Source organism: Streptomyces thermocarboxydovorans (genome assembly GCF_039524635.1).
Taxonomy (GTDB): Bacteria; Actinomycetota; Actinomycetes; order Streptomycetales; family Streptomycetaceae; genus Streptomyces; species Streptomyces thermocarboxydovorans.
On sequence record NZ_BAAAGU010000004.1, the window covers coordinates 114,110 to 155,445 of the forward strand.

A 41,336-nucleotide genomic window follows, 5' to 3' on the forward strand; every position below is an offset into this window, starting at 1 on the left:
CACCGAGAGCACTCGCACAGAGCAGGAAGAAGATCTCCTGCCGGAAGGCCGGCGAGTCGAACTGGCTGTCACGCCAGTGCTCGGGCGTCGGACCGAGTTCGGCCTCGTCCACGTCCAGACCGGAGACCAGACAGAGCGCCGAGGGCTCGCTGAGCCGGAACTCCTCGAGAAACGACAGCAGATGGGAGGGCAGCGCCTTCGCGAGCACCGGGGCACGGCGGATCAGCTCGGGGTTCTCGATCGTGTCGTACGCCGCGGCCAGCTCAGCCAGCATCGGGGTGAGCGCCGCGTTGTCCTCGGGTGTGAGCGCCAGGTGATGCATGGCTTTCGTCCTCCCCCTTCCCGCCGCGGGTGCTCGCCACCTGCGGTCCGACGTGAACGAACCGGAGTCTAGGCGCGGACCGGAATGGCTTGCGGTCCCCGTTAGAGGGGACAGGCGCGAAGGGTTCCGGGGTCCCCATAATTTTCGACAACATGACAGTTTCTGCGGAGCCCAGTCGCACTTTGGTGACGCCCGAACCGGCTCTACAGCACGGCGAGCAGAAGGCATCCGGGGACTTATTGAAGGGCTGAGGATGACCGAAGTTGTCAATCTGACGACAATGGAAGTTGACGCGCTGATGGACGCCGACGGTGGGCTCAATCTCACCGACGGACACGCCCGGCTCGTTCTCACACCACAGCAGTCGGACATTGTCGCCCGTATTCCGGAGATGTTTGTGGAGGCCACCCGGCGGCCGTTCTCCGAAATCGAGCTCGCGGCGCACAAGGCGTTCTTCAGCGCCGTGGGCCAGCACACCGCACCGGTCGGTTCCGGCCGGATCCTCAGCTGCTACTCGTCGACGCTCGCCACGGACATCGTGGCCCGCGCACTGCCGGCGGGAACGACGGTCGCGGTGCTGCATCCGACCTTCGACAACATCGCCGACCTGATGAGGACTCGGGGGCTGCAGCTCGTCCCGTTGTCCGAGGAAGACCTCATGGCCCAGAAGTGGCCGGGCGCCCCGGTCGAGGCGATCGTGGTGACACTGCCCAACAACCCGACCGGGCTCGTCACTCCCGAGGGGCATCTGAGGTCGCTGGCGGAGCACGCCGCGCGCAACGACCAGACGGTCATCATCGACGCCAGCTTCCGCGGTCAGGTCCGCGACGCCCAGTACGACACCTACGCGGTGCTCGACGCCGCGGGGTGCGCCTGGATCACCATCGAGGACACCGGCAAGCTGTGGCCCACGCACGAGCTGAAGATCGGCATGCTCGCGTACAGCGAGCGCACCGATCTGCCGATCGAGTACGCCTTCTCCGAGTCGCTGCTCGCGGCCTCCCCGGTCGTCCTCCAGCTCATCACGGACCTGGCCGGAGACTGGGTCAACGGCGGCTACGAGCGGGCGCGCGAACTGGTCGAGCGCAACCGGGCCGTGGTCGAGGAGACCCTCTCCCCCGTGGGTCTGAAGCTCGCCGACCCGGAATCGCAGATCAGCGTGGCCCGTATCGAACTCCCCCAGGACGGCCCCGACTCGGACGTGCTGCACAAGGAGATGCTGGCGCGCGGCGTCCACGTGCTGCCGTGCGCGCCGTTCCACTGGGCCGACCCGGAGGGCGGGCTGCGCTACATCCGTGTCTCCCTGGCTCGCCCCTTCGAGACGGTGCAGAGTGCCGTGCAGACGATGGCAGAGGCCTACCGCGACCTCACGCCCGCCAGGTGAACGGCGCCGGCGCACAGGCGTCGGCCTGCTCAAGGCGGCACCCCCCCCCGCACGGGGTGGTGCCGCCTTCGTGCTGCCCGGATGATGGCGCCCGGCGGCGCACCGGGGCGGTCCGGCCGGACAAGGAAGCAGCTGTCCGCCGCCGCCTCGTCCCGTTCAGTGCTCGAAGGTCCGCACGACGAAGGTCTGACCCGCGACCGACGGCCATCCCGCCCAGGTCTGGTCGGCCTCCGGCGTCGGAGCACCGACCCCGTCGGGAAGGCCGGCCTCGCTGGTGACCACGCGCAGCGGAAGGGGGCCCTCGCCCCGGGCGCGGACGACGATGTCGAGGCCGTCGGCCGGTGGCGCCGCGTAAGTGAACCCCCAGCCCCATGTGCCCATCGTGTGGTTGCGGCCTCCGGGGAGCTCGGCCCCCTCGGCGGAGCCGCCGAGGACATCGTGGTCGGCGGTGTCGGCGTACACGGCGAGGCTGTGGACGCCGGCAGGCACCTTCACCCGCAGACGCACGGTCCGCACGCCGTCGTCCTCGGTGACCGAGACATCCTCGGCACGCGGCAGGTCCAGCCGGGCGCCCTTCGCCTCCCCGTTGGGCAGCGCGACGCCTGCCAGTGGCGGAACCCGGTCGTCGTAGCGGACGGGCTCGTCGCCGAGAAACCTGCCGACCGTGGGGTCGGAGGCGTCGCCGAGACTGACCCAGCTGGCCTTGCCCGTGTCGGACTCCAGGACGTATCCGAGGCTCACCGCCTCCGGCTCGTCGGGGCTGTATCCGTCCAGGACGGCGCCCACGCCCAGCGTGACCACGCCCGACACCGCGGCGGTCACCATCACGGCGGTGGCCACCCGGCACCGCGGCAACGGTTCCACGACGCAGAGGAGCGTCCCCCCCAGGAACGCCCCGAGGACCAGCGGTACGGCCACGGCCGACAGGCCGAGGGTGGGCAGCAGCAGGAGTGCGACCGGCAGTACCAGTGCCACGGCCGGCGCCGCGGCCACCGCCGCGGCCACCGAACGCCAAGGGGAGCTCCTGCCCGTGAACCGCAGGATTCCAGCGACGGCGGCGAGACCGGTCAGGGCGGGCCAGGTGAAGAGGTAGGCAGCCCCTGGCAGCAGCACGGCACACACCACTGCGAGAAGCGCGAACCAGCAGAGCACGGCCACCGCGACCTCGAGCGGCGACGCCGTGCGGCGGGCCCACCGGTACCACGCGGCGAGCAGCACGGCCAGCAGCAGCGCCTCCCCCACCGCGTACCGACCCAGGTGGTGGATGGCGCCGTTGGCGAGCACGAAGTCCGGACGGAGCCACGCCAGCACCCACCACACGGCCAGGCCCAGCGCCGCCGCGCCGAGCAGCGTCAGCGGGAACGTGGCGGCGGCCCGTGCGGCACCGCGCGTTCCCAGGCCCGCTCGACGGCCGGCCCACAGGAGCAGCACTGCGGCCGTCGCCGCCAGCGCGGCCAGTGGCAGAACCAGCCAGGCCGGGTAGGAGACGACCGTGCCGAACAGCGAGAAGTATGTGGCGTCCGAACCGCTCCGCTCGAGGTCGTCGCCGGCCAGCTGACGGACCGCGCCGAGGACGCTGTCCCCCATGTCCTGCACGGAGCCGGGGTCGAGCCGCTCGATGTCGTCGTGGGCAGTGTGGTAGTGGGCAGCACCCTGCACAAAGGCGAAGTTGAGCCCCCGCATGCCGACCTCGTCGAAGACGGTCAGGTCCGTGTCGTGCGGCAGCAGCCCGTAGACCTCGTCGGCGAGTGACGTGGTGAACGCCCCTGCCTCCCGCACGGCGGGGGTGAGTCCCGTGCCCGCCGTCTGAAACATCACGGCGGGCCCGGAGACGCCCCTCGCCTCCAGGTTGATCACGACGGTGCGCTCGGGGGCGGCGGTCCGCCCCGCGCCCGGTGACGCGTCCACATAGGCCTGCGCGCCGAGCAGTCCGTGCTCCTCGCCGTCGGTGAAGAGAAACTCGACGTTGTTGCGCAGTTGCGGTCCGGCCTTGAGCGCGCGGGCGATCTCGAGGATCGCGGCGACGTTGGCCCCGTTGTCGGCGGCGCCCGGCCCGGTCGGCACCGAGTCGTAGTGGGCGACGAGGAGCACGCGGCCGGTGGACCGCTCGCCGGGCATCGTGGCGTGGACGTCGGAGACGGTGCCGACGCCGGCCGGGGCGTCGTCGGCGGGCCGGACGGCGACCCGGGTCAGCACCTCCGGCTCGAGCCCCAGAGCACGCAACTCGCGTACGAGGTACTTCCGTACGTCCTCCTGCGCGGGTGAACCCGTCGGGTGCGGAACCTTCGCGATGTGGTCGAGTCGGCCGATGGCGCGGGCGGCCGAGAAGTCCTCCTCGGCGGCGGAGGCCGGCCGGGGGTCGGGGGTGAGCAGCGGCAGCGTGGCCGCGGCAGCGGTGAGGAGCAGCAGCAGGAATGCGGCCAGGGCCGGTATCCGTCTCCGCAGAGTGGTCATGGCCTGCACGGTTGTACCTCGCGAGGGGATGAGAGGGATCAGGTCGCCAAGGGGCGGCGGTCCGTGGCGTCGACGGCGACGACGCGCAGCTCGGCCGTGTACCGCTCACCGGCATGGTCACGCAGCCAGAGCCGGTCGGTGCCGGGGAGCATCTCGGAGAGCGTGAACCGGTCGGCACCGCTCTCGGCGGTCCTGCGGACGGACTTGGCCAGCAAATTCACCAGGGCCAGGCTGCGGAAGTCCACGGCCATCGGCTTGCGTTCGACCGGCACCCGGTAGAAGCCGCGCTCGGGCAGGCCGTGCCGGGCCCGCCATGCGCGGGCTGCCGCATACCGCCGCTGCTCGTCCTTGACGAACGCCCAGTCGCAGTCCGCGGCCCGGAAGGTCCAGGCCTCGCGCTCGACGACGAGCCGGTCGATGGTGACGCGGGGGCGGTGGCTCGCACCGCCGAGCGGGCTGAAGGCGTTCGCGGCGAGCAGCGACAGCGGCTCGCCGATCACTTCCGCGAACGGGTACTCCCGGCCGTCGGTGCGGTGGCGCACGCGAAGTCCCTCGTCACCCCCTCGCTCCACCACCAGGTCCGTGACCGGCAGGACGGTCGCGCCCGGAGGCGGGTCGAAGGAATCCGCGCCGATCGACAGGTAGGTGTAGGCCGGCAGCCGCAACTGGGCGGCCCGGGCCATCCGGGACGTGGTCAGGGCGGCGTCCATCCGGGGAATGATGGTCACTCGGCCGTCCATGCCGGAGGCGGCCGCGCTGTCCCTCAGACGGCCGGGATCGGGGTGCTGAGAGGCGAAGAGCTGGCTCTCCAGTGTGTTGATGGCACAGTGCATCTCGCCCAGGACGAAGTCCACATCGCCGCGTTCGGCGGCCTGCGGACTGTCCGCCATGAGCATGATGTCGGGTGAGTTCCAGCGGGCGCAGCTCCACAGCGGTTCCCCGGTTGCGAACTCCCGCGCCGCCCGCTCGGCGAGGTCCGCGGCAGAGACCAGATGGCGGCGGGTGCTCTCGAAGGCGTCCAGGGGCAGTCCGAGGACCCGGCGCCAGCGCTCGCGGAACTCCGCGACCACCTCGTCGACCAGCTCCGAGCGGACGTCGTCGGTGGAGAGCCGGGCGACCTCGGGCAGAAGCGAGGTGAGCATCTGCAGCAACGGCATCGTCTCGGCCCCGCTCCGCTCCAACTCACGGTCCAGGATCTGGCGGGCCCGTGCGAGGTAGCGCGCCCCGATGGTGTTGGCCAGCCAGAGCGCGCTGTCGAGGAGCAGCCCGAGGGGCGCCGCGAGCCGGTCGGTGATTTTACGGCCCACGCTCAGATCGATGTCGCGGACGGTGTCCTCGTAGACCAGTGTCCGGCCGGCGTAGGTGCCGCCCGCGCGGCGGGTGGACGAGGACTTGGTGAGGCGTTCGAACTCGGCAGCGAGGTGCCGGCCGGCGCGCAGCAGCCGGTCCGGGTCTCCGGCCGAGGCGGCCACCTCCGCCCGGGCGGCGAGGAGTGCCTCGAGCGGCTGGGCGGCGCGCTCGCGTACCGCCGGGTCGCCGATCCCGGCGATCCGTTCGGCGAGTTCCCGCTCGGGCTCGGGAACCAGCCCTCCCGTCAGGTCCATGCGGATGACTTCGAGATCGCGAAGGCGCAGCAGGGCGGTCACGGTCTCCAGGTCGAAGGGCGTGCCCGCGATGTCGCCGACGGTGTGCCTGCCGTCGCACCGGCCGAGCACCCGGACCTCCTGTGCGGTCAGGGTGACCGGCTTGCGGAAGGGCAGCTGGACCGTCCAGCCGGTGAGGGAGGCGGAAGGAACGACCCGCGGTGTCAGAAAGGGCAGCACCTCACGGCGGGCGCCGATGGCGCGGGCGAGCGCCTCGATGGCCCAGCCCTCGAAGTAGGTCGTGCGGCGGTTCACCAGCCTGGGACCGGGTATGGCCGTCAGACCGGTCTCGTCCGGGCAGATACGGGCCCAGCCGACCGGGCCGAAGAATCCGACCGTGTCGTTCTTCAGGCAGTAGCGCTGGAGGTAGGTGACGATCGTCAGCTCGTGGTACCGGCCGCGCACATTCCGGGGTTCACCGGCGGCCGCCTTGTCCAGGCAGTTGTGGACGAGTGCGGGGTTCTGCCAGGTGACCGCCTCGCGGAAGACCGGATCGGCGGCGGTGCGGCGGACGGCCGCGCTGAGCCGTTCCGTGGCGGTCTGGAACACCTTCGCGTAGTGCTCGCGGGATGTCTCGTCCCGGTCGTCGAACCGGTCGGCGGCCAGGGCGAGTTCGTCGTCGCACAGCTCGTTGATCCTGTCGGCGGGGAACCCGGCGCTGCGCAGCGCCGCGTCGCCCCAGAGGTCCCAGCCGGAGGCGCCCAGCGGCAGCCGTCGAAAGTACCCGGCACCCGCAGGGCCGGTGGGTTCGGCCCTGCTCATGCGCGATGCCTCTGATTCCCTGTCGCGGCCGGTCATCGGTCGGAGATCGGCTGGCGCGCGGTGCCCACCGTCGTTTCCCGGCCCGTGTCCCCGGTCGCACCCGCGTCCTGGGACGGGCCGGCGTCCGCAGTCCGGGCCGGCTCCTCTTCGGAGGACTGTTCGGCTTCGGGTGACTGTTCGGCGGGCTTCGTCACCTTGTCCGACAGGCCGCGCAGGCCCGGGGTCAGATAGCCCACGACGGCCGTCGCCAGGACCAGCAGCCCGAGCAGCCCGAGCAGCAGGGCCATGCCGCGTCCGGGCCCGGTGCCGATGATGTCGCCGACGCTTCCCGCGAGCGCGCCGTCCTGGGCGAGCAGGGGCTCAAAGATGCGGTCGGAGACCGGCCCGGCGAGGAGGTAGCTGCTGCACAGGACGGTGTTGGTGATCATGTTGAACGTGGCGAACGCGCGCCCCTGCAGATCGGGTTCCACCTCGGTGCCGATGATGCTCCGCGAGGTGCCATCGATGATCATCGAGCAGAACATGAAGCCGAACGCGGCGATCGCCACCAGGGTGACGCTGGGGCGCAGCGATCCGAGGCACAGGAACAGCCCCAGCGGGATCGCGAAGCCCGCGGTCCCGTGGACGCGGCGCCGGGGGCCACCCCAGGAGGCCATGGTGACGCTGCCGAGAACCAGTCCGACACCGCCGACCGTGAGCACCATGCCCAGGGCCGAGACCGACGCAAAGCCGATCACCATCGGTGTGATGAGGATGTCGACGAAGCCGACGCTGAGGTCCAGCGCCGCGTAGAACACGGCGAGGGTGACCAGGGCGCGGTTGCCGGCCAGAACCCGCCAGCCCTGCCGGATCTCGCTGCGCAGCGACCCCTTGCCCTCGCTGCCGGCCTCCGACGCCGGCGGGGTGGGGATGCGCGTCAGGAAGAGCACCACGACGTTGAGGAAGAAGGTGGCGCAGTCGATGAACAGAACCCCGTTGAGTCCGATGGCGAGCATGAGCGCACCGCCGAGCGCCGGCGCCACGGTCTGGCTGATGGCGTTGGCGACCCCCATCAGGCCGTTGGCCCGGCCGATCTGCTCCTTGGGCGCGAGCAGGACGACGATCGAGTTGAGCGCCGGGACCTGCATGGCCCGCAGCAACGACCGGATCACAGTGGTGACGAAAATGTGCCACGGTTCCAGATGACCGGCCGTGAACAACAGGCCCAGGGTCAGGGTGGTGCCGATGCCCACCGCATCACCGACGAGCAGGATCACCCTGCGGTCCCAGCGGTCCACGAGCGCTCCGGCCAGCGGTGAGAACACGATGGCGGGCAGAAACGCGAGCACGAAGGTCAGGGCGAGCTGGGTGGTCGATCCGGTCTCCAGATAGACCCACACGCCGAGCGCGAATCCGGTGAGTGCCGATCCGGTCATCGTCACCAGGCTGCTCGCCCAGATTGCTATGAACTTCCGCATGCGCGACTGCCCCATCCACGGTTTTATGTCGAGTCGGAAATGGGATCACGTCGCTCAGGACGTAATGCCTTTCCCTGTCGGAGGCGTACGGCGCCCAATGGACCGTGCACGTAGACATGTTCAGGGATCGGGCGGCACCGGGTGCATCCCCCCTTTATGGGACGCCCGCCCCCTCCGACAGGCGATTACCTTCCTCGGCATGGTGTGGGCTGCCGCCCATATGCGCGCCTCGTCGGACAGCGGGTGAAATGCCGCACCGTCCGGCGCAGGCGACGAACCAATCGGCCTCAGGTCCCCGGCAGCAGGGCCGGCGCCACGAGCGGTGCGCCCGCAGCGCGGGGGGCTTACCCGGTCTGCCCGAATTCCCCGGTCGGACCGTCGGACATCGCATGCTTGGGAGGGCCCCCTGATGATCGAGCGCGCACACCTTCTGGTCGACATACTCCGCTCCCGGGCCGAGCGGGAGCCGGACGCCACCGCCTATGAGCTCGTCGGCAGGGACGGGCAGACCACAGAGCTGAGTTACGGCTCGCTCGCCGGGCGGGCCTCTGCCCTGGCCGGGCAGCTGACCCGCTGCGGTGACGGACCGGCGTTGCTGCTCTACCCCGCCGGTCTGGAGTACGTGGTCGCGGTGTTCGCCGCATTCCTGGCCGGCCGTCCGGTGATTCCCGCCTATCCGCCGAACCAGTCGTCCCTCCCGGACCGCGCACGACTCGCCGGCATCGTGGAGGACGCCCGGCCCTCGGTCGTCCTGGCCCCCGAGCAGCACGCCGGCATGGGGGAGGCGTCCTTCCTGACCGTCCCCGGCGTGGAGGCCGAGGGCACGAACTGGTTCCGCCCGCCAGGTGCCGCGGACCAGCAGGTCGGAATCATCCAGTACACCTCCGGCAGTACCGGGAACCCTCGCGGGGTCCTGGTCCGCCACGACAGCATCGCGGCGAACACGGCGGCCATCGCGCAGGCGTTCGGTCTGAGCGAATCCTCGCGCGGTATGACCTGGCTGCCGCCGTACCACGACATGGGTCTCATCGGAGGGCTGCTGGCACCGATGTCGGCAGGCATTCCAGTACGGATCATGCCACCGGAGGACTTCCTCAAGGCGCCGCTGTCCTGGCTGCGGCAGATCACGGAGCACGGTGTCACGGTCAGCGGCGGCCCCGACTTCGCGTACCAGCTGTGTGTGCGCCGGGCGCACGATGACGCCTCGCTGGAAGGGCTCGACCTGTCGGGCTGGAGCGTGGCCTTCAGCGGCGGCGAGACGGTCAAGCAGCAGACCATGGAAGCGTTCGCGCGGCGCTTCGCGCCGGCCGGCTTCGACCCCGGGGCGTTCGTGCCCTGCTACGGGCTGGCGGAGGCGACGCTGATCGTCAGCGCGGGCCACTGGGCGGGGCCGACGTCCGACGGCACGGCCAGCTGCGGCGCTCCCGTGGACGGCCAGCGCGTCACCGTGGTGGACCCGGACACGGGCGCGCCCAGGCAGGAGGGACAGGAGGGCGAGATCTGGATCGCCGGACCGCACATCACGCCCGGTTACCACCGCGCCGACTCCACCGGGCTGTTCGGCGAGCTGGACGGCGAGACGTACCTGCGCACCGGTGACCTCGGCTACCTGCGGGCGGGCGAACTGACCGTCACCGGACGGGCCAAGGACGTCATCGTGTTCCGGGGCGCCAACCACCACGCGTCGGACGTCGAGGCGCCCGCCCTGGAACTGCTCGGCCGCAGGGGCGGTACGGCCGCCGCGTTCCTGGTCGACGGCCCTTCCGCGTGCCCGGTCCTGGTCATGGAGGTGCGCGGCGAGCGCACCTCGGAACTCGCCGCACGGGTGCGCGCAGCCGTGCTCGCGGGCACCGGGCTCCCCCTCGGGCTGGTGGTCCTGGTACCGCCCCGTGCCGTACCGCGCACATCGAGCGGCAAGGTGCGGCGCTCGCACTGCCGGGAAAAATTCCTGGCCGGGGCCTACGCCGACGCGATCGTCGACGATCCGGAACGGTTCGGCGAACTGTCCGCCGGGGGACCCTCGTTGTCGGCGGCGACCGACGAGCTGACCACGCTGATCTGCGGGATCGTCGCCGCGGTCCGGGACATCCCGGAGTGCCGGCCGACGGACGGTCTGATCGATCTGGGACTGGACTCGGTCCTGGCCGCCGAGGCGGCGGCGGTCCTGGAGGACGCGCTGCAACTGCCGGTGCCGCTGGGGACGGTGCTCTCGGCGGCGAACCCGCAGGACGTGGCGAACGAGCTGGTGAAGGGATGGCTCGCCGACGGGCGGGCGGAGGACGCGGTACTCGATCGCGTCCTGACGGTGATCAAGGGCGAGGCGGCGGCGTGATGGACCTGACGACTGGACGAAACCTGGTGGCACGCTGGCGTGCAGCGCGCAGCGCGAGCGGCCCCGCCTCGGTCAGCCCCGCCCAGCAGGGCATCTGGCTGTTCGAGGGGCTCCACCCCCACACCCCGGTATTCAACCTGACGTTCGCGGTCCGGCACACGGGCCCACTCGACCAGGAGCGGTTCGACGCCGCGGTCAGTGCTCTGATCGGCCGTCACCCCGCCCTGCGCAGCACCTTTGCGGCGGGCCCCGAAGGCCCCGTCCGCACGGTGCACGCGGAGCCCGCCGGACCGGCCACCGTCTGGACCGACCTGCGCCACGCCCCCGGCGCCGCCGAGGAGTTCGCCGCACGGGCCGCTGCGGAGCCGTTCGACCTGGGCCGGGCGCCCCTGGTCCGTGTGCACGGTATCCGGCTCGCCGACGAGGAGCACCTCCTCGTCCTCGTCGCCCACCACCTGGTGTGCGACGGCGGTTCGCTGCGCGTCCTCTTCGGTGAGCTCGAGCATCTCTACGGCGGCGGTGAGCTGCCGCTGCCCGGGGCGGACGTCCCCGCTGCGGTGTCCGACCCCGGTCATCTCGCCTACTGGAAGGAGCAGCTGACCGGGCTGCCCGTGCTCGACCTGCCCACCGACCGGCCGCGTACGGCGGATCGCGGCTTCGCGGCCGGATCGGTCCCGGTGGACCTGCCCGCCGACCTGGTGGCCGCCGCCGAACAACTCGCGAAAGAGGAGGGCACCACCCTCTTCACGGTCCTCCTCGCCGCCTACCAGCTGCTCCTGGGCCGCCACAGCGGGCAGAGCGACTTCGGCGTGGGCACGGCCGAGGCGGGCCGCTCCCGTCCCGGCCGGCACGCCATCGTCGGGCTGCTCACCAACCCGCTGGTCCTGCGCACCGATCTGTCGGGCCGCCCCACCTTCCGTGAGCTGGTACGCCGTGCCGGACGGACGAGCCTCGACGCCCTCGCCCACCGCGACGCCCCCTTCGAGGACGTCGTCGCCGCGCTGGGGGCCGGCCGCAGCATGGACCGTTCGCCGCTGTTCCGCACCCACTTCGTGTTCCACGGCGAGTTCGGCACGCCCCGACTGGGCGGCACCGCGCTGCGACCGGTACGGCTGCCGCGCCAGGCCACCCAGCACGACGTCGAACTCCACCTGTGGCGCGACGGCGAGCGAGTGTGGGGCAGCTGGGACTACAACGCCGACCTCTTCGACGCGACGACCGCCCGCTGTATGACCGAGCGGCTGCGGGTGCTGCTAACCGAGGCCCTCGCGGACCCCGACCGGCTCGCCGCGCACCTCGACCTGCACACCGCAGAGGACCGCGCGTTCCTCGCCCAGTGGGGCTCAGGTCCCCAACCCGACACAGAACCGGCTCTTCTCACCGATCTGTTCGCCGAGCAGGTCGCCCGCGTACCGGACGCGGTTGCCGTCACCGACTCCCGGCAGCAGCTCACCTACCGCCAACTGGACGAGCGCTCCAACCAGCTCGCCCACCTCCTGCGGGCCGGCGGCACGGGTCCCGAGGACATCGTCGGCATCCAGCTGCGGCGCACCGCCGATCTCGCCGTGGCGATGCTCGGCATCCTCAAGGCCGGTGCCGCCTATCTGCCGCTCGACCCGGCCTACCCGGCCGAACGCATCGCGTTCATGCGCGAGGACAGCGGCGCCCGCACGATCCTCACCGAGCTGGACCACGAGGCCCTCGACCGGCAGCCGGTGACACCGGTCGGCGGAACCGGCACCCGGCCGGACTCGCTCGCGTACGTCCTCTACACCTCGGGTTCGACCGGCAATCCGAAGGCAGTGATGCTCACCCACGCCAGCACCGTCGAGATGGTGCGCTGGGGGCTGCGCGAGTACACCGCTCACCAGCTGTCACGGGTGCTCGCCTCCACATCGGTCTGTTTCGACGTGTCGGTCTTCGAGTTCTTCGGGACGCTCAGCGCGGGTGGCGCGGTCGTCGTCGTGGACGACCCGCTCGCCCTCCTCGCCCCGGACGCGCCCGACGTCACCCTGATCTGCACGGTGCCCTCCGCCGCACGGGAGCTCATCGCCGGCGGTGGTCTGCGCGGCACCCCCAAGGTGATCGGCCTCGGTGGCGAGGCCCTGCCGGGCGCCCTGGTGGAGGATCTGTACGCCACCGGGCACATCGAGGCCGTGTACAACCTCTACGGCCCGAGCGAGGACTCGACCTACTCGACCTGGTCCCGAGTGCCCCGCGGCGAGCGGGACCCGGCGATCGGGCGGCCGCTGCCGCACGAGCACGCCTATGTGCTGGACGCCGAACTGCGCCCGGTGCCGGTGGGTGCCGTGGGCGAGCTGTACCTGAGCGGGGCGGGCCTCGCCCGCGGCTATCTGAACCGCCCCGCCCTGACCGCCTCACGCTTCGTCGCCGATCCGTTCGCCCCCGGCCGGCGCATGTACCGGACCGGCGACCTGGTCCGCTACCGTCCGGACGGTGAGCTGGCCTACCTCGGGCGCGAGGACTTCCAGGTCAAGGTGCGCGGACAGCGCATCGAACTGGGCGAGATCGAGGCGGCCCTGCGTCGGCGCCCGGAGGTGGATGACGCCGTCGCCATGATGCACGGCGACCGGCTCGTCGGATATGTGACGGCCACCGCGCCCGGCGCCGTCGACCATGCGGAGCTGCGCGACCATCTGCGCCGGACCCTGACCGACGCGATGGTGCCCTCCGCCTTCGTGGTGCTCGATGCCATTCCGCGCACCCCCAACGGCAAGGTGGACCGGCGCGCCCTGCCCGCCCCCGTGCAGACGGCCGGCCGGGGCGAGCCGCCCCGCGGCGCGACCGAGGAACTCGTCGCCGAAATCTGGCGCGAGGTGCTCGGCGTCGAGACCGTCGGCCGTGACGACGACTTCTTCGACCTGGGCGGGCACTCCCTGCTCGCCGGGCAGGTCCTCACCCGGCTGCGCGAGCGCGCCGGTGCGGACGCCTCCGTACGCCTGCTGTTCGAGCGTTCGGTCCTCTCCGAGCTGGCGGCGGCGCTGAAGGACGACGGCACACGGCCGGTGCCGGCCACCGCGCCGCGCCTGCCTGGTCCGGACGGCACCGAGACGGCCGCGGTGACCACGGGTCAGCAGCAGCTGTGGTTCTTGTGCCGGATGGATCCCGCCGCCCACCGGGCCTGGCTGATCCAGGGATCGCTGCGAATCACCGGCGCGGTCCGCCCGGACCTCCTGGACCGCGCGATGCGTACGGTCGTACAACGTCATGAGACGCTGCGCACCACCTTCCGCGAGGTGGACGGAGAGCTGCGGCAGCTCATCCACCCCGAGCCGCTCGCCGGCCTCGAACGGGTCTCGCTGAGCACGGAGTCGGAGCTGGCGGACCTCGCCGAAGAGGCGGCGAAGGGGCTCGACCTGAGTGCGGGCCCGCTGCTGCGCGTCCACCTCGCGGAACTGGGCGAGGAGGACCACATCCTGCTCCTCACCGTGCACCACCTCGTCGCCGACGGCTGGTCCCTCGCCGTCCTGGGCGAGGAACTGGGCCGGGCGTATGCGGCGCTGCTGGAAGAACGCGACCCCGGACTCGAGCCGCTGCCCGTCCAGTACGCCGACCACGCCGCTTGGCAGAGGGAAGCGCTGGACAGCGGAGCCCTCACCCCCCACATCGACTACTGGCGTCGGCAGCTGGACGGTGTGGCCCCTCTGGAGCTGCGTACCGACCGGCTGCGCCCGGCCCGCCCGAGCTACCGGGGTGCACTGGCCCGTCACCGGGTCCCCGCCGACATCGCACGGCGACTGCACGCCCACGGGGCGGAGCATGCGGCCAGTCCGTACATGGTGCTGCTCGCGGCATTCATGGTGCTGCTCCACCGGCACAGCGAGCAGACGGACATCGCGGTCGGTTCGCCCGTCGCAGGCCGCAACCACAGCGACTTCGAGCGCCTCGTCGGATTCTTTCTGCACACCGTCGTGCTGCGTGCCGAGGTCCGCGACGACGTGCCCTTCACCGAACTGCTGCGGCAGGTCCGCCGGACAGTGCTCGACGCCCTCGACCACCAGGACGCGCCGTTCGAGGCGATCCTCGAGGAGCTCGACCTGCCCGCCCGGGGCCCGAGCCGCACCCCGCTGTTCGACGTGATGTTCAACTACCTCAGCCAGCCCGGGGCCGGTTTCACCGCGCCGGGCCTGGACGCCGAGCAGATCCCCGCCGAGCGGCTGCCCGCCAAGTACGACCTGGAGCTGTACGTCGAAGACCTGCCCGACGGCACCGTCGACCTGCTGCTCAGCTACAGCCAGGACCTGTTCGACTCCGACACCGCCGAGGCCATGCTCGACCGGTACGTCACACTGCTCGCCCAGGTCGCGGTCGACCCGGGCCGTGCCGTGGGCGAACTGCGCCTCACCGACGGCTCCGGCATCCCCCTCACCCCGTCCGTCGCCCCGGAGGGGGCCACCGTCGCCGACGCGTTCCTGAAGCAGGTGGCGCTCCACCCCGACCGGGTGGCCCTGTGGACCCCCGACGTCGTCCTCAGCTACGCCGAGACCGACCACCGTGCACGCGTGCTCGCCGGCGCCCTGCGCGAGCGGGTGGCGGCCGACCACGGGCGGGTCGGGATCCTCTGCGGGCAAGGGGTCGAAGTACCCGTGGCGATGCTCGGCATCATGGCGAGCGGTCATGCCTACATGCCGCTCGACCCCAACGCGCCCGAGGGCCGCCTGTCGCAGCTGATCGAACTCACCGACGCCGACGCCATCGTCACCGATCCCGCCAACCGTGCGCTGGCCGAGCAGGTCGCGGGCGGCAGGCCGGTGATCGACGTGAACGGCAGCACGGCGCGTCCGCTGGACGCCTGGACCCCGCTCGACCCGGACGGCGTGGCCTACGTCCTGTTCACCTCCGGCTCCACCGGGCAGCCCAAGGCCGTCGTGCAGAGCCACCACAACGTGGCCCGGCACGTGTACGCCTACGCCGAAGTGCTCGGTGTGCGGGAGACCGACCGGCTCACCATGGTCTGCTCCTACACCGCGGACGGCGCCGGCCAGGACCTCTACTCGGCCCTGGTCCACGGGGCCACCGCCTGCCCCATGGACCTGCGCCGGGACGGAGCCGAAGCGGTCCGCGAGACCCTGGCCCGCTCCGGGGCGACCATCTACCACTCCACACCGACCGCGTTCCGGGAACTCGCCACCGCCGTCGGCGCCGCCGACTGGCCCGACACCCTGCACACCGCCGCGTACGGCGGCGAGAAGCTCACCCGCGACGACGTCACTTTTGTGCAGCGGAAGCTTCCCGACTGCCGGATCGTCAACGTCTACGGGCTCACCGAGTGCAGCGTCGCCCTGATGCACGTCATCGAGCCCGGCGAGGCGCTCCCTCGCGCGTCCGTGCCCATCGGCCGCCCCATCCCCGGCGTCGACGTACATCTGCGGGGCGCGGACGGCCGCCCCGCCGAACTCTTCGGCGAAATCATCTGTTCGGGGCCGTCCCTGGCCCTGGGCTATCTCGACCCCGCCCAGACGGCGGCCGTCTTCCACGACGGGCCCGAGGGCCGCAGCTATCACACCGGCGATCTCGCCTGGCTGCTCCCCGACGGCTCCCTGGAACTGGTAGGCCGCCGCGACGGCCAGGTCAAGCTGTGGGGCCACCGTGTCGAGACCGGCGAGGTCGAGGCCCAGCTGCGCGCCCTCCCCGGCGTCACCGACGCCGCGGTCGTGCCCGTCACCGACCCGGCCGGACAGCTCCAGCTCGCCGGCTACTTCACCGGGACCGCCGAACAGGCGGATGTGCGCGCCGAGTTGTACGCCGTCCTGCCGCATTACATGGTGCCCAGGGTGCTCGTCCCGATGGCGAGCCTGCCGTACACCCGTACCGCGAAGATCAGTCGTACCGAGCTGCCCGCACCCGACTGGCACGCGCCCGCCCCCTCCGCGCCGCCCCGCACACCCACCGAGCAGGCCATCGCCGATGTCATCAGCGAGGTCCTGGAGGTCCCCGCGGTGGGCAGGCAGGACAACTTCTTCGACCTGGGAGGCCAGTCCCTCCAGGCGTCGAAGGTGGTGGGCAGGCTGCGCGAAACACTCGGCGTGGAGGTGTCCGTCCGTCAGGTCTTCGAGCTGGGCACGGTCGAGCGCATCGCCGCTGCCCTCACCCCCGGCCGCCCGGGAATCGTGCCGCGCCCGGAGGGAGCCGAGGCGGTGCTCTCCTACGACCAGCGGCGGCTGTGGCTGGAGGACCAGCTCCGCTCCTCCGTCGCCTACAACGTGCACGGAAGGCAGCGACTGATCGGCGATCTCGACGTGGCGGTGCTGGAGCGCAGCATCCGGGCCATCATCGCCCGGCACGAGACCCTGCGTACCACCTTCCCCGTGGTGGACGGCCGCACCGTCCAGTCCGTGGCACCCCCGGACGACGCCTGGCGCATTCCCGTCGAGGACCTCAGCGGCTTCGCCGGCGACCGTCTGGGCGCCGCGCTCAAGCTGGCGGACGAACAGGCCACCACCACCTTTGACCTGGCGGCCGGCCCTCTCTTCCACTGCCTGCTGGTCAAACTCGCCGACGACGAGCACCTGCTGAGCATCACGATCCACCACATCGTCTCGGACGCCTGGTCGATCCGGCTGTTCCTCGCGGAGCTGTCGCGGCTGTACGAGGCGGGCGGCGATGTGGACGCCGCCGGCCTTGCCCCGCTCCCTGTCCAGTACCGGGACTACGCGGCATGGCAGCGCACCTGGCTGACCCCGGAGAAGCTCGAGGCACAGGTCAGCTACTGGCGGCAGCACCTGGAGGGCAGTCCGGCCGCCCTCGACCTGCCGGTCGCCCGACGGCTGTCCCCCGACCAGGGCGCCGAGGGCGGCCGGGTGTGGGCGGAGCTCTCGGCCGAGGAGACGGCCGCCCTGCATGAGCTGTGCCAGGCCCACGGTGTCACCCCGTTCATGCTGCTGCTGACCCTGCTGGCCACGGTGCTGCGGCGCTGGTCGGGCCAGGACGATCTGGTCATCGGGGCGCCGGTCACCACCCGCAACGACGCGGCGACGACGGACCTGATCGGCTTCTTCGTCAACACGCTCCCGCTGCGCGTGGACCTCTCCGGCGACCCGGCCTTCGACACGCTGCTCGGCCGGGTGCGCAAGGTCGCCCTCGACGGGTACGCGCACAACGAGGACACTCCGTTCGACGTGCTCGTCAACGAGCTGAAGGTGCCTCGCGACCCCAACCACACCCCGCTGTTCCAGGTCGTCCTGAACATGGTGGAAAGCACCTCGGAGGACTGGGAGCTGGCGGGCGTCTCCGTACGGAACGTGGAGCCGCCGGCCCTGCCGAGCAAGTTCGACCTCACCCTGACCGCACACATGTCGGACACGGCGGTCAAGTTCGAGCTGGTCCATCACCGGGACCGGTACGACGCCGCGATGATGCGCGCCCTGCTCGAACAGGTGCGGACTCTCCTGGCCGGCGCCGCGGCCGACCCCTCCCGCTGCATCCTCGAGTATCCGCTCCAGGCACCGAAGGACATTCCGGCCGCCCCTGCCCTCCCCACGGCGGAGGTCTCCCGCCCGGAGCCTCCCGCGGCCGAGGGAATCGCGCTGGCGGACAGCTCCGGTTCCTGGACGTACGCGCAGATGTACGCGGCGGCCGAGCGGACCGCGCGCAGCCTCACGGCGCGCGGCGAAGGGGATGTGGCCGTGATCAAGCGGCGTACGGCGGGTTTCGCCGTCGCCGCGCTCGGCTGCACCCTGGCGGGCATTCCCTTCTCGGCCGTGGCGGCCGATCCGGGTCTGGCCCACCACCCGTTCATCACCACGGTTCTCGACCCGGCACCTGCCGAGGACACCCCCGAGACGGCGATCGACGTACGGGCCCTCCTCGCGGAGGTCACCGACGCGTCCGAGGCGGCATGGGAAGGCCCCGTGCCCGTCGTGGACGACTGGACGGTCGGCCGGTACGACTTCGGTCGGCAGGACAGGTTCGCCGTGCTCACCGGTGGGGCCGGCGCCCTGATGTGTGCGCTCAACGCCTCCCGGGCCGCCGGTGCCGCCCTGGTGATGCCTGACGAGGCGGCCACCGGCTCCCCCGCGGCCCTGTCCGGCTGGCTGCGGGACACCCCGGTGACCGTCCTCCACCTGACCGCGCCGCAGCTGCGGGACCTGGCCGCGCACGACGTCCGACTTCCCTTGCTGCGCCAGGTCTTCCTCGACAACGACGGCCGGCTGACCTCCCACGACGTGGAGCTCGCACGTCGCATGGCGCCGTCCTGCCGGGTCACCGCCCTCTACCGCCTGGACGCCACGGGCTGCCCCCTGGCCGCCTTCGACGTGCCGGACGACTGGTCACCGCGGACCGCGCCGCTGCGGGTCCCCCTCGGCACCGGGGTCGGCGGGACCCACGCCGAACTGCTGAACCCGGCGGGACTGTCCGTCGCGCCCGGCGAGATCGGAGAGATCCGCGCCGAGTCCCGACGCACCGGTGATCTGGGTCGCCGGCTCCCCGACGGGACCCTGGAGTTCGCCGGCACAGCGGGTACCCGGACCGACCTGGTGGAGGTGGTCGCGGCGCTGCGGGACCTGCCCGCCGTCCGGGACGCACTGGTCACCGAACTCCCCGGGCCCGACAACCGGGTGAGCCTCGTCGCCTTCGTCGCCGCCGGCGAGGACGAGGTCAGCGTGTCCGAACTGCGCCGGCACCTCACGCTCCGGCTCCCGGAGACCCTGATGCCCCAGCAGCTGCTGACACTCGAACGGCTTCCGCTCACCCCCGACGGCGACTACGACCCGAGCGGTCTGCCCGATCCAGCCGGAGACGACGACGGGGACGTCTATGTCGCCCCTCGTACACCGGTGGAGCGCCAACTGGTCGAGATATTCGAGGAACTGCTCGACGTCAAGGGCGTGGGTGTCCACAACACGTTCTTCGAGCTGAACGGCTTCTCACTGCTCGCGACCCAGCTCGTCTCCAGGATCAGGGAGACGTTCCGGATCGAACTGGCGCTGCGGGAGGTCTTCGAGTCCCCGACGGTCGAGAGCCTGGCCCAGCTGATCGTCCGCGCCCAGGCCGAGCAGGCGGACACCGCCGCACTGGAGGTCCTGCTCAGCGAGCTGGAGTAGTCCCGCGGGCCCGCGCGGTGTCGAGCACGCCCCGGCGGATCCGTATCCGCCGGGCGTACTCGGGGTCCCGCTCCATGAGCATCCGGTGCGTACGGCGCAGGGCGTGATGAGGGATGCCGGGCCACAGGTGGTGGACGGTGTGGTAACCGTCGGCGTGCGGGTGGACGAGCACCCGCTGCAGCAGCCCGACGTTGGAGATGGTGGCCTCGAAGACGGTGTCGCAGTCGGAGTAGATGTGCTCGTCCGCCTCGGCGACGAGCCGCAGCACCGGAAGCGCCAGAAAGGCCGATACGATCCAGACCGCCTCGGCGGCGACCGCTCCGGAGGGCCCCGCGGCCAGTCCCGCGGGTACGGCCACGAGCGTCACGCTCCACAGCAGCATGGCAGCGGTCACGGACAGGTCCGACCTGACCTCACTCAGCCAGCCGATCTGGTACCGCACGACCCGGCTGAGCACGGACGCCGCGAACGCCGCAGCCGACGAGCGGCGCATCCCCTCCAGGTCGAGTTCGGCGTAACGCCGGCGGTCGGGGTCCTCGGCGGTGCCGAACCTTCCGTGGTGGCGCAGATGGCTCTCCCGGTAGGCGGACAGCCGCCCACCGGTCGGCAGGCCGGCGAGCAGAAAGCCCAGCATGTCGTTCCAACGGCGATGACGCCGAGCCCAGTTGTAGTGCGATGCCTCGTGGGTGAGATTCTCCAGCGCCCGCAGCTGTCGGGCCACGACGACACAGCCGGCCAGGGCGAGGGGCAGAGACGTCCACAGGCTCACGGAGACCAGCGCCCATCCGCAGGCCACGGCCGCCGAGACCGCGACCAGCACGTCGAGAGCCGCACAGCACGCCGTGAGCACGGGGCGGGTCCGATGCGCGGCGGCGATCTCGGCCCGCAGCTCCGGCAGCGGCCGGTACCCCTTCCGGTACGGCTTCTCGTCCTCGGGCTGGGCGACAGAGCGTGTCTGGTGCGTCGTCATCGGTCCCCCCCGGCAGCAATGGAGCAAGTCCGGCTGTTGCTGGGGGGAGCGCACGGAAGCATCGCAAAAAACTGTCGACCTACGCGCCGTGAGTACCGAGCATCGGGCACGTTCATTCACCGCAGCGGGAACTCGGCGGAGTTCCGTCGACGCGCTTTCGACGTGTGCCGTCACGGCGACCGATATCGGTCCGTCAGCTCGCCAATTATTGCCTCAGCCGTCCATACGCATTCGCAACAACCATGGCCGCGAATACCCCGCAGCGCTTCCCTGTCGCGAGCGATGCTATAGATCTGTGCCATTCACTTCCTGTCCCCTTTACCGGGGACCGCGATCATCCTTCCGGGATGTCCGCCGGATACGGCCGGCTAGATGCGGCCGGCGGCCGTGCACACACAGACCCGGTTGCCGTCCGGGTCGACCAGAACGGTGTACGACGGTGCGTGGCTGTCGTCGAACACCTTGCCCCCTGCCTTGAGCGCGGCCGCGATGCGGCCCGCTGCCGCCTCCGGTGCCAGCCACAGGTCGATGTGCCAGCGCTGACGGGGAACCTGGTGCGCGTCGGTGGGCTGGAACCACATGCTGGGGACCCGGTTCGTGCGGTCGAAGATCGTGTCGCGCACGAGGGTGCCGTCGGGGTCTCCGGTGAGCAGCGCGGTCCAGAACGGTCCCGAGGCCGTCACTGAGGGCGCGTCGAGGACCAGCTCGATCTGGGTGACCTCGTCGGGAACCGCCCGCAGACCGTGCTCCGCCGCGAGCGCGCTGATGGCGTGTGCCCAGGTCAGCTCCTGCTCCGTCACCTGCCGCCGCCCGGTCTCGGCGTGCACGGTGTACAGGGCCACGTCGACGTACCCGGGCCCCAGCCGGATGTCGGCTATCTCGTACCCGGAAGCGGCCGCCCGGCGTGTCACGGCCGCCACGAACTCCGCACCGCTGACGGCGTCAGCGGTGCGGAACCGGGCCATGAGGGGCTGGGCGAGCTTCCGCCAATCGGTCAGCCCGCTGTCGATGGCCGCGAGCACGTCCTGAACTCCCAGTGCATCCATGCCCGCTCATGATGCCCGATCGAGGCGTGAACGGACGGGGACCGGTCATGGCCGCCGGGCGCAGATCCTGAACTCACCGCCGGAGACTGTGTCTCGGCGACGTACGTTAAGTTCGGACGGCCAAGGATCTCGCTGCGCCAGAGAACACACGTCTCCCCGGTAGGAAAGCCACCTCTCATGACCCTGTTTCGCATCGCCCCCGCCGTCACCGACGCCTTCCCCGGCACCCTGATCGCGCTGATCACGGCCACCGGCCTGCGCGGCCACGAGTCCTGGCCCGAGACCGCCCACGCCCTGGCAGACCTGGAGCGGCAACTCGCGGACGGGTCCTGGAGCCCCGCCGACGAGAGCGATCCCCGTATCGAGGCGTGGCACACCGCGTACCGTTCCTTCGGGGTCAACCCCCGCCGGGTCCGGCCCAGTGTCGACGCGCTCGGTCGCCGTATGGCCAAGAAGGGCAGCCTGCCGCGCATCAACCCGGCGGTCGACTCCTACAACAGCGTCTCCGTCCGTCATGGACTGCCCGCCGGCGCCTTCGACCTGGACCAGGTGGTCGGCGACGTCGAGATCCGGTACGCAGACGGCGGTGAGGAGTTCACTGCGCTCGGCGAACCGGACACCGTCGAGAACCCCAAGCCCGGCGAGGTGATCTACGCCGACAGCGCCGGTGTCCTGACCCGCTGCTGGAACCACCGCGACGCCCACCGCACCCGCGTCACCGAGGACTCCACCGACGTCGTATTCATCCTGGAGTGCCTGCACGAGTCCGACCACGGTCATCTGCTCGAGACGGCAGCGAAGGAACTGCAGAGCCTGCTGGCCCCGCACGCGGAGCGGACCGCCGTGCACCACCTCGGTCCGGCCGCGCCGGAGGTCGCCGTCTGAGACCTTCACCTGTCCGGTCCCGGCCTTCCTCACAACGCACGCACATACCTCAGCATGCGACGGGGATAGTGTGCGGTGATGCCCATCCGGGCACCGGACGGACCGCGAGGAGAGGAACATGGCTGAGGTTCTAGTCTTCCACCACGGGCACGGGCTGACCGCCGGTGTCCGCGAGTTCGCCGCGAACCTGCGGCAGGCCGGACACACAGTCCATGTCCCCGACCTGTTCGAGGGGAAGAAGTTCGACACCCTTGAGGAGGGCATCGACTACGCCGAGAACATCGGATTCGACACGGTCGTCGAGCGCGGAGTTGCCGCCGCGGAGGCACTGCCCGCGGAACTCGTCTACGTCGGATTCTCACTCGGCGTCCTGCCCGCGCAGAAGCTGGCCCAGACCCGACCCGACGCGAAGGGCGCACTGTTGCTGGAGGCATGTCTGCCGGTGTCGGAGTTCGGTGACGTCTGGCCCCGGAACGTACCCGTCCAGGTCCACGGCATGGACGCGGATCCGTTCTTCGCCGGGGAGGGCGACGTCGACGAGGCCCGCGCGCTCGTCGAGTCCGCACCGGACGCCGAGTTGTTCATCTACCCCGGTGACCGGCACCTGTTCACCGACAGCAGTCTGCCCTCGCACGACCGGGATGCCGCAGAACAGGCCACCCGGCGGGCGCTCGACTTCCTCAACCGCCTCGACCAGCCCCACACCTGACCAGGTGTCCCCCGTCGAGCCCGCTGACGCTTTTGCTCCGGTGATCGCGCCCTCTCGCGCGACGGGCGGGTCCGAAGGACACTCATAGGCAGTGCAGTTGCTGCCGGAGGGGGACGGGACATGAGGGACGGTCATCGGGCCGACGCCGAGCGGCTGTTGGCGCGGGCCGTGGAGGAGGAGGTGCGCCGGTCGGGCGGACGCATCGACGGCAAGGTGCTGCTCGCGCGGGCGCGCGGAGCGCTGGACGCCATGGCCGAGACGGCGGCGGAGGAGTACGAGGCGTATACGCGGGCGCTGGACGAGGCGGAGGCCGGGCAGCTCACCTTCCGGCAGCGCTACGCCCGTGAGGGTGCCGGGACCCCGCTGCTGGTGGCCGGGGTCGCCGGGGTGACCGCCGTGGTCGCGGACCTGGCCCTGGGCACCGGGGCGAGCATCGCGCTGGGGGCCGGGGTGACGGTCGGGGTGGCCGGGGCGGCGGCGACCGTGGTGAAGGTGGCCGGGTCGCACCTTCCGGCCGCGCACCATCGCGCCGGTGCGGTGAGCCAGCCGGGCGGTCCGGAGCAGCTGCGGCTGCAGTGGCTGACGGCGCTGGAGGTGCGCGGCATCCGCCCGTTCCTCGATCAGCAGCGGGTGCTGGCCGCGTCGACCGGCGCCAAGACGACGGGACCGCGGCTGCGAGGTGCCGACAAGAGCGCGGCGGCCCGCGGGCGCAGCGTGCTGGAGCAGTCGTTCGGCCAGCTCCCCGACCCGGCGGGCCCGTTCGCGGGACGACGGGAGGAGATGGCGCGGATCCGGCAGTGGGTGCAGGCCGCCCGGGCGAGCACGGAGACCCAGCCGACGGTGGTGGTGCTGCACGGCGCGCCCGGCAGCGGCCGCACCACGCTCGCGCTGCGCGCCACGCACGAGCTGCGGGACTACTTCCGCGGCGCCTGCGTGGTCGATCTGCGCGGCGACAGCCCCGGCGAGCCCCCGCTGTCCACCCGGGACGCGCTGCTGCATCTGCTCAACCGGCTCGGCGCACCCCGCGAACAGCTGCTGTTCCGTGAGCGCTCCTCCCCCGACCAGCAGGTCGGGCGGCTGAGCGAGCTGTACCACCAGCATCTGACCGGGATGCCGGTGACGGTCGTCCTGGACGACGCCTGCGACCCGCAGCAGGTGCGCACCCTGGTCCCGGAGCGCTCCGACAGCCTGGTCCTGGTCACCTCCCGGGCACCGCTCGGCCTGCCGGAGGACCTTCCGGCGCGGGTGTATCAGCTGCCGGTGGAGCCGCTGGACGCGGCCGGTGCGGAGGAGCTGCTGACCAGCGCCGCGCAGGACTCCTCGGGCCCCTACGACGCCGAGGCGCACGAGCAGATCCGTCAGCTGTGCGGCGGGCTGCCGCTGGCGTTGCGGATCGCCGGTTCCGGGCTCGGCGCGCGCTCACCGCGCACCCTGGCCTCGGACCTCGCCGCGTACGGCCCGGTCGAGCCGGTCGAACGCGCCCTGTGGCTGCGCTACACCGACCAGCCGGACCCGGTCCGGCGGCTGCTGCGGCGGCTGACGCTGGCCGGCCGGGCCTCGCTGGGCGCGGCGGCCGCGGCGGCCCTGCTGGCCACCGACGAGGCGGACGCCACCCGGCACCTTCAGACGCTGGCCCGCGCGGGCCTGATCTCCCAGGTGCGCCGGGGCCGCTACCGGCTGCACGACCTGGTGCGCGCCTTCGCGCTGGCCCGGCTGCTCGACGAGGAGGACCCGGCGGAGCGGGCCGCCGCGCAGGAACGGCTGATCGTCAACTACGCGGAGCTCGCCGACTCGGTGCTGCGGCTGGTGGACGGCAACATGTCGACCCGCTCGGACCGCTTCGGCTCCTACGGCTTCACCTCGCTGGACGAGGCGCTGCGCTGGCTGGACGACGAGTCCAGCTTCATCACGGCGGCACTCCGGCACGCCGAGGGCGTCGACCAAGGGGCGGTGCTCAATCTGCTGGGCGCGCTGTGCGACTACTGCCTGCTGCGCGGCGACCTGTACCGGCTGGGCGAGATCAACGAGCTGGCGCAGGCGGTGGACGAAGGGCTGCTGGTGCGGTCGGTGCAGTGGCGCACCGGTATCGCGGCCCGCCAGCTCGGCGAGCTGGACAAGGCGCGGACCACCCTGACGTCCGTGGTGGACCTCTACCGGGAGGCGCATCACGACGCCGGCGCGGCCCGCGCGCTCACCTCGCTCGGGATCACCCTGCACCACCAGGGCAACCTGACGGAGGCCTCGGCGCGGCTGCGCGAGGCGCTGGACCTGCAGGCGGCGCCGGAGCTGGCCACGGACCGGGCATGGACGATGCACGCGCTGGCCGCGGTGGAGCGCGACCGGGCCCGGCTGGGCGAGGCGCTGGGCCTGCTCACCGAGTCGCTGGTGCTGCACCAGGCCGGCGAGTCGGTGCACGGCCAGGCCTGGGCGCACTTCCAGCTCGGCCAGCTGTATCTGCGGCTGGGCGACGTGCCGCGCGCCGAGTCGGAACTGCGCTCCGCGCTCGAGCTGTACGGCCGCACCCGCGACGGCCGGGGCGAGGCGTGGGCGCTGACCCAGCTGGCGCGGGCCCGGCTGACCGACGGCGACGCCTCCCGCGCCGTGGAGGAGCTGCGCGCGGCGGCGGCCCGGCACCGGGACAACGAGGACGCGCGCGGCGAGGCCTGGACGCTGTACTACCTGGGCCAGGCGCTGGAGGAGACCGGCGACCTGGACCGCGCGGTGCGCGAGCTGGAACGCGCCCGGACGATGTTCTCCCGGATGCGCGACGTCTACGGCCTGGCCTGCGCCCGGCACCACTCGGCGCGGGTCACCCGCGACCAGCGGGCCGCGCAGACGGGCTCGCTGCGCAACTCCGGTTTCGCCCGGCAGCTCCTGGTCGACGCCCGCGCCGACTTCCGGCGCATCGGCGTCGCCCACGGGGAGGCGTGGACCTGCCTGGAGCTGGCGGTGGTGGACGCGGGCAACGCCCGCACCCAGCAGGCGCTGGCGCTGTGCGACGAGGCGATCACCCTGTTCGTCTCCTACGGCGACCGGCGCGGCGAGGACTGGGCACGCTTCCTGCGCTGCACGCTCCTGCCGTACGCCGCCCCCGGCGGCGTGGAGGTCGGCACGGCGGTGGCCCAGGAGGAGCTGGCCCAGCTGTCCCGCGCCGCCCACCCGGCACGCGACGAGAAGCTGGACGACTACGTGGAGGCCTACCAGCTGCTCCTGGAGCGCGGCGTCAACCTGGACGCCGGCTGGCAGGCCTGGCGCCTCGGCATGGTCCCCAGCCGCAACGCCCGCGAGGTGATGGGCGTGACAGCGGGCTCGAAGGCGTAGCCCTCCGGGGGGTCCGGGGCTTTTCCGCCCCGGCGGTGGGCTCAGTCCTGCTTCTTCGCTGAGTTGCCGGCGTTGCCGCCGGAGGCGGTCGCCTTCGTGTCGTCCGCCGCGTCGCCTCCGTCCTCACCGGCCTCGGGTGCGGCGGGGGCCGGGGCCTCGAGGAAGTCGACCCGGTTCATGTGCCGGTTCATGGACTTCATCAGCCCCCACACCGCCAGGGCCATCACCGCGAACACGATGAAGCCGAGGACACCGGGGGTGACCTTGTCCTTGTCGATCTCCTTGGCCAGCGGGACCAGGTGGGTCAGGGCCAGGCTTGCGCTTGCGCTCATGTCAGGCATTGTCCCGGATGCCCGCGAAGAGGTCGTCCTCGGGGAGGGAGGTATCGACGAGCGACTTCGCCAGCTCGTACTCCTCCGTCGGCCAGACCTCCTTCTGGATCTCCAGCGGGACCCGGAACCAGCCGCCGTCGGGGTCGATCTGGGTGGCGTGCGCGATCAGCGCCTTGTCGCGGATCTCGAAGAAGTCGGCGCAGGGGATGTGCGTGGTGAGCGTGCGCTCCTTGCGCTCGAACTCGTCCCAGCGCTTGAGCCAGTCCCCGTACGGCGACTCCAGGCCGCGCTCCAGCATGGCCTTGTGCAGCGCCTCGGTGCGGGGGCGGTTGAAGCCCTGGTTGTAGTACAGCTTCAGCGGCTGGAACGCCGGGCCGTACTCCTCCTCCGGGTACTTGGTGGTGTCGGCCGCACCGTCGAAGGCCACCATCGAGATCTTGTGGGTCATGATGTGGTCGGGGTGCGGGTACCCCCCGTTCTCGTCGTAGGTGGTGATCACCTGGGGACGGAAGGAGCGGATCTTGCGCACCAGCTCGCCGGCCGCCTTGTCGACGTCCTCCAGGGCGAAGCAGCCCTCGGGCAGCGGCGGCAGCGGGTCGCCCTCGGGGAGGCCCGAGTCGACGAAGCCGAGCCACTCCTGCTTGACGCCGAGGATCTCGCGGGCCTCGTCCATCTCCTTCTTGCGTACCTCGTGGATGTGCTCCTCGATGTACGGGTCCCCCTGCAGCTTGGGGTTGAGGATGGAGCCGCGCTCCCCGCCGGTGCAGGTCACGACCAGCACGTCCACCCCCTCGGAAACGTACTTCGCCATGGTGGCCGCGCCCTTGCTGGACTCGTCGTCCGGATGCGCGTGCACGGCCATCAGTCGCAGCTGGTCAGTCAAGACTCAATCCTCAAGTCGCTAGGCGCCCGGTGTGCGGTGGCGCATTCCTCGGTGGGCGCCCTGTGTGCGGGGCGCCTTCGGCGGCTTCTATAGTGACCGAATCGGGGGCGGAATAATTCCGGAGCCCGGCCCCCAAGGAGACGATCATGAGTACGGTGCGTACGCGACTGCCCGAGGGCCGTTACGGCCGCTCCTCGGACGAGCGCGCAGACCGCACGCTCAAGGTCGTCGGCGCCGTGCTCGGGGCTCTTCTGCTGGGCCTGGTCGGCTGGTTCGGCTACCACTACGTGGTCCAGAACGAGATCAGCGCCGAGTTGATCAGTTTCGACGCCGGCGAGGACGCGGTGCGGGTGCATCTGGAGGTCCGCAAGGACGCCGCAGCCACCGGGTACTGCACGGTCCGCTCCCAGGCGGAGAACGGTGCCGAGGTGGGCCGCGCCGACTTCCGCTTCGACGGGGACGCCACCCGCATCGACAAGGTCGTCACGCTGCGCACCACCGCCCCCGGAACCACGGCGGAGCTGCTCGGCTGCCACGCGGACTGATCACTTCCGGGTGTCGCGAGGAATACGCATCCTCTGACCTGCGGCAACCGGACTGCGGAGGCTTATGTCCTCCCCCTTGGGGAAGTGAATTGTTAGGCTCGTGGTTTCGCCCATCCGTGGAGGCACATCCTTCTGGGTAGGGCGATGCTTTGTATCCCAGTACCTACGAGGAGCACCTGTGACCCAGACCAGCGAGAACGTCACCTGGCTGACCCAGGAGGCGTACAACAAGCTCAAGGACGAGCTTGAGTACCTTACTGGTCCCGCGCGGGCGGAGATCGCCGCGAAGATCGCCGCCGCGCGTGAGGAGGGCGACCTGCGTGAGAACGGCGGGTACCACGCGGCCAAGGAGGAGCAGGGCAAGCAGGAGCTCCGTGTGCGCCAGCTCACCCAGCTCCTTGAGAACGCCAAGGTGGGCGAGCCGCCGGCGGCCGACGGCGCGGTGGCGCCCGGCATGGTCGTGACGATCGCCTTCGACGGCGACGAGGACGACACGCTGACCTTCCTGCTCGCCTCGCGTGAGTACGCGAGCGCGGACATCGAGACGTACTCGCCGCAGTCCCCGCTCGGCAGCGGTGTCATCGGCCACAAGGTCGGTGAGGACGCCGAGTACGAGCTCCCGAACGGGAAGAAGGCCACCGTGAAGATCCTCAAGGCCGAGCCGTACACCGGCTGATCCCGCCGCACGGGACCCAGGGCCTGTCGTTTGGATCACCCCGCTCACCGGTGCTGACAAGTCGCCGGCGATTCCCGCAGGCTGATCCAAACGAAAGGCCCTACACGTCAAAGGCCCCCGTCACACCGCGCCGAAGCGCGATGCCGGGGGCCTTGTCGTGTCCTTGGGCCGCCGCTCAGGCCGCCGCGGAGCGGTACTTGCGCACCGCGAGCGTCCGGAACACGGCGATGATCAGCACGGAGTAGATCACCGAGGCCAGCACCGGGTGCTGCATCGGCCAGGCGTCCGAGGGGGACACCCCGGGGTTGCCGAAGAGCTCGCGGCAGGCCTGCACGGTGGCGCTGAACGGGTTCCAGTCGGCGACGTGCCGCAGCCAGGGGGTCATCTGGCTGGAGTCCACGAAGGCGTTGGACACGAAGGTCACCGGGAACAGCCACACCAGCCCTCCGGAGGTGGCCGCCTCCGGCGTGCGGACCGACAGGCCGATCACCGCGCCGATCCAGGTGAAGGCGTACCCCAGCAGGAGCAGCAGCCCGAAGGCGCCGAGCACCTCGCCGAAGCTGGTGTGGGTCCGCCAGCCGACGAGCAACGCCACGATCGCCAGCACCAGCAGCGTGAGCGCCGTCTGCACCAGGTCGGCGAGGGTGCGGCCGGTGAGCACCGCGCCGCGCGCCATGGGCAGCGAGCGGAAGCGGTCGATGAGCCCCTTGTGCATGTCCTCCGCGATGCCCGCACCGGCACCGGCGGTGGCGAAGGTGACGGTCTGGGCGAAGATGCCGGCCATCAGGAACTCGCGGTAGACGGAGGGGTCCGTGCTGCCGGCGATGTTCATGGAGCCGCCGAACACGTAGGAGAACAGCACCACGAACATGATCGGCTGGATCAGCCCGAAGATGACCACCTCGGGGATCCGGACCATGCGGATCAGATTGCGCTTGGCGACGACCAGGGAGTCCCGGAGGGACTGGGTGATCGGATTGCCCGGTGCCGTGACCCGCACGGCATCGGTGACGGCACTCACTTGACGGCCTCCTTCTTGTGACGGTGTCCTCTGGCGTCCTTCGCGGCCTGCTCGCCGTTGCCCTCGTCCTTGACCTCGGCGACGTGTCCGGTCAGGGACAGGAAGACGTCGTCGAGGGTGGGGCGGCGCAGCCCGATGTCGTCGATCTCGATGCCCCGGGCGTCGAGATCGCGGATGATCTCGGCCAGCAGCTTGGCGCCGCCGGTGACCGGGGTGGTGATCTTGCGCATGTGGTCCTCGACCGTGGTGTCGCCCTTGCCGGCGCCGTGCAGGCTGTACTTGTCGAGCAGTTCGGCGGCGGCGGCGATGTTCTCCCGGTCGTGCACCACGACCTCCACGCGCTCCCCGCCCGTGCGGGCCTTGAGCTGGTCGGAGGTGCCCTTGGCGATGACCCGGCCGTGGTCGACCACCGCGATGTCGTGCGCCAGGTGGTCGGCCTCCTCCAGGTACTGCGTGGTCAGCAGCAGGGTGGTGCCGCCCGAGACCAGCTGCTTGATCACGTCCCACAGCTGCTGGCGGTTGCGCGGGTCGAGGCCCGTGGTGGGCTCGTCCATGAACATCACCGGCGGTGAGACCACCAGGGCCGCCGCGAGGTCGAGCCGGCGGCGCATGCCGCCGGAGTAGGTCTTGGCCGGGCGGTCGGCGGCGTCGGCGAGGTTGAACTGCTCCAGCAGTTCGTCCGCGCGGGCGCGGGCCGCCTTGGCCCGCATCTGGTAGAGCTGGCCGACCATCTGCAGGTTCTCGCGGCCGGTCAGATACTCGTCGACCGCGGCGAACTGGCCGGACAGACCGATGGAGCGCCGCACGGCGTCCGGCTGCTTCAGCACATCGATGCCGGCGACGACCGCCTTGCCGCTGTCGGGCCGCAGCAGGGTCGTCAGGCACCGGACGGTGGTGGTCTTGCCCGCACCGTTCGGCCCGAGCAGACCCAGGACCGTGCCCTCGGGGACATCGAGGTCGACGCCGTCCAGTGCTCTGACGTCTCCGAAGGTCTTCACCAGACCCTCGGCATAGATGGCGCCTGGCATATGTGTCTCCACGTCTCGGGGATTCTTCGGAAAGCCTAGGTATGTGCGATTCGCACCGCGCGGGATTTTCGGGCGCGCACCGGCCTGCGAAGCCGGGCGCGACGCGCGGTGGCGACGGTCACACCATAACGCGATGTATCGCGTTTCTCAATCCGCTTGCTCAAACAAGTTCTCGAACGAGTGACGCAATGACGCCGGCGCCGGATCTCCCGCCCTCGGTCGACGACGGCCACCGCCGGTCCACGAGGACCGCCCTCAGCCGAGACGGTCTCCCCCGGCCGGTGAGGGCCGCCCTCAGCCGATGACGGTGTAGCCCGCCTCGCGCAGGGCCTGGTTGACCTCGGTGCAGTGCGCCGGGCCCTTCGTCTCCAGATGCAGCTCGACCTCCGCCTCCGTGAGCCCCAGCCGTGGGTCCGTCCGCACGTGGCTCACATCGAGGACGTTAGCGTCGACCACTGACAACACCCCGAGAAGCGTCGCCAGCGCACCCGGCCGGTCCGTCAGCCGCAGCCGAACGGCCAGGTAGCGGCCCTGCGCGGCCATGCCGTGCCGCAGCACCCGCTCCATCAGCACCGGGTCGACGTTCCCCCCGGACAGCACCGCCACCACCGGCCCCTCGAAGGCACCGGGCCGGCTCAGCAGCGCCGCGACCGGGCTCGCCCCGGCCGGCTCCACGACCAGCTTGGCCCGCTCCAGGCACAGCAGCAGCGCGGTGGACAGCTCGTCCTCGCTCACCGTCAGGATCTCGTCCACCAGCTCGCCGACGATCCCGAACGGCACGTCCCCCGGCCGGCCCACCTTGATTCCGTCGGCCATGGTCGACGGATTGCGCACCGACACCGGACGCCCGGCCGCCAGCGAGGGCGGATAGGCCGCCGCGCCCTCCGCCTGCACCCCCACGATCCGCACGTCCGGCCGCAGCGCCTTCACGGCGACCGCGATCCCCGCGATCAGACCCCCGCCGCCGATCCCGACGACGACGGTGCGCACCTCCGGGCACTGCTCCAGGATCTCCAGGCCCACCGTGCCCTGGCCCGCGATGATGTCGGGGTGGTCGAAGGGATGGATGAACACCGCGCCCGTCTCCCGGGCGTAGTCCGTGGCGGCGGCGAGCGTCTCGTCGACCACCTGTCCGTGCAGGCGTACCTCGGCGCCGTACTCCCGGGTGGCGCTGATCTTCGGCAGCGGCGCGCCCTTCGGCATGAACACCGTGGAACGCACCCCGAGCAGCGAGGACGCCAGCGCCACACCCTGCGCGTGATTTCCGGCGCTGGCCGCCACCACACCGGCCGCGCGCTCCTCGGGCAGCAGCCCGGCGATCCGCACATAGGCGCCGCGCAGCTTGAACGAGCCGGTGCGCTGAAGGTTCTCGCACTTCAGATGCACCGGGGCACCCACCAGCTGGGACAGATGCCTGCTGCCCTCCATCGCGGTCGTCCGCGCCACGCCCGAGAGCATCTTCTGAGCACCTCGCACATCGTCGAGCGTGACGGTCCGCAAGGAGTCAGCCGTGCCGTAGCTCATGACACCAGCATCGCAGTTCACGGGGGCCGGCGACCGGTGCGACCATCTGGCGGACGCGGCTTTGCGCAGCGCCGGTACGCCCCGCCGTCCGGCCGCGTACTCTGTCCCCCAATCAGCAGCCTCCACGAAGTGAGCCCCCGGCCATGCCCACTACACCTGAAATGTCGATGGACATGACGAGCGTCGGTGACAACGGTCTCCTCGAGACCCTCCAGCACGAGGTGGCGTTGTTCGCCCGCCGCGCCGAACAGACCCGGCTCGGCGGGGTCGGGCAGGTGCGCAACTCCATGGACCGCGCCGCCTACCTGCTGCTCAACCGCCTCGACAAAGAGGGCCCGATGGGGGTCAAGGCACTCGCCGCGAGCATGGGCATCGACTCCTCCACGGTCACCCGGCAGGTCGCCCCGCTGGTGGACACCGGCCTGGTCAAGCGCACCTCGCACCCCGAGGACGGCCGTGCGGTCGTCCTTCAGCTGTCCCCGCGCGGGCAGGCCCGCCTGGAGGAGGTGCGCACCTCCCGCCGGCAGCTGATGGCCGAGCTCACCCACGACTGGAGCCCGGAGGAGCGCGAGTCCTTCTGCGCGCTCCTGACCCGCTTCAACGCCGCCCTGTCCGCGCGGATGTCGGCGCAGGGGGTCCCGGCGCCGGAGACCCAGCAGGACTCCTGAGCCGGACCGCACTCCGGGCACGCTCCTGAGCCGGACCGCACTCCGGGCACGCTCCTGAGCCGGACCGCACTCCGGGCACGCGCGCCCCTTCATCCGGGCACGCGCGCCCCTTGACCCCGGGGGGCGCGACTGGCTGATATGAGACCGGGTCCCCACGTGCGGGAGGCGCGGTGCGACACGGGCATGTGTCCCAGGAGGTCCGCCGGGTCCGCGAGTTCGAGGCGTTCGTCGCGGGTGCGGGTGGGCGGCTGCTGCACGCCGCCACGCTGCTCACCGCGGAGGCGCCGGACGACAACCCGCGCGCACGGCGCCTGCTCACCCATGCGCTGGCGCAGACGTACGCCGACTGGGACCGGCTGCGCGGCGAGGACCCCTACGACCGCACCCGCCGCCATCTGGCCACCCGCTTCGCGCACAGCGCCTGGCACCAGCTCGGCGGGCTGCTGCGCTCCCGGACGGACCCGTCGGGCCCGCTGGCCCGGCTCAGCCCGCAGGAACGGCTCGTCCTGGTGCTGCGGCTCTACGAAGGGGTCGCCGAGGAGCAGACGGCGGCGCTGCTCGGGCTGTCCACGGACCGGGTGCGGGCCATCTGCCTGCGCGCGGTCACCGCGGTGCTGCGCCCGCCGCCGGGCCCCGCCCCGGCGGTCGGGGGCGTGAAGGCGGTGTCGTCATGAGCCGGGTCAGCCGTGAGGCGCTGGTGCGGCGGATGCTGGAGGAGCGGTCACCGGCCGCCGTGCCGCCCGAGCTGCACACGGACGCCGTACGGCTCGGGGCGCGCATGCTGCGCCGCCGCACCGTCGCGCGCCGGGTGATGTGGGTGCTGCTGCTCGCGGCGGCCGTGGCCTTCACGGTGTGGGCGGTCACCGTGCAGCCGTGGGTGGAGCCGCCGTCGGAGACGACCCCACCCCTCACCGGCTGGTGAGCTCGCCGCTGGACGTTCTGCCGTAAAGGTTCCGCCGGGTGCTACTTGCCCAGCGCCTGCTGCAGGTCCTCGAGCAGGTCGTCGGCGTTCTCGATGCCCACGGACAGCCGCACCAGGTCGGCGGGCACCTCGAGCGCCGAGCCGGCGGCGGAGGCGTGCGTCATCCGGCCGGGGTGCTCGATCAGCGACTCGACACCGCCCAGGGACTCGCCGAGCGTGAAGACCCGGGCCCGGTTGCAGACCTCGACGGCCGCCTCCTCGCCGCCCTCGACGCGGAAGGAGACCATGCCGCCGAAGGACCGCATCTGCTTGGCGGCGACCTCGTGACCGGGGTGGTCCGGCAGGCCCGGGTACAGCACGCTGGTCACGCGCGGGTGCCGGGTGAGCATGTCGGCGACCCTGGCGGCGTTCTCGCTGTGCCGGTCCATGCGCACCGAGAGGGTCTTGGTGCCGCGCAGCACCAGCCAGGAGTCGAACGGCCCGGCGACCGCGCCCATCGCGTTCTGGTGGAAGGCCAGCTCCTCGCCCAGCTCCGCGTCCGCGGTGATCAGCGCACCGCCGACCACGTCGGAGTGGCCGCCCATGTACTTGGTCAGGGAGTGCACGACGACGTCCGCACCGAGCGACAGCGGCTGCTGCAGGTAGGGCGTGGCGAAGGTGTTGTCGACGACGAGCCGGGCGCCCGCGTCCCGGGCGATCTGGGCGACCGCCGCGATGTCGGTGATGCCGAGCAGCGGGTTGGACGGGGTCTCCACCCACACGATCTTGGTCTTGGGGGTGAGGGCCGCCCGCACGGCGGCCGGGTCGGAGGTGTCGGCCACCGACCACTCCACGCCCCAGCGGGCGACCACCTTCGCGAAGAGTCGGAACGTGCCGCCGTAGGCGTCGTTCGGGATCACCACGTGGTCACCCGGGCTGAGCAGCGTACGCAACAGGCAGTCCTCGGCCGCCAGTCCGGACGCGAACGCAAGGCCGCGGCGGCCGCCCTCCAGGGCGGCGAGGTTCTCCTCCAGCGCGGTACGGGTCGGGTTGGCGCTGCGGCTGTACTCGTAGCCGCCGCGCAGGCCGCCGACGCCGTCCTGCTTGTAGGTGGACACCTGGTAGATCGGCGGGACGACCGCGCCCGTCAGGGGGTCGGCGGTGTTGCCCGCGTGGATCGCGAGCGTCTCGAAGTGCTGACTGATGTGCCTGTCGCTCATGGGGTCCGAGGGTAGTGCGCCGACGGGGCGAGCGCCCGGACCGGCCCGGGGGTGGGGGCCGGAGCGAGGAGGCCGGGCCGGCCGCCGGGCGGCGCGGGTGTCACCGGCGGGCGGCTGCCGTGCTCCCCGCACCGGGCCCGGGGAGCGGGGTTTTCCACAGGTCCGGCACCCAGGTTGGCCAAGTGCGGATGCGGTCTGGTTCGCTTGAGACATGGACATTCTGTGGGTGCTGATCGCGCTGGTCATGCTCGGCTTCGTGCTGCTCCCCGTGCTGCGGCGCCGGCGCGGCGCGGTCGGTCTGGTCACCCCCGACCACCCGGACGCGGCGGACCCCGCGAACTACGGCTTCGTCCGCACCGAGGAGCTGGACATCCGGCTGCCCGGCCCCGACCAGGACCTGCTGGACGTCCTGGAGGTGGTGCAGGGCACGCAGGACTACCGCGCGGCCCAGCAGCTGCTGGCGGGCACGGAGGCGGAGGGAGAGCTGCGCTGGCAGCGCGTGCAGGCCTTCGCCGGCGCCGCCTCGCTGGAGCTCCAGCAGCGTCCCGGCGGGGCGGAGGGGGCGCCGGGCGGGCAGTGGCTGCGCGCCTGGCGGGCCGAGGCGCCCAAGGACGCGGGCGGGGCGGCCGTGCACGCCGAGTTCCTGGTGCAGCAGGCCTGGCGTACGGCGGCGCCCGGGACGGACGAGTTCCGGATCATCATGGAGGAGGCGAAGGCGGCGTGCGGTGAGGCGGCGCTGCTGGCGCCGGGCGATCCCATCCCGTACATCGTCGAGCTCTCGGTGGCCCGCGGACTGGGCTACGAGCACAAGGACTTCGAGCAGCTCTGGCTGAAGATCCTGGACCGCGCGCCGAACCACATGGGCGCCCATCTGGCCGCCCTGCACTACTGGTGCGAGAAGTGGCACGGCTCGAGGGAGCTGGCCTACTCGTTCGCGGAGGCCGCGGCGGCGCGGGCACCGCAGGGTTCGCTGCTGGCGGCGATGCCGCTGTTCGCGGTGTTCGAGCACCTGCCCGAGGTGAATCTGGTCAGCGGCTTCTACCAGAGCGAGGTCGTGACCAAGGCGATCCACGGCGCGCTGCACGCGGTGCACTCGGCCCGCCCCGACGACCCGATGCTGGCGCATGTGCGGCACATGCTGGTCTTCTTCCTGGTGCGCAGTGAGCGCTGGGCCGAGGCGATGAGCCAGCTGATACACATCGACGGCCATGTCGGCGCCCTGCCGTGGACCCTGTCCCCGGACCCGGCCGCCGAGTTCGCGGTGTACCGGGCCCTGGCGGTGGCCGGCTACGAGGCGAACGGCGGCAGCCCGGCGACCCTTCCGCACTGACGGCTCCGGCGTCCTGCCGGCCGGCCCCGGTGACCCGCTCCCGCACGAAGTCCTGGGGCGGTACGGGCCCTGTGCCGGGCTCAGATGACCTACCACGCGGAACCGGGCTCCCCCGCCGCTGAGGCCCTGCGCCTGCTGGGCAGTTGGGCGGCGGGCGAACCCCGCAGGGACGCGGACGCTATCCCTTGAGCGCCTCGACGAAGGGCGCCCAGGCGCGGGCAGAGAGCGTCAGCACGGGCCCGTCGGCGAGTTTGGAGTCCCGGACGGGGACGAGCCCGGGGACTCCGTCGGCGACCTCGAGGCAGTTGCCCCCGCTTCCGTTGCTGTAGCTCGACTTGCGCCAGAGGGCGGCACCGGGAAAGTCGCTCGCGACTTCGACACAATCCCCGCCGTCACCGTTGCTGTAGCTGCTCTTGCTCCAGAGCGCTTCACTCAGGTCGATCCGGTTGCTCGCCATGTCGGTAATCCTCTGCCGCAGCCTTGATCCTGGCCAGGGACGCCTCAGGTGACAGCGCGACGGCCCTGAGCCGATAGTACGACTTGCGGTACTCTTCGACGAGAGCCGGATCGTCGATGGTCACACCACTGTGCAGCGATTCGGTGTAGACCAGCGGTGGAGCATCCGCAAACGTCAGAAGCATTGCGGTACCGACCATGAAGGGATGCGGGCCGGACGTCCGCAAGAGGATCTGCGGAACGATGCGGCGACGCTCTGTCAGCTCCACGACCCGATCGAGCTGTTCGGCCATCTGACGGCCGGCCAGGATCGGGTCCACCAGCAGTGACTCGTGCAGGATCACCCAGTACGAGGGCGTGTGGTGATCCTCCTCGAAGATGGCGGCGCGGGCGATCCGGGCACTCACCTTCGGTTCCACCTCGTCGTCCAGGGCGAGCGGATGAGTCGCCTGGACGACAGCCCGCGCATACGCAGCCGTCTGGAGCAGCCCCGGAAAGAGGCTGGGACACCACTCCTCGATGGACTTGGCGCGCCTCTCCATTTCCAGTACATGCTCGAAGTAGCTGGCGTGCCCGGCCCGCCGCGCCCTCCGCACATGCTCACAGTGCCGTTCGAAGAACCCGTCCGTCCCCAGCACGCGGTCCACATGCCGGGCCAGATCCAGCGGCATGCGCCGCTCCCCGCGTTCGATGTCGCTGAGGTGCGACTTGCCGTAGAAGCTGCCCTCGACGAGCGCCTCCAGGGAGAGCCCGGCCCGCTCGCGACAGAGTGGAGGTCACCGACCCGGACCCCCGTTCGCTGCCCGTCCTCAGGGCAGCCACCGCCACGGACGAGTCCGGCCGCGGGCTGGCCCTGGTCTGAAGTCACATCCGATTTGCACCAAGCATCTCGCCGGATTCGATGTCCACCGAGACGTGACGCCCGGTGTTGAGATCCACGTAGTGCCGGGCAGGCGTCCCGCGATACGTTCCCGCGATTTGAACGTTTCCTGGATCCTTAACGAAGCCTTCCAAGGCGTTCACGAATGCTTGCTTGCTCGCTTTGCTCTCCTTCGCAGTGACCCCGAAGTCGGCAGCATGTTTGAAATGATGAGGCACCCTGTTCGAATCGATCCATACGGATCCGCACCCAGGACCTGAGTTATGAACCAGGACCGGAGTCTGCCCCGCCAGCACATAGTACGTGTGCTACGCGGCACCCCTCTACCTGCTTCTTCGCAGGTCAGCGCGTGATTTGCGTTCCGCTGGCGTCCGTGGATGTGCGGGGAAATCCGTGGGTGTTGCCGTCGCTACTGCCGTCAACGGCTCGGGGCATACGATTGCGCTGCCGCTGCCTGGTGTCGCTGCAGCGGGACTCTACTGCCATGCGCCGGGTTCGGCACGGACGAGAGCGCGGACGGTCTGCTCGTAGAGCTCGTGGCCGCTCTGGGCGCAGTGTCCGGCGATCCAGCGGGTCAGCTCGTCCGAGGTGTGCAGCGTGCCTGACGTGGCGCCGCAGTTGCGCTCTTCGCCGGTGACGCAGACCGCCTCGAACGTTGGCAGCGCCAGGGGGTCGGGGACGGTGGTCACGTGGTACTCGCGGAAGCGGTAGCGGCCCCGAGAGGCGTTGCGTGCTCGTGCGCCGGCGTTCGGAGAGTCAGGCATCCTCGGCCGCCTCTTCCTGATCCGGGATGCGCTGTCCGCGCGAGTCCGCGACCCTGAGCGCGTCCGCCAGTGCTTCTGCCAACCGGCAGGCCAGCCAGCGGTATTCGCTCGCTGACAGGGCTTTCGCGCCGGGTGCCGTGGCGTCGCGGGCGTACTCCAACAGTTCCTGGCCCATGCTGAGCTGTACCGTCTCAATGCTGTCGGCGAGGGTGGAGAGGTAACCCCGGCCGTCGCTGCTCAGGTAGCAGGGCTTCACCTCCGGGCTGGTCCACGGCAGTAAGCGGGGACCTCCCCGACCCGACGCGGCGTCGTACAGCTCTCTGCGACGCATGCGGTCGGCATCGCTCCTGGGCTGGCTCAACTGGGCACCCCCGGCCTGGGTCACTGACGATGGACACACTGACCGTAGGCACTGACCGATCGTCACCCCAGGCGGCAGCCATGACAGTTCGCGACTCTTGGTTCACGAACTCCTCGGCCTCCGCTGGGAAGACCTCGACGTCGACCGGGGCACGGCTGCCGTCCGCCGCACCTTGCAGCGCACGAGCACAGGCGGACTCACCACGTTGCCCACCAAGACCCGAGCCTCCGAGCGCCGCATCGCCCTCCCCGCCCGCTGCTGCCTCCAGTCGCTGAAGCACCACCACGAACAGCAGCAGCGCGAGCGTGAGGCCGCAGGCACCACGTGGCAGCACAACGGGCACGTGTTCACCACTCCCCAGGGCCGACCGATCGACCCGACCAACCTCACCCGCACCTTCACCACGCTCCTCCGCAAGGCTGGCCTCCGCCGCATCCGCTTTCACGACCTCCGCCATTCGACCGCCACACTGCTCCTGGAGCAGGGCGTGGAACTCGTCGTGATCAAGGAACTCCTCGGCCACGCCCACATCGGCGTCACAGCCACCGTCTATGCCCACGTCCGGCTCCGCCTCCAGCGCGACGCCATCGATATCCTCGGCACCGCGCTCGGTAGCCCGGAGACCACCGTGACGGCACGCTCCGACGGCGACGAACCGCCACCCTGCAACGCGCTTGTCCGCTGACGTTGCCGTCAACTACTGCCGTCAAGACGGCGAGAGGCCCCGCCAGAGTCGGCTCTGGCGGGGCCTCTCAGCGTCGAGTCAATTCACGACAACAATTCGCGACGAGACTCCGAATAGGAGTCCGCGTTCTCCGGGAGAAGCTCCGACATCTTGCCGAAGAACGCCGATCCCGCACCCCTCAGCGCCGCCAAGAAATCAGACGTTGAAACGCTCACCCTCTTCACGTCGTTGCCCGATTTTACCGAAACGAGAACCTGAGACCCTTGCTGTCGGAAAGAGAGCTCAATCGGCTGATCCGGGAAATAAGTCGACGCGTACCCTGCGGCCGAGAGTTGCGGGACCATGCTGGCCACGTATGCCCACAGCTGGTCAACGTAATCCCATTCACTGATCCCGATAATCTCAACTCCGTGGATGGCGATTCGCACCGCACCCTCGACGTAGTCGGCATCAGCTGGGCGGGCGGTGCAGGCATCAACCTGCACGAACTTGCCGCCCGAATCCCTCAGGTACGTCTCGATCTCGATCACGCCGCGATTCCTCATGTCAGGGAGCAACAGGGTAGAACTGGCCGACTCGGCCTTTATTCATGCCGAGAACGTAGTCTACTCCGTTGACGTTTCCCTGAATCTGATACATACCCCTGCTTCCTCGCTGAACGAGCGTATCCCTGTTCTGGCGCATGACCTGCCCGATTGCGTCCTGGACATCAGCAACGCTCATCTTGGGGTCGAAGAAGGACTGCTGAGCCTTTACCGAGCCATCCCACATTTTCGGATGATGACGAGTGAGGATGTGCTCCATTCCCTTCTTGTCCAGAAGGAAGGTCTGGTTCCCGAACTGGAAGCGTCGGCTGCTCCAACCCCGGAGGGCCGGAATGCACCCTCCGCTGTTGTGAACCAGGACTGGCGTCTCCCCCGCCAGCACATAGTACGTGTGCTACGCGACCCCGCTCTACCTGCGTATTCGCAGATCAGCGGCGGTTTCGGGCTCCCTTGGTGTCCGTGGTTGTGCGGGGGAATCCGTGGGTGTTGCCGTCGCTACTGCCGTCAGGGGCGCGGGGCGCACGGTGGTGCTGCCGCTGGCGCGGTGTCAGCGCAGGGGAACTTTACTGCCACGCTCCGGGCTCGGCACGGAGTATGGCTCGGACGGTCTGCTCGTAGTCCTGGTGGCCGGTGGCGGCGCAGTGTCCGGCGATCCAGCGGATCAGCTCGTCCGGTGTGTGCAGGGTGCCGGATGTGGCGCCGCAGTTGCGTTCCTCGCCTGTGACGCAGAGCGCCGTGAAGGCCGGCAGAGCCAGGGAGTCGGGGACGGTGGTCACGTGGTACTCGCGGAATCGGTAGCGCCCTCGCGCACCATCACGGGACTGCGCGTCGGTGTTCATGGAGTCAGGCATCCGCGGTCACCTCTTCCGGGTCGGGGAGGCGTTGACCTCGCGAGTCGGCCACCCTGAGCGCGTCGGAGAGGGCTTCGGTCAGCCGGCGGGCCAGCCAGCGGTATTCGGTCGCCGACAAGACCTTCGCGTCAGGGGCCACGGCGTCGCGGGCGTACTCCAACAGGTCCTCGCCCATGCCCAGCTGTATGGCTTCGATGTTGTCGGCGAGGTTGGCGAGGTAGCCCTGGCCGTCGGTGCTCAGAGGCTGTTGTCGTTCCGATCTTGAGGGATGCGTTTCGAACGGGAGTCTCGATCGGGTGGTCACGGACCGCTGGGC

33 protein-coding genes and 2 pseudogenes (1 of these 35 cut by a window edge) are annotated in these 41,336 nt (G+C 70.9%); 14 read left to right on the forward strand and 21 right to left on the reverse strand.

The window, feature by feature from the left end; genetic code table 11:
* A protein-coding gene (gene vioC, locus ABD198_RS02960; RefSeq protein ID WP_343997704.1) for an arginine beta-hydroxylase, Fe(II)/alpha-ketoglutarate-dependent crosses the window boundary here: on the reverse strand, positions 1-322 show its beginning. It extends 707 nt beyond the left edge of the window; the window shows 322 of its 1,029 coding nt (coding positions 1-322); its start codon is at positions 320-322; its stop codon lies off the left edge, out of view.
* A gap of 253 nt (positions 323-575) precedes the next feature.
* Between vioC and ABD198_RS02965 the strand changes: the two genes are divergently transcribed.
* Positions 576-1,706, forward strand: a complete 1,131-nt coding sequence (locus ABD198_RS02965; protein ID WP_343997705.1) for an aminotransferase class I/II-fold pyridoxal phosphate-dependent enzyme — start codon at positions 576-578, stop codon at positions 1,704-1,706.
* Between the two features lie 156 nt (positions 1,707-1,862).
* On the opposite strand, the gene ABD198_RS02970 is transcribed toward ABD198_RS02965, so the two are convergent.
* The 3 genes from ABD198_RS02970 to ABD198_RS02980 are packed head-to-tail and all read right to left on the reverse strand — an operon-like array spanning position 1,863 to position 8,037.
* Positions 1,863-4,160 carry a M20/M25/M40 family metallo-hydrolase gene (locus ABD198_RS02970; RefSeq protein ID WP_343997706.1) on the reverse strand — a complete coding sequence of 766 codons (2,298 nt, stop codon included), beginning with the start codon at positions 4,158-4,160 and terminating at the stop codon, positions 1,863-1,865.
* Between the two features lie 38 nt (positions 4,161-4,198).
* Positions 4,199-6,565 carry a lantibiotic dehydratase gene (locus ABD198_RS02975; protein ID WP_343997707.1) on the reverse strand — a complete coding sequence of 789 codons (2,367 nt, stop codon included), beginning with the start codon at positions 6,563-6,565 and terminating at the stop codon, positions 4,199-4,201.
* A gap of 32 nt (positions 6,566-6,597) precedes the next feature.
* The gene (locus ABD198_RS02980) at positions 6,598-8,037 is read right to left on the reverse strand and encodes an MFS transporter (protein ID WP_343997708.1); all 1,440 of its coding nucleotides are present in this window, start codon (positions 8,035-8,037) and stop codon (positions 6,598-6,600) included.
* Between the two features lie 394 nt (positions 8,038-8,431).
* Between ABD198_RS02980 and ABD198_RS02985 the strand changes: the two genes are divergently transcribed.
* The gene (locus ABD198_RS02985; protein ID WP_343997709.1) at positions 8,432-10,354 is read left to right on the forward strand and encodes a fatty acyl-AMP ligase; all 1,923 of its coding nucleotides are present in this window, start codon (positions 8,432-8,434) and stop codon (positions 10,352-10,354) included.
* A complete protein-coding gene (locus tag ABD198_RS02990; RefSeq protein ID WP_343997710.1) occupies positions 10,354-19,419 on the forward strand; it encodes an amino acid adenylation domain-containing protein in 9,066 nt (3,021 codons plus the stop codon). Before ABD198_RS02985 ends, ABD198_RS02990 begins: the two co-directional genes overlap by 1 nt.
* Here ABD198_RS02990 and ABD198_RS02995 read toward each other — a convergent pair.
* Together ABD198_RS02995 and ABD198_RS03000 are read right to left on the reverse strand one after the other, a co-directional pair.
* Positions 19,403-20,389 (reverse strand): fatty acid desaturase family protein, encoded by a 987-nt coding sequence (locus tag ABD198_RS02995; protein ID WP_343997711.1) that lies wholly within the window; start codon positions 20,387-20,389, stop codon positions 19,403-19,405. The two genes, ABD198_RS02990 and ABD198_RS02995, sit on opposite strands and share 17 nt — an antisense overlap.
* A 368-nt stretch (positions 20,390-20,757) precedes the next feature.
* Positions 20,758-21,435 carry a VOC family protein gene (locus ABD198_RS03000; protein WP_343997712.1) on the reverse strand — a complete coding sequence of 226 codons (678 nt, stop codon included), beginning with the start codon at positions 21,433-21,435 and terminating at the stop codon, positions 20,758-20,760.
* Positions 21,436-21,612: 177 nt separating this feature from the next.
* Here ABD198_RS03000 and ABD198_RS03005 point away from each other — a divergent pair, with 177 nt between their 5' ends.
* From ABD198_RS03005 to ABD198_RS03015, 3 genes are all read left to right on the forward strand, one after another.
* The gene (locus ABD198_RS03005) at positions 21,613-22,320 is read left to right on the forward strand and encodes a B3/B4 domain-containing protein (RefSeq protein ID WP_343997713.1); all 708 of its coding nucleotides are present in this window, start codon (positions 21,613-21,615) and stop codon (positions 22,318-22,320) included.
* Positions 22,321-22,438: 118 nt separating this feature from the next.
* Positions 22,439-23,029 (forward strand): dienelactone hydrolase family protein, encoded by a 591-nt coding sequence (locus ABD198_RS03010; RefSeq protein WP_343997714.1) that lies wholly within the window; start codon positions 22,439-22,441, stop codon positions 23,027-23,029.
* A 120-nt stretch (positions 23,030-23,149) separates the two neighbouring features.
* Positions 23,150-26,350 (forward strand): tetratricopeptide repeat protein, encoded by a 3,201-nt coding sequence (locus ABD198_RS03015; protein WP_343997715.1) that lies wholly within the window; start codon positions 23,150-23,152, stop codon positions 26,348-26,350.
* 41 nt (positions 26,351-26,391) lie between these two features.
* On the opposite strand, the gene ABD198_RS03020 is transcribed toward ABD198_RS03015, so the two are convergent.
* Both ABD198_RS03020 and mca read right to left on the reverse strand, forming a co-directional pair.
* Positions 26,392-26,691, reverse strand: coding sequence for a hypothetical protein (locus tag ABD198_RS03020; protein ID WP_343997716.1), 300 nt, complete (start codon positions 26,689-26,691; stop codon positions 26,392-26,394).
* The gene (mca, locus tag ABD198_RS03025) at positions 26,684-27,565 is read right to left on the reverse strand and encodes a mycothiol conjugate amidase Mca (RefSeq protein ID WP_343997717.1); all 882 of its coding nucleotides are present in this window, start codon (positions 27,563-27,565) and stop codon (positions 26,684-26,686) included. Before mca ends, ABD198_RS03020 begins: the two co-directional genes overlap by 8 nt.
* A 146-nt stretch (positions 27,566-27,711) precedes the next feature.
* Here mca and ABD198_RS03030 point away from each other — a divergent pair, with 146 nt between their 5' ends.
* On the forward strand, positions 27,712-28,110 hold the full coding sequence (locus tag ABD198_RS03030; protein ID WP_343997718.1) for a DUF4307 domain-containing protein: 399 nt from the start codon (positions 27,712-27,714) through the stop codon (positions 28,108-28,110).
* A 178-nt stretch (positions 28,111-28,288) separates the two neighbouring features.
* Positions 28,289-28,786: a transcription elongation factor GreA gene (gene greA, locus ABD198_RS03035; protein WP_343997719.1), complete on the forward strand. Its 498-nt coding sequence runs from the start codon at positions 28,289-28,291 to the stop codon at positions 28,784-28,786.
* Between the two features lie 175 nt (positions 28,787-28,961).
* Here greA and ABD198_RS03040 read toward each other — a convergent pair whose 3' ends face one another.
* The 3 genes from ABD198_RS03040 to ilvA all read right to left on the reverse strand — a co-directional run bounded on the left by ABD198_RS03040 (position 28,962) and on the right by ilvA (position 32,359).
* Entirely contained in the window at positions 28,962-29,807 is an 846-nt protein-coding gene (locus ABD198_RS03040) for an ABC transporter permease (RefSeq protein WP_343997720.1), read from the reverse strand.
* The gene (locus ABD198_RS03045; protein WP_343997721.1) at positions 29,804-30,835 is read right to left on the reverse strand and encodes an ATP-binding cassette domain-containing protein; all 1,032 of its coding nucleotides are present in this window, start codon (positions 30,833-30,835) and stop codon (positions 29,804-29,806) included. The genes ABD198_RS03040 and ABD198_RS03045 overlap by 4 nt, the downstream gene beginning before the upstream one ends.
* Before the next feature lie 294 nt (positions 30,836-31,129).
* Positions 31,130-32,359 (reverse strand): threonine ammonia-lyase, encoded by a 1,230-nt coding sequence (gene ilvA, locus ABD198_RS03050; RefSeq protein WP_343997722.1) that lies wholly within the window; start codon positions 32,357-32,359, stop codon positions 31,130-31,132.
* Positions 32,360-32,520: 161 nt separating this feature from the next.
* Here ilvA and ABD198_RS03055 point away from each other — a divergent pair, with 161 nt between their 5' ends.
* The 3 genes from ABD198_RS03055 (at position 32,521) to ABD198_RS03065 (ending at position 33,949) form a co-directional block, all read left to right on the forward strand.
* A complete protein-coding gene (locus ABD198_RS03055; RefSeq protein ID WP_343997742.1) occupies positions 32,521-33,027 on the forward strand; it encodes a MarR family winged helix-turn-helix transcriptional regulator in 507 nt (168 codons plus the stop codon).
* 170 nt (positions 33,028-33,197) lie between these two features.
* A complete protein-coding gene (locus ABD198_RS03060; protein ID WP_343997723.1) occupies positions 33,198-33,701 on the forward strand; it encodes a sigma factor-like helix-turn-helix DNA-binding protein in 504 nt (167 codons plus the stop codon).
* On the forward strand, positions 33,698-33,949 hold the full coding sequence (locus ABD198_RS03065; protein WP_343997724.1) for a hypothetical protein: 252 nt from the start codon (positions 33,698-33,700) through the stop codon (positions 33,947-33,949). Before ABD198_RS03060 ends, ABD198_RS03065 begins: the two co-directional genes overlap by 4 nt.
* Positions 33,950-33,990: 41 nt before the next feature.
* Here ABD198_RS03065 and ABD198_RS03070 read toward each other — a convergent pair whose 3' ends face one another.
* Positions 33,991-35,148 (reverse strand): cystathionine gamma-synthase, encoded by a 1,158-nt coding sequence (locus ABD198_RS03070; RefSeq protein ID WP_343997726.1) that lies wholly within the window; start codon positions 35,146-35,148, stop codon positions 33,991-33,993.
* A 211-nt stretch (positions 35,149-35,359) separates the two neighbouring features.
* Between ABD198_RS03070 and ABD198_RS03075 the strand changes: the two genes are divergently transcribed.
* Positions 35,360-36,478 (forward strand): hypothetical protein, encoded by a 1,119-nt coding sequence (locus tag ABD198_RS03075; protein WP_343997727.1) that lies wholly within the window; start codon positions 35,360-35,362, stop codon positions 36,476-36,478.
* Positions 36,479-36,656: 178 nt separating this feature from the next.
* Here ABD198_RS03075 and ABD198_RS03080 read toward each other — a convergent pair whose 3' ends face one another.
* Positions 36,657-36,935 carry a DUF397 domain-containing protein gene (locus ABD198_RS03080; protein WP_343997728.1) on the reverse strand — a complete coding sequence of 93 codons (279 nt, stop codon included), beginning with the start codon at positions 36,933-36,935 and terminating at the stop codon, positions 36,657-36,659.
* Positions 36,907-37,677: a DUF5753 domain-containing protein gene (locus ABD198_RS03085; protein ID WP_343997743.1), complete on the reverse strand. Its 771-nt coding sequence runs from the start codon at positions 37,675-37,677 to the stop codon at positions 36,907-36,909. Before ABD198_RS03085 ends, ABD198_RS03080 begins: the two co-directional genes overlap by 29 nt.
* 17 nt (positions 37,678-37,694) lie before the next feature.
* Between ABD198_RS03085 and ABD198_RS03090 the strand changes: the two are divergent.
* Positions 37,695-37,793, forward strand: a pseudogene (locus ABD198_RS03090) (ATP-binding protein); the annotation flags it as partial.
* A 5-nt stretch (positions 37,794-37,798) separates the two neighbouring features.
* On the opposite strand, the gene ABD198_RS30655 reads toward ABD198_RS03090, so the two are convergent.
* From ABD198_RS30655 to ABD198_RS03100, 3 genes are all read right to left on the reverse strand, one after another.
* Positions 37,799-38,110, reverse strand: coding sequence for a colicin D domain-containing protein (locus ABD198_RS30655; RefSeq protein WP_425580403.1), 312 nt, complete (start codon positions 38,108-38,110; stop codon positions 37,799-37,801).
* Positions 38,111-38,290: 180 nt separating this feature from the next.
* Entirely contained in the window at positions 38,291-38,578 is a 288-nt protein-coding gene (locus ABD198_RS03095; RefSeq protein WP_343997729.1) for a DUF7848 domain-containing protein, read from the reverse strand.
* Entirely contained in the window at positions 38,571-38,909 is a 339-nt protein-coding gene (locus ABD198_RS03100) for a hypothetical protein (protein ID WP_343997744.1), read from the reverse strand. The genes ABD198_RS03095 and ABD198_RS03100 overlap by 8 nt, the downstream gene beginning before the upstream one ends.
* A gap of 136 nt (positions 38,910-39,045) precedes the next feature.
* Here ABD198_RS03100 and ABD198_RS03105 point away from each other — a divergent pair.
* Positions 39,046-39,624: pseudogene (locus ABD198_RS03105) on the forward strand (site-specific integrase); the annotation flags it as partial.
* Between the two features lie 83 nt (positions 39,625-39,707).
* Here the strand turns inward: ABD198_RS03105 and ABD198_RS03110 are convergent.
* From ABD198_RS03110 to ABD198_RS03125, 4 genes are all read right to left on the reverse strand, one after another.
* Positions 39,708-40,154 carry a hypothetical protein gene (locus ABD198_RS03110; RefSeq protein ID WP_343997731.1) on the reverse strand — a complete coding sequence of 149 codons (447 nt, stop codon included), beginning with the start codon at positions 40,152-40,154 and terminating at the stop codon, positions 39,708-39,710.
* Positions 40,155-40,170: 16 nt separating this feature from the next.
* Positions 40,171-40,428 (reverse strand): EndoU domain-containing protein, encoded by a 258-nt coding sequence (locus ABD198_RS03115; RefSeq protein ID WP_343997732.1) that lies wholly within the window; start codon positions 40,426-40,428, stop codon positions 40,171-40,173.
* A gap of 304 nt (positions 40,429-40,732) precedes the next feature.
* Positions 40,733-41,020 (reverse strand): DUF7848 domain-containing protein, encoded by a 288-nt coding sequence (locus ABD198_RS03120; RefSeq protein ID WP_343997734.1) that lies wholly within the window; start codon positions 41,018-41,020, stop codon positions 40,733-40,735.
* Entirely contained in the window at positions 41,013-41,324 is a 312-nt protein-coding gene (locus ABD198_RS03125) for a hypothetical protein (protein ID WP_343997745.1), read from the reverse strand. Before ABD198_RS03125 ends, ABD198_RS03120 begins: the two co-directional genes overlap by 8 nt.
* Between the last annotated feature and the right edge of the window lie 12 nt (positions 41,325-41,336).

Coding starts and splice junctions, on each gene's coding strand:
- ABD198_RS02965 (WP_343997705.1), top strand. CDS start 576: ATGACCGAAGTTGTCAATCTGACGACAATGGAAGTTGACGCGCTGATG.
- ABD198_RS02970 (WP_343997706.1), bottom strand. CDS start 4,160: ATGACCACTCTGCGGAGACGGATACCGGCCCTGGCCGCATTCCTGCTG.
- ABD198_RS02975 (WP_343997707.1), bottom strand. CDS start 6,565: ATGAGCAGGGCCGAACCCACCGGCCCTGCGGGTGCCGGGTACTTTCGA.
- ABD198_RS02980 (WP_343997708.1), bottom strand. CDS start 8,037: ATGGGGCAGTCGCGCATGCGGAAGTTCATAGCAATCTGGGCGAGCAGC.
- ABD198_RS02985 (WP_343997709.1), top strand. CDS start 8,432: ATGATCGAGCGCGCACACCTTCTGGTCGACATACTCCGCTCCCGGGCC.
- ABD198_RS02990 (WP_343997710.1), top strand. CDS start 10,354: ATGGACCTGACGACTGGACGAAACCTGGTGGCACGCTGGCGTGCAGCG.
- ABD198_RS02995 (WP_343997711.1), bottom strand. CDS start 20,389: ATGACGACGCACCAGACACGCTCTGTCGCCCAGCCCGAGGACGAGAAG.
- ABD198_RS03000 (WP_343997712.1), bottom strand. CDS start 21,435: ATGGATGCACTGGGAGTTCAGGACGTGCTCGCGGCCATCGACAGCGGG.
- ABD198_RS03005 (WP_343997713.1), top strand. CDS start 21,613: ATGACCCTGTTTCGCATCGCCCCCGCCGTCACCGACGCCTTCCCCGGC.
- ABD198_RS03010 (WP_343997714.1), top strand. CDS start 22,439: ATGGCTGAGGTTCTAGTCTTCCACCACGGGCACGGGCTGACCGCCGGT.
- ABD198_RS03015 (WP_343997715.1), top strand. CDS start 23,150: ATGAGGGACGGTCATCGGGCCGACGCCGAGCGGCTGTTGGCGCGGGCC.
- ABD198_RS03020 (WP_343997716.1), bottom strand. CDS start 26,691: ATGCCTGACATGAGCGCAAGCGCAAGCCTGGCCCTGACCCACCTGGTC.
- ABD198_RS03030 (WP_343997718.1), top strand. CDS start 27,712: ATGAGTACGGTGCGTACGCGACTGCCCGAGGGCCGTTACGGCCGCTCC.
- ABD198_RS03045 (WP_343997721.1), bottom strand. CDS start 30,835: ATGCCAGGCGCCATCTATGCCGAGGGTCTGGTGAAGACCTTCGGAGAC.
- ilvA (WP_343997722.1), bottom strand. CDS start 32,359: ATGAGCTACGGCACGGCTGACTCCTTGCGGACCGTCACGCTCGACGAT.
- ABD198_RS03055 (WP_343997742.1), top strand. CDS start 32,521: ATGTCGATGGACATGACGAGCGTCGGTGACAACGGTCTCCTCGAGACC.
- ABD198_RS03065 (WP_343997724.1), top strand. CDS start 33,698: ATGAGCCGGGTCAGCCGTGAGGCGCTGGTGCGGCGGATGCTGGAGGAG.
- ABD198_RS03070 (WP_343997726.1), bottom strand. CDS start 35,148: ATGAGCGACAGGCACATCAGTCAGCACTTCGAGACGCTCGCGATCCAC.
- ABD198_RS03075 (WP_343997727.1), top strand. CDS start 35,360: ATGGACATTCTGTGGGTGCTGATCGCGCTGGTCATGCTCGGCTTCGTG.
- ABD198_RS03080 (WP_343997728.1), bottom strand. CDS start 36,935: ATGGCGAGCAACCGGATCGACCTGAGTGAAGCGCTCTGGAGCAAGAGC.
- ABD198_RS03095 (WP_343997729.1), bottom strand. CDS start 38,578: ATGCCTGACTCTCCGAACGCCGGCGCACGAGCACGCAACGCCTCTCGG.
- ABD198_RS03100 (WP_343997744.1), bottom strand. CDS start 38,909: ATGCGTCGCAGAGAGCTGTACGACGCCGCGTCGGGTCGGGGAGGTCCC.
- ABD198_RS03115 (WP_343997732.1), bottom strand. CDS start 40,428: ATGGAGCACATCCTCACTCGTCATCATCCGAAAATGTGGGATGGCTCG.
- ABD198_RS03120 (WP_343997734.1), bottom strand. CDS start 41,020: ATGCCTGACTCCATGAACACCGACGCGCAGTCCCGTGATGGTGCGCGA.